At 69.9% G+C, this 57,671-nt stretch carries 40 protein-coding genes (2 of these 40 cut by a window edge); 26 read left to right on the forward strand and 14 right to left on the reverse strand.

The genetic code is table 11. The annotated features are described in order from the left end of the window. Positions 1–323: the 5' end (the start) of an ABC transporter substrate-binding protein gene (locus tag VPH43_RS07470; protein WP_328577387.1), read on the reverse strand. The gene continues 955 nt to the left of window position 1, outside the view; the window shows 323 of its 1,278 coding nt (coding positions 1–323); its start codon is at positions 321–323; its stop codon lies beyond the left edge, outside the window. Between the two features lie 370 nt (positions 324–693). On the opposite strand from VPH43_RS07470, the gene VPH43_RS07475 reads away from it, so the two are divergent. Together VPH43_RS07475 and dhaK are read left to right on the forward strand one after the other, a co-directional pair. Next, positions 694–1,728, forward strand: coding sequence for a LacI family DNA-binding transcriptional regulator (locus tag VPH43_RS07475; protein WP_328577051.1), 1,035 nt, complete (start codon positions 694–696; stop codon positions 1,726–1,728). A gap of 48 nt (positions 1,729–1,776) precedes the next feature. Further along, positions 1,777–2,760, forward strand: coding sequence for a dihydroxyacetone kinase subunit DhaK (gene dhaK, locus VPH43_RS07480; protein WP_328577052.1), 984 nt, complete (start codon positions 1,777–1,779; stop codon positions 2,758–2,760). On the opposite strand, the gene VPH43_RS07485 is transcribed toward dhaK, so the two are convergent. Continuing rightward, the gene (locus VPH43_RS07485) at positions 2,746–4,740 is read right to left on the reverse strand and encodes a methyl-accepting chemotaxis protein (RefSeq protein ID WP_328577053.1); all 1,995 of its coding nucleotides are present in this window, start codon (positions 4,738–4,740) and stop codon (positions 2,746–2,748) included. The two genes, dhaK and VPH43_RS07485, sit on opposite strands and share 15 nt — an antisense overlap. A gap of 181 nt (positions 4,741–4,921) precedes the next feature. Between VPH43_RS07485 and VPH43_RS07490 the strand changes: the two genes are divergently transcribed. From VPH43_RS07490 to VPH43_RS07510, 5 genes are all read left to right on the forward strand, one after another. Then, the gene (locus VPH43_RS07490; RefSeq protein ID WP_328577054.1) at positions 4,922–5,899 is read left to right on the forward strand and encodes a porin; all 978 of its coding nucleotides are present in this window, start codon (positions 4,922–4,924) and stop codon (positions 5,897–5,899) included. A gap of 239 nt (positions 5,900–6,138) precedes the next feature. Continuing rightward, positions 6,139–7,320: a hypothetical protein gene (locus VPH43_RS07495; RefSeq protein ID WP_328577055.1), complete on the forward strand. Its 1,182-nt coding sequence runs from the start codon at positions 6,139–6,141 to the stop codon at positions 7,318–7,320. After that, on the forward strand, positions 7,283–8,974 hold the full coding sequence (locus tag VPH43_RS07500) for an IPT/TIG domain-containing protein (protein ID WP_328577056.1): 1,692 nt from the start codon (positions 7,283–7,285) through the stop codon (positions 8,972–8,974). Before VPH43_RS07495 ends, VPH43_RS07500 begins: the two co-directional genes overlap by 38 nt. Before the next feature lie 7 nt (positions 8,975–8,981). Further along, a complete protein-coding gene (locus VPH43_RS07505; protein WP_328577057.1) occupies positions 8,982–10,199 on the forward strand; it encodes a hypothetical protein in 1,218 nt (405 codons plus the stop codon). A gap of 93 nt (positions 10,200–10,292) precedes the next feature. Then, on the forward strand, positions 10,293–11,063 hold the full coding sequence (locus VPH43_RS07510; RefSeq protein WP_328577058.1) for a fumarylacetoacetate hydrolase family protein: 771 nt from the start codon (positions 10,293–10,295) through the stop codon (positions 11,061–11,063). Between the two features lie 36 nt (positions 11,064–11,099). On the opposite strand, the gene VPH43_RS07515 is transcribed toward VPH43_RS07510, so the two are convergent. Further along, entirely contained in the window at positions 11,100–12,353 is a 1,254-nt protein-coding gene (locus VPH43_RS07515; protein ID WP_328577059.1) for a cation:proton antiporter, read from the reverse strand. 122 nt (positions 12,354–12,475) lie between these two features. On the opposite strand from VPH43_RS07515, the gene VPH43_RS07520 reads away from it, so the two are divergent. Both VPH43_RS07520 and VPH43_RS07525 read left to right on the forward strand, forming a co-directional pair. Further along, positions 12,476–13,354, forward strand: a complete 879-nt coding sequence (locus VPH43_RS07520; protein WP_328577060.1) for a YihY/virulence factor BrkB family protein — start codon at positions 12,476–12,478, stop codon at positions 13,352–13,354. A 99-nt stretch (positions 13,355–13,453) separates the two neighbouring features. Further along, a complete protein-coding gene (locus VPH43_RS07525) occupies positions 13,454–14,290 on the forward strand; it encodes a dienelactone hydrolase family protein (protein WP_328577061.1) in 837 nt (278 codons plus the stop codon). A gap of 65 nt (positions 14,291–14,355) precedes the next feature. Here VPH43_RS07525 and VPH43_RS07530 read toward each other — a convergent pair whose 3' ends face one another. The 11 genes from VPH43_RS07530 to VPH43_RS07580 form a co-directional block, all read right to left on the reverse strand. Continuing rightward, positions 14,356–14,997: a DUF2894 domain-containing protein gene (locus VPH43_RS07530; protein ID WP_328577062.1), complete on the reverse strand. Its 642-nt coding sequence runs from the start codon at positions 14,995–14,997 to the stop codon at positions 14,356–14,358. Then, positions 14,994–15,641: an OmpA family protein gene (locus VPH43_RS07535; RefSeq protein WP_328577063.1), complete on the reverse strand. Its 648-nt coding sequence runs from the start codon at positions 15,639–15,641 to the stop codon at positions 14,994–14,996. The genes VPH43_RS07530 and VPH43_RS07535 overlap by 4 nt, the downstream gene beginning before the upstream one ends. A 10-nt stretch (positions 15,642–15,651) precedes the next feature. Then, a complete protein-coding gene (locus VPH43_RS07540; RefSeq protein ID WP_328577064.1) occupies positions 15,652–17,457 on the reverse strand; it encodes a DUF802 domain-containing protein in 1,806 nt (601 codons plus the stop codon). Continuing rightward, a complete protein-coding gene (locus tag VPH43_RS07545; protein WP_328577065.1) occupies positions 17,450–18,226 on the reverse strand; it encodes a DUF3348 domain-containing protein in 777 nt (258 codons plus the stop codon). The genes VPH43_RS07540 and VPH43_RS07545 overlap by 8 nt, the downstream gene beginning before the upstream one ends. 181 nt (positions 18,227–18,407) lie before the next feature. After that, positions 18,408–19,688, reverse strand: coding sequence for an MFS transporter (locus VPH43_RS07550; protein WP_328577066.1), 1,281 nt, complete (start codon positions 19,686–19,688; stop codon positions 18,408–18,410). 59 nt (positions 19,689–19,747) lie between these two features. Beyond that, positions 19,748–21,478 carry a glycoside hydrolase family 9 protein gene (locus VPH43_RS07555; protein ID WP_328577067.1) on the reverse strand — a complete coding sequence of 577 codons (1,731 nt, stop codon included), beginning with the start codon at positions 21,476–21,478 and terminating at the stop codon, positions 19,748–19,750. Next, positions 21,475–23,517, reverse strand: coding sequence for a glycoside hydrolase family 2 protein (locus tag VPH43_RS07560; RefSeq protein WP_328577068.1), 2,043 nt, complete (start codon positions 23,515–23,517; stop codon positions 21,475–21,477). Before VPH43_RS07560 ends, VPH43_RS07555 begins: the two co-directional genes overlap by 4 nt. Beyond that, positions 23,514–26,345, reverse strand: a complete 2,832-nt coding sequence (gene galA, locus VPH43_RS07565) for a beta-galactosidase GalA (protein WP_328577069.1) — start codon at positions 26,343–26,345, stop codon at positions 23,514–23,516. The genes VPH43_RS07560 and galA overlap by 4 nt, the downstream gene beginning before the upstream one ends. Next, entirely contained in the window at positions 26,342–28,621 is a 2,280-nt protein-coding gene (gene yicI / locus VPH43_RS07570) for an alpha-xylosidase (RefSeq protein WP_328577070.1), read from the reverse strand. The genes galA and yicI overlap by 4 nt, the downstream gene beginning before the upstream one ends. A gap of 31 nt (positions 28,622–28,652) precedes the next feature. Continuing rightward, a complete protein-coding gene (locus VPH43_RS07575) occupies positions 28,653–30,224 on the reverse strand; it encodes a GH39 family glycosyl hydrolase (protein ID WP_328577071.1) in 1,572 nt (523 codons plus the stop codon). A 10-nt stretch (positions 30,225–30,234) separates the two neighbouring features. Continuing rightward, positions 30,235–31,746 carry a tryptophan halogenase family protein gene (locus VPH43_RS07580; RefSeq protein WP_328577072.1) on the reverse strand — a complete coding sequence of 504 codons (1,512 nt, stop codon included), beginning with the start codon at positions 31,744–31,746 and terminating at the stop codon, positions 30,235–30,237. A gap of 133 nt (positions 31,747–31,879) precedes the next feature. Between VPH43_RS07580 and VPH43_RS07585 the strand changes: the two genes are divergently transcribed. The 17 genes from VPH43_RS07585 to VPH43_RS07665 form a co-directional block, all read left to right on the forward strand. Further along, positions 31,880–33,100, forward strand: a complete 1,221-nt coding sequence (locus tag VPH43_RS07585) for an ROK family transcriptional regulator (protein WP_328577073.1) — start codon at positions 31,880–31,882, stop codon at positions 33,098–33,100. Next, positions 33,100–34,572, forward strand: a complete 1,473-nt coding sequence (xylB, locus tag VPH43_RS07590) for a xylulokinase (RefSeq protein ID WP_328577074.1) — start codon at positions 33,100–33,102, stop codon at positions 34,570–34,572. The genes VPH43_RS07585 and xylB overlap by 1 nt, the downstream gene beginning before the upstream one ends. A 37-nt stretch (positions 34,573–34,609) precedes the next feature. Continuing rightward, positions 34,610–35,923 carry a xylose isomerase gene (gene xylA / locus VPH43_RS07595; protein WP_328577075.1) on the forward strand — a complete coding sequence of 438 codons (1,314 nt, stop codon included), beginning with the start codon at positions 34,610–34,612 and terminating at the stop codon, positions 35,921–35,923. 140 nt (positions 35,924–36,063) lie between these two features. Next, positions 36,064–39,111 (forward strand): TonB-dependent receptor, encoded by a 3,048-nt coding sequence (locus VPH43_RS07600; protein ID WP_328577076.1) that lies wholly within the window; start codon positions 36,064–36,066, stop codon positions 39,109–39,111. Then, positions 39,111–40,775 (forward strand): GH35 family beta-galactosidase, encoded by a 1,665-nt coding sequence (locus tag VPH43_RS07605; RefSeq protein ID WP_328577077.1) that lies wholly within the window; start codon positions 39,111–39,113, stop codon positions 40,773–40,775. Before VPH43_RS07600 ends, VPH43_RS07605 begins: the two co-directional genes overlap by 1 nt. Positions 40,776–40,858: 83 nt before the next feature. Then, positions 40,859–43,072 (forward strand): hypothetical protein, encoded by a 2,214-nt coding sequence (locus VPH43_RS07610; protein ID WP_328577078.1) that lies wholly within the window; start codon positions 40,859–40,861, stop codon positions 43,070–43,072. Then, positions 43,069–45,474, forward strand: coding sequence for a glycoside hydrolase family 95 protein (locus VPH43_RS07615; RefSeq protein ID WP_328577079.1), 2,406 nt, complete (start codon positions 43,069–43,071; stop codon positions 45,472–45,474). Before VPH43_RS07610 ends, VPH43_RS07615 begins: the two co-directional genes overlap by 4 nt. Continuing rightward, positions 45,471–46,817, forward strand: coding sequence for a GDSL-type esterase/lipase family protein (locus VPH43_RS07620; protein ID WP_328577080.1), 1,347 nt, complete (start codon positions 45,471–45,473; stop codon positions 46,815–46,817). Before VPH43_RS07615 ends, VPH43_RS07620 begins: the two co-directional genes overlap by 4 nt. Beyond that, a complete protein-coding gene (locus VPH43_RS07625) occupies positions 46,814–48,172 on the forward strand; it encodes a GH1 family beta-glucosidase (protein ID WP_328577081.1) in 1,359 nt (452 codons plus the stop codon). The genes VPH43_RS07620 and VPH43_RS07625 overlap by 4 nt, the downstream gene beginning before the upstream one ends. Positions 48,173–48,192: 20 nt before the next feature. Further along, positions 48,193–49,629, forward strand: coding sequence for an MFS transporter (locus VPH43_RS07630; protein ID WP_328577082.1), 1,437 nt, complete (start codon positions 48,193–48,195; stop codon positions 49,627–49,629). Positions 49,630–49,743: 114 nt separating this feature from the next. Continuing rightward, on the forward strand, positions 49,744–50,517 hold the full coding sequence (locus VPH43_RS07635; RefSeq protein WP_328577083.1) for a PEP-CTERM sorting domain-containing protein: 774 nt from the start codon (positions 49,744–49,746) through the stop codon (positions 50,515–50,517). 140 nt (positions 50,518–50,657) lie between these two features. Continuing rightward, positions 50,658–52,070 (forward strand): glycoside hydrolase family 5 protein, encoded by a 1,413-nt coding sequence (locus tag VPH43_RS07640; protein ID WP_328577084.1) that lies wholly within the window; start codon positions 50,658–50,660, stop codon positions 52,068–52,070. 58 nt (positions 52,071–52,128) lie between these two features. After that, positions 52,129–53,688 carry a family 43 glycosylhydrolase gene (locus tag VPH43_RS07645; protein ID WP_328577085.1) on the forward strand — a complete coding sequence of 520 codons (1,560 nt, stop codon included), beginning with the start codon at positions 52,129–52,131 and terminating at the stop codon, positions 53,686–53,688. 31 nt (positions 53,689–53,719) lie between these two features. Further along, positions 53,720–54,694 (forward strand): AraC family transcriptional regulator, encoded by a 975-nt coding sequence (locus VPH43_RS07650; protein WP_328577086.1) that lies wholly within the window; start codon positions 53,720–53,722, stop codon positions 54,692–54,694. A gap of 190 nt (positions 54,695–54,884) precedes the next feature. After that, positions 54,885–55,511 (forward strand): (2Fe-2S)-binding protein, encoded by a 627-nt coding sequence (locus VPH43_RS07655; RefSeq protein ID WP_442909234.1) that lies wholly within the window; start codon positions 54,885–54,887, stop codon positions 55,509–55,511. Between the two features lie 4 nt (positions 55,512–55,515). Next, positions 55,516–56,517: an FAD binding domain-containing protein gene (locus VPH43_RS07660; protein WP_328577088.1), complete on the forward strand. Its 1,002-nt coding sequence runs from the start codon at positions 55,516–55,518 to the stop codon at positions 56,515–56,517. After that, positions 56,514–57,671, forward strand: partial view of a xanthine dehydrogenase family protein molybdopterin-binding subunit gene (locus tag VPH43_RS07665; protein WP_328577089.1) — the 5' portion only. It continues 981 nt past the right edge of the window; 1,158 of the gene's 2,139 nt are visible here — the first part of the coding sequence; the start codon lies at positions 56,514–56,516; the stop codon falls past the right edge of the window. The genes VPH43_RS07660 and VPH43_RS07665 overlap by 4 nt, the downstream gene beginning before the upstream one ends.

Consider the following 57,671-nt stretch of genomic DNA (forward strand, 5'->3'; position numbering starts at 1 on the left):
CCCTCGACCGTGGCCGGCGCGAAGTCGGACATCTTGATGCCGCTCTTGTCGAAGAACTCGTTGAGCTTGACGTAGTGGCCCTCGGTGGCGGCCGAACCGACCCACTGGCTGTCGCCGATGAGCAGGTCGCACAGCTTGCCCTTGGAGTTCAGCTCATTGAGCATGCGCTGCGCAAAGTTCGGCCAGGGCACGAACTCGTACTTCATCGCGATGCCGGTCTTGGCGGTGAAGTCCTTCGACAGCTCCACGAGCGCGTTGGCGGGATCCCAGGCGGCCCAGCACAGGGTCAACTGCTTTTGTTGCGCCTGCGCTGCGCCGCTCATCAGTGCAGCCGTCGCGAACGCGCTCGCGGCAACGGCCAGCCTGGTCTTGTTGAAGCTCATCCTTTGGTCTCCGGTTCGGTATGGGTCGCGGCCGCTCGCCGCTGCCGTGGTGTTGTGGCCGGCCCTGTGGCGGCCAGCCTCCTGGGGACCCTGCCCGACAGCGACGAGCAGCGACCTTGGGATGAAGTCTAGGTCCATCATTTAATAAATCACTCAATACAAACCCTAAAGACATCGAGAACCCCCGTTCAGCGTGACGTTGTGACGAAACGAACGGCCTCGGAGCCTCCGCAGGGGCACTCTTGGCCCCAGCAGCGGATTCGGCGACACTGCGATGGATTTAATTCCTGGCATCTTTGTCTGCAGTCTCATGACGAGCCCCGTCACCATCACCAAGATCGCGGAAACCGCCGGTGTCAGCACCGCCACCGTGGATCGGGTGCTGAACAACCGGCCCGGGGTGAACCCCGCCACCGTGCGCAAGGTGCGCGAGGCCATGGCTGCGCTCGGCGGCGGCGCGCCCATCCGCGGCCGGCCGCGTTCCACCTCGAACTACCGCTTCGCCTTCGTGCTGCCGGCGGCCCGCCTGGGCTTTTTCGACCTCGTCGACCGCGTGGTGGCCCAGGCGGCGGGCGAGTTCCGGCACCAGCACATCACCGAGGTGACCCATCGCCTGCCGGCCAACGACCCCGCCGAGTTCGCCGCGGAGCTGGCCAAGCTGTCCGACCTGGACGGCATCGCCTTGCTGGGCCCTGACGTGCCCGTGGTGAAGCTGGCGGTCAATGAGCTGGTGCGGGCCGGGGTGCATGTGGTCACGCTGTTCTCCGACGTGCCGGGTTCGCTGCGCGAGACCGCGATCGGGGCCGACAACCGTGCCGCCGGCCGCACTGCCGGCCTGCTGGTGGGCCGCTCGCTGCCGCGCGACACCCCCGCGCTGTGTGCCCTGCTCTCCCCTGCCACGCGCTACGCGGCGGAGATCGACCGTCGCATCGGTTTCCAGCAGGTGATGGAGGAGCGCTTCCCGCAGGCCAAGGTGCTGCGCCTGTTCGAACTGCCCGAATCCGAGGAGCAGGCCTGCGACTACGCCCGCGCGGCGCTCAAGCCGGAGGCCATCGGCGGGCGCCTGGACGCGCTGTACAACGTGGGCCCCTGCAGCTTCGGCGTGGCACGCGCCCTGGCAGAACACGGCCACGGCCACGAACTGATGTTCGTGGCGCACGACCTGCTGGAGGTGCACCGCACCATGCTGCTGTCAGGTTCGCTCAGCTACCTGCTGCACCAGGACGTGCAGTACGCCGTCATCGCGGCCAGCCGGGTGCTGCGCGCCCTGTGCGACGGCGTGCGCGGGGCGCTGGCCATCAACAACCCGCGCATCGAAATCCTCACCGCGGAAAATCTCGCGTGACAAGGCGCGTTGCGCCGCTTCACAATCGACCGGCAAGCCGCTTGCGCCATGAAGAAATTCATCAACGCTCCCGATGACTTCGTGCGAGACAGCGTGGCCGGGCTGGTCATGGCGCATGAGGGTCTGCTGGCCTTGAACGAGGCGCCCCTCTTCGTGTACCGACGCACGCCCAAGCAAGGGCGTGTCGCCCTGGTGTCCGGCGGTGGATCCGGCCACGAGCCGCTGCACAGCGGGTACGTGGGTGCCGGCATGCTGGATGCGGCCTGCCCCGGCGAGGTGTTCACCGCCCCCACCCCCGACCAGATCGTGGCCGCGGCACAGCGCGTCGAGGCCGGCCAGGGCGTGCTGCTCATCGTGAAGAACTATGCCGGCGACGGCGCCAGCTTCCAGATGGCCAGCGACATGCTGGAGGTGGAGTGCGCCACGGTGCTGGTCAACGACGACGTGGCCGTGGAGCACTCGCTGCACACCACCGGCCGCCGCGGGGTGGCCGGCACGCTGATCGTCGAGAAGATGACCGGGGCCGCGGCGGAGGCGGGTGCCGACCTGTACGAGTGCAAGACGCTGGGCGCCCGGGTGAATGCGCAGACCGCCTCGATGGGCGTGGCGCTCACCAGCTGCACCGTGCCCGAAGCCCAGGCGCCCACCTTTGACATCGGCGGCACGGAGATGGAGGTCGGCGTGGGCATCCACGGCGAGCCCGGCCGCTATCGCAGGCCGCTGATGCCGGCGGACGACATCGTGGCCCTGCTGCTGGAGCCGGTGCTGCAGGACCTGGCGCTCAAGCCGGGCAGCACGGTGCTGCTGCACGTCAACGGCTTCGGTGGCACGCCGCTGATGGAACTGCACCTGGTGAGCGGCATCGCGACGCGGCAGCTTCGCAGCGCGGGCATCCAGGTGACCCGCTGGCTGGTGGGCAACCACACGACGTCGCTGGAAATGGCCGGCATGTCGATCACGCTGACGAAGCTGGACGATGAACTCACGCGGCTCTGGGACGCCAGCGTCACCACACCCTCATTGCGCTGGTAGGCCGGCAGGCTCCGGCGCCTGCGCCTGTGGCGCCTCTTCCAGGCGGAACAGCGAAATCGCCTCCACCAGCGCGACCGCCTGGCCCTTGAGCGATTCGGCCGCCGCGGCCGACTGCTCCACCAGCGCGGCGTTCTGCTGTGTCATGCGGTCCAGCGTGGCCACCGATTCGTTGATGTGCCCGATGCCGCCGGACTGCTCCCGCGTGCTCGCGGAGATGGTGCCCAGCGTGGCGTTGACGCTGCGCACGCCGGCCACGATGTCCTGCACGCGCGCGCTGGCGGCGTCCGCGAGCGCGGAGCCGCACTGCACCTCCTCCACGCTGTGCGCGATCAGGCCCTTGATCTCCTTGGCTGCCGCGCCCGAGCGCTGGGCCAGCGCCCTCACCTCCGCCGCCACCACCGCAAACCCACGGCCCGCGTCGCCGGCGCGCGCGGCCTCCACCGCGGCATTGAGGGCCAGGATGTTGGTCTGGAAGGCGATGGCGTCGATCGCCCCGGTGATCTCCGCGATGCGCCGGCTGCTGTCGCAGATGCTCCCCATCTTCTGCACCACGTCGCGCATCGCCGCGCCGCCGCGTTCAGCCGCCTCGCAGGCGCGGCTGGCCAAAGCGTCGGCCGTGCGCGTGGCATCGGCCGTCTGGCACACGTTGCCATGGACCTGTTCCATCGCCGAGGTGGTCTGCTGCAGGCGCGCGGCCGCCTCCTCGGTGCGCCGGCTCAGGTCCTGGTTGCCGCAGGCGATCTCGGCGGAAGCGAGCGAGATCGCATCGGCGCTGGACCGGACCGCACCCAGCATCTGCACGAAGCGCTGGCGCATGCGCTCCACTCCGTTCATCAGTGCGCCGATGTCGTCCCGGCGTCGGCTGTGCACCGGCTCGGACAGGTCGCCCGAGGCCACCCGGTCCAGCGAGCGCGTGAGCTCCATCAAGGGCTGGCCCACCCAGCGCCGCATCAGCAGGAACTGGCCGGCACACAGCCCCAGCGCCGCGGCACCGAACAGCGCCAGGAATGGCGTCAGCGTGCGCCACTGCGTCTGCAGGGCCTCGCCGCGCGAGATCTCCCCCACCACCAGCCAGCCGGTGCCGGCGACGGGGCGCCACACCGCCAGCCGGTCGGTGGCCGAGGCACGCAACACCGGCGGCACACCGTCGACCTCGGTGCCCGGCGCGGCACGCCGCAAGGCCGCCAGCAGGCGAGCGGCCCCGTCCGCGCCGGCCACCTCCGCCAACGGCCGGCCCCGCAATGCCGCGGGCAGCATCAGCACCGCCCTTGCGGCATCGCCGTCGCGCGGGTCCAGCAGGTAGATGCCGCCGGTGTCGAAGAAGCGGGCCTCGGCCACCAGCCGCTCCAACGACCGGTCGAACTCGGAGAGGTCGAAGGCGACGAACAAGGCGCCGACCACCTCCTGCTGCAGGTCACGCACCGGCTGCAAGCGCGTGATGTAGGGCCGGCCATACAGGGTGGCGCGCCCGAGGTAGGCCTGGCCACGCAGCAGCGTGGCATGGCCGGGGTGCGCTGCATCGACCTGCATGCCGATCGCACGCTCGCCCTTGTCGTTCTTCAGCGAGGTGCTCACCGCCACGAAGGCGGTGCCGCGCTTCATCAGCACGGCGGCCGCGCCGCCGGTGAACTCGCTGAACTTGTCGCAGGGGTTGTGATAGTCGTTGAGCGCAATGCCGAGCTGCAGGATGCGGCCGTTGGGCTCGTCGAGCGCAAAGTTCTTGCCGAACTGGTCGCCGAAGACCTTGAAGAAGCGCTCCACCAGCAGCTTGGCGGTCTGATCGTGCGCGTCCACCGCCTGCGCCACCGCCTCCACTTTCGCGTCCACCCACGACACGGTGCGTTCCTGCGCCCGCCTGCCCAGCATCGCCGTCATCAGGGCGCAGATGGCTGAAAGCACCACCAGCAGCGCTGCACCACCGAGCAGGCTGATGCGGCGGGCGACGCTCCCGCGCCGGTCTGAAGTCGCAAGGTTCTGCATGGTCTCTCCAAGGGTTGCGGCGGCCGTGATGCCAGCTTATCGGCCTGATGTGAATTTTCCTTAGTTGATTTATTTAGATTGATTTATATTTATGTGTCGGCGCGATCAGCAGGCGTGACAACGGCTTGTTGGCGCCCCCGACTGGATGGACGTGAGCTAATCAAATCAACTGGAGACCTTTGTGAAAAAGACGCAATGGATGGTGGGAGCGGTGGGCATGGCTGCCCTGCTGGCGGGGCCGGCCAGCGCCTGGGCGCAGTCGTCGGTGACCGTGTTCGGCTTCATCGAAGCGCAGGCGGGGCGGCAGACGCAGACCGCGCCGGGCCTGAAGCTGTTCGACATGGGCGGCAGCCGCCTGGGCTTCAAGGGCGACGAAGACCTGGGCGACGGGATGAAGGCATCGTTCTATCTCGAGCACCGGTTCAATCCGGACGACGGCACGTTGAGCGCGCCGGACACCTTCTGGAAGGGCGGCTCGTGGGTGGGACTGAGCAGCGACAGCCTGGGTTCGGTGAAGCTGGGACGCTGGTGGTCACAGGCCTTCCTGAAGTCGCAGTTCGCCTCCGACCCCTTCGGCATGGGCACGCTCGGGGAGGGCACCTACGGCACCGTCGGTTGCGGCCCGGCTTTTTCAGGCGGCTGCCTGGGCGCCTTCTGGGTCAACAACTCGGTGAGCTACGAACACTCGATCGGCGGCTTCAGCTTCGGCGTGCAGTACTCGGCCGAGGCCGTGGGCCCCGGCGGCAAGCACCCGGCGAATGTGGGCGTGAGCTATGGCGACGGGCCGCTCTACCTGGGCGCCGGGCATGAGGTGTCCAACGACGGCAGCAGCGCCGAGCGCTGGAGCACGCTGGCGGCCACCTACGACTTCGGCGCCGTGAAGCTCTACGGCGGCTACGGGTTCGGCCAGGACGCTGCCGAGGTGAAGCGCAAGAACGCCATCGTGGGTTTCAGTGCGCCCATCGGCTCGGGCGCGCTGATCGGCTCCTACGACGTGCAGGACCAGGGCGGCGTGCGCGTGGAGCAGTTGCTGTCCCTGGGCTACAAGTACTTCCTGTCCAAGCGCACCAATGTGTTCGCGGTGGTGGCCAACGACAGCAAGGCGCCGGCGGGTACCAACAAGTCGGGCTACGCATTGGGCGTGTTCCACAGCTTCTGATCGGGAGCGTGGCGCCCGCGGAAAGGGAACGCGAGGCGCCACCCAACACCGGCTGCCAGGGCCGTTGTGTTGGTTCGGTGCCGCCAGGCTGTCCAGGCGGCACCTTTTTCCTCGCACCACCGCACGCCCCTACCCTTGGGGAGGGCGCCCTTGCGTGCACACGACTAAGCTGGCCCGGTAGTTCTCGTGCCGGCGCCTGCAAGGGCCGGAAGCGCCAAGCAAGCCGGGCGAGGGACACCATGCCGGGACGGTCGGACATCGAGTGGGCCTGCCTGCCGCTTGAGCAACTGCTCGTGGCGCCCGGGGAACCCGAACGCGCGCACCGCCGCGCTGCCGACTTCGATGCCGTCTTCTTCGACGCCGACGCCACCGAGCTGCAAGTGCAGCGCCGCATCGGCCCGCGGCCCTTTCCAACCATCGACCTGATCCGCCTGCCGCCCACGCTGCTGCAGGACCCCGCCGCCGTCGCTCGCATGGGCTTGATCGCCCACCGCGTGGTGATGGCCGGTGCACTCTGCCCTGGCTCGGCAGCCGATGTGCTGCAGCGCGGGGTGCTGGCGCAGTGGCAGCAGCCGGGGCCGCGGGGCGCACGCGTGGCCGGCTTTCTGGAGATGGTGCGGCTCACCGTGCGCGAAGTCGGTGCCGCGGCGGACTGCCCGCCGCTGGCCCGCTTCTTCCTTCACATGGCGCATGCGGCGCTGATGGCCGCGGCACTCGATGCGGCCGCGCAGACCTGCCCCAACGTGTTCACCCGCGCGCCGCTGTATGCGCAGGCGGCTGGCGAGCGGCTGGGTGTGCCGCTGCAACACACACTGCCCGCCGCGCTCGGGCTGCTCGGGTCACCGGCTGCGATGGAAGCGCCCTTGCTGCAACTGCAGCGCCTGGCACGCCGGCGTTGCCCGCCGCCGGCCTGGCCCGCCGCCATGCGCGACGGCACCCGCAGCGAATTCGCCTACTGGCGCGCGCCGGCGGAGATCACCAGCCGCATCGCGGCGGCCCGCGTGATGGCCGCTGAAGGGGACGCTCCGGCGGCGGTGTTCTACCTGCGTTATGCCGCCTGGTCGCTGGTGCGGCTGGCGATGGTGCACCGGCGCGCGGTGGAAGGCCACGCGCACCACGTGTCCTTCATCCGCCCCGAGTGCGCGGTGCTGCCCGACCTGCTGGCCCACCACGCGCCGCTGGTCGAGCCCTGGCTCGCGGTGTTCGACGGCGACAACGACTGTGATGCCGCGGCCACAGAAGCCGCGCTCTCGCACCTGCTCGCGCTGCGCGAGCCGATGGCAGTGCACCTTGCACGCTGTGGCCTCGCGATCGAGCTGCCCGAGTGGCGGCCCTGGCGCCCCGAGCGAATTTCACCGATCACAACTCCTGAGGAGGAGACCCATGGCGACCGTGCAAGACCTGTTGAACCAGCTGTGTGAGACATGCCGTGTCGACTACGACCCGGCCTTCATCGCCAACCCCCGCCTGTCGGAGGTGATTGCCGGCGACCTGCATTGGCCCCACTGCTGCTTCGTGCGCGACGAGATCCAGTTCCTCAACGGCGGACGGCTGATCTTCGACCCGCTGTCCGGCGACGGCCGACAGAAGAACTGGTGTCCCGCCTACTTCGTGATCTGCCGCAAGCTGGTGATCGCCGGCGGCAAGCCGCCCGGTTCGCATGACCCCTGCGGCTCCGACGACCCCGGGCAGGAGTACGCGGGCAACAACGTCATCACCTGGGCCGACCGCCTCAAGGCCGCGCCGGCAGGGCCGGCGCACAACCCGGCCGGGGCTGCCATGGGCACGTCCTTCGACATCAACGTCTGGTCCGGCTCGGGCAACCCCAACGGCAACAACGGCGCGGATGCGGGCGCCGGCGTGCGCGGTGCCGATGGCAACCCCGGCGGTGGCGGTGCGTCGGCGCCGGGCAGCGACATGAGGGACATGGGTGGCCTCACGATCGTCGCACTGGAGATCGAATTCACCGGCCCCGGCGCGCACCTCACCATCGACTGGGACGGGCAGACCGGCGGCGATGGCGGCATCGGCCAGGACGGCGGTGACGGCGGCAACGGCATGGGCGGGCGCGATGGCGAAAGCGACACCAGCTGGCCCGGCGAAGGCTGCGACCGTGCGCCCGGCGGCGGCGGCCGGGGCGGCAATGGCGGGGACGGCGGCACCGGCGGCAAGGGGGGCCGCGGCGGCAACGCCGGCAACATCTTCGTCATCTCGCCCCACGGCAACATCAGCAGTGGCGGTGGTTTTGTCGGTGGCCAGATCACCTTCGTGAACGATGGCGGGAGCGGCGGCGCCGGGGGCAAGAGCGGCCGCGGCGGGCGTGCTGGCCACGGCGGCAAGCCGGGCAACAAGACCAGCCTGTGCGACCCGGCCAACAGCGGCCCGGACGGCGCCGACGGCTTCCCCCCGATCACGCTCACCGGCAGCGCCAACATCGGCAGCTCCGGCGACCATGGCGACGCCAAGGGCGTGAAGTTCCTCGACATCGTGGACCATCCCTGCACGCGCGACATCCCGTTGCCGGTGGTGGTGAGCACCATCGCGCCGGACCATGTATGCCGCGGTTTTGCCTCGGCCGCCAGCACCGACATCACCGTCACCGGACAACACCTGCTCCAGGTGAGCGCCGTGCAGCCCACGCTGGCCGGCGCCACCGCCACCATCAAGCCGACCAGCACCGACACGCAGCTCAACCTCAAGCTCGACGTGACCGGCGGCTCCGCCCTGGGCGCCAGCGACCTGGTGTTCAAGCGGGCCTTCGGCGCCGACTTCGTGAAGGCCGCCGCGCTCACCGTCGGCCGCTTCGCGGTGGCGTCGGTGGCGCCGGCCACCGGGGCGCGCAACAGCAACGTCGCCGTCACCATCACCGGCACCTGCTTCGACAACAGCGCCGCGGTGCAGAAGGTGGACGTGAGCGGCAGCGGCGTCAGCGTGATGAACGTGATCGTCGTCAACGAGACCACCATCACCTGTGTGATCGAGATCGCCAACCTCGCGGCCACCGGCGCCCGCAACCTGACGGTCACCACCGGCAGCCTCAACCACACGCTGCTCAATGCATTCACCATCACTTGAGGCCCCGGTGCGACCGCGGCATGACGCACCCCGGCCCGCCGACGCGGCGCGGGCGGGCGTGCGCTGGCTGCTGGCGCAGGCGGCGCTGGGCTTTCCGGACGCGGTGCATGTGATGCGCTTCCCGCGCGCGGGCGGCCTGTTGCCCGGCACGGTGGAGCATCGTGGCGCGTCGTTCGCGCAGGCGGTGCTGGGCGCACTGCTGCTGGACGTGGCCGATGCGCTGCCCTCGTCGGACGCCGCCTCCGCCGCGGGCCTGCGCGCCGCGGCCGCGCGGCTGGCCGACGCGGTGGCGCAGGCGCGCCTGCCGGCGCTGGCGGGCGGCTGGCGCTACTTCCCCGGCCTGGCCGCGCTGCCGCCCGACCTGGACAGCCTGGCCGTGGCGCTCTCGCTGTTTGCCCGCGTGGCCCCGGAGCACCTGACGGCGTGCGAGCCGGCGCTGGCCCTGGCGCTCGCGCAGCAGCAGCCCGAAGGCCCGGTGCCCACCTGGCTGATCGGCGCCCAGGATCCTTTGCTGCAGCGCTGGTGGATGCGGCTGGGCGTGCGCCATGGCTGGGGCGACACCATCGACGTCGATGTGTGCGCCCGGTTCGCCAGCGCGCTCGACCTGCTGCACACGCCGCAGGCTTCAGAGGCTGCGGCGCGCCTGGCCGCCTGGGTGGCGCAGCAGCAGCGGCCCGACGGCCGCTGGCCGGCCAGCTGGTATGCCGGTGATGCCGTGGCCGCCGGCCTGGCCCTGGCGGCAGTGGCCGCGGTGGACCATGACGGCGAGCGGCGTGCACGCACGGCCGCGCACCTGCTGGGCACGCAACGGATGGACGGCGGCTGGGGCCCCTTCGACGACAGCGCGCCGCTGGACACCGCAGTGGCGGTGGCGCTGCTGCGGCACGCGCCGCAGGCCGATACCGCGCGGGCCCGGGGCCTGGCCTACCTGTGCGACCGACAGACCCTGGCCGGCGGCTGGAAGGCCACGCCCTGGATCCGCATGGACATCGGCCGTGCGCAGGGCCGCGTGGCCCGCATCGCCACCTGGGGCTGCGCGGCCATCAGCACCGCCGCCTGCGTGCGCACCCTGCTGCAGGTGTCGGCGGCCGACGCGGCGCAAGCCAGCGAGGTGACCTGGATGACACCGCCGCCCGTGGGCAAGCCGCCCTGCGGCTGCGCGGGCCGGCGCCATGCCGGCCGCGGCTGCAAAGGCTGCCGCGGCTGCAAGGAAGCGGCCGCCTGAAGGCTGCGGCGTCGGGCGGGCATGGCGGCCCCGCGGTAGGCTGCGATGGTTGCGCATTCCGCGCGCCGCAACCCACACCGTTCTATCCCGCCCATGACCTCTACCGCCGAACTCGCACAGGCTTTGGCCGCATGCCGCACCACCGGTCAGGTATTGCCGGCCGCCCCGTGGGCCCAGGCGGTGCTCGACGAAGCGCAGGCCTATGCCGTGCAGGACGGTGTGGCCGCGCTGCTCGGCTGGGCGCCGGCCGGCGCGCCGGTGCGGCACTGGAAGTCCGGCGGCGCGTCGCGCTCCGGGCCCTTCAGCCATTCACCACTCGATCCGGCAGGCATCGGCCGCGTGCGCACGACCTGGCCGCTGCTGGGCATCGAGGCGGAGATCGCGCTGCGCCTGGGCCGCGATGTGACACCCGATGCGGCGCGCGACATGCAGCCCGGACAGGCCGACGAATGGCTGGACGCGATGGCCCTCTCAGTGGAACTGGTCGCCTCGCGCTGGCAGGAAGGCCTGGCCGCGCCCGCGCTGCTGCGCATGGCGGACCACCAATCGCATGGCGCGCTGCTGCTCGGCCCCTGGCAGCCCTACCGGCGCCTGGACTGGGCCTACCTCAACTGGCGGCTGTCCCAACAGGACGGGCCGACGGTGGAGCGGCGTGGCGGGCATTCACTGGATGACCCGGCCTGGCTGCTGCCCGCCTGGCTGCAGCACCTGTGCCGCGATGGGCTCACGGTGCCGGCCGGCACCGTGGTGACCACCGGCGCCTGGGGCGGCATGCAGGCCCTGGCAGCCGGCCACGGGGACCGCATTCGTGTCGAGCTCAGCTTCGACACCCTGGGCACCTGCAGCTTCGAGTGGGCCGGCTGAGCACTGACCCCGCGTTCGGTCGCCGGCGCAGCCACCTCAGGCGGCGGCCAGCGCTTCACGCGCCGCCTCCCGCCGCATGATCCAGTTGAACAGCGGCGTGGCCATCAAGGTGCTGGTCACGGCCATCAGCACCATGATGGAGAACAGCCCGGGCAGGATGACACCCGCGGCCAACCCGATGTTGATGATGATGAGCTCCATCAGGCCGCGGGCGTTCATCAGCGCGCCGATGGCCATGGCGTCGCGCTGCGGTTCCCCGTTCAGGCGTGCGGCGCCCCAGCAGGCGATGCCCTTGCCGCCGAAGGATGCGGCGAGGATGACCACGGCCGCCGCCAGGATCGCCGGGTCCAGCAGCATGCCCAGCCGCGTGTTCAGGCCCGAGTAGGTGAAGAACATCGGCAGCAGGAACACCACCACGAAGGGCTGCAGCATCGCCTTCAGCTTCTCGGTGAGCGGGCCGCGCGGCAGCGCACAGCCCAGCAGGAAGCCCCCGAACACCGCGTGGATGCCGATCGCGTCCATGGCAAAGGCGCTCAGCGAGAAAAGCACCAGCACGGCCGCCAGCACGCTGGAAGGCAGCGGCGCATCCGGCCGCAGCCCGTGGGCCAGCCGGCGCAGCAGCTTCTGGCCTACGGTGGTCATGAAGACGGCAAACGCGGCGCCACCGCCGATGGCGGCATAGGCGCCCATCCAGGAGCCGCCGAAGCTGGCCAGCACGATGGCCAGGATGCACCAGGCGGCCGCGTCGTCGGCCGCACCGGCCGTGAGCGCCAGCGTGCCCAGCGAGCTGCCGGCCAGGCCACGCTCATGGATGATGCGCGCCAGCATCGGGAAGGCGGTAATGGCAATGGCCGCGCCGAGGAACAGCGACGCCTCGAACAGCTTCGTCTTCTCTGCGAACAGGCCGGGCACGGTGTGCAGCCAGGGCGCCAACGCAAAGGCCAGCGCGAACGGCACCAGGATGCCCGCCAGCGACACGCTCATCGCGCTGCGGGCGCGCGCCTTGAAATGGTCGGCGCGGAATTCCGTGCCCACCAGGAACATGTACAGCCCCACGCCGAGCTGCGCCGCGACGTAGAGCATGCCCATCGTCGCCTTGGGAAACAGCGCCTGCTGCAGCTGCGGCAGCAGCAGCCCGAACAGCGACGGGCCGAGCATGACGCCGGCGATCATCTCGCCCACCACCTGGGGCTGGCCCAGCCTGCGCGCCAGCCGGCCCACCAGCTGGCACGCGAGCACGATGACCGCGGCCTGCGCGAAGAAGTAGACGGAGAGCTGGGAAGTGGGCATGCCGGATCGTGCAGAAAAGCGCGTGCAAAAAGCCGGCGATTATCCCGATGCCCATTGCCGCGGCAAGCCTGCTTCGTGGTGTGGCGCGGCGCTTGCCTGTGCGGCAGGGAGACCGCGCCACCATGCCCTTGCACAACCTCCTCGAACGCATCAGCCAGGCGCCGTGGATCGGCGTGTGGGTGCAGGCGATCCGCCACTACATCGAGCACCAGAGCGGCAGCCAGGCCGGGAGCATCGCCTTTTCCACGGTGCTGGCGATGTTCCCGCTGCTGATCCTGGTGTCGGCCACCGCCGCCTTCATCGGCCAGCCGGGCACCGCCGCCGACATGGTCATGCGCGTGCTCGAGTACGCACCGCCGCTGGTGCAGCAGTCCGTGCATCCGGTGATCGGCGAGGTGCTGGGCCACCGCAGCCAGGCGCTGCTGGCCATCGGCGTGTTCGGCACGCTGTGGGCGGCCTCCTCCGGCATGCAGGCGGTGCGCACCGGGGTGAACAAGGCCTATGGCGTGAGCCGCGGCCTGTCGTTCTGGAAGGCGCGCATCAAGGTCACGCTGTTCACCGTGGTGGTGGGGCTGGGCACGCTGGCGGCCTTCAGCTCGGTGGTGGTGATGCCGTATGTGGCCCAGCTGATCGCCGCCACCGCGGACACACCGGCCGAAGCCGTGTGGCTGAGCGGCGGGGTGCGCTACAGCTCCGCGTTCGTGGTGCTGGCGATCCTGTACGCCCTGGTGTACGCCTGGCTGCCCGACCTGCCGCAGCGCCTGGGCACGGTGCTGCCGGGTGCGATTGCGGGGCCGCTGCTGTGGCTGGGGGCGGCGCAGTTGCTCTCCCACGTGCTGCGCGCGGCCGGCAAGCTGATGCTGGTGTACGGCGGTTTCACGGGCGTGGTGGCGTTGCTGGTGTTCCTGTACGCCAGCGCCGTCACCCTGCTCTTCGGCGCGGAGCTCAACGGCGTGCTGCACCGGCGCGCCCAGGCGCGTGACAGCGGCACCGGCGGGTAAGACGCTGGCCGAAAACGCCTGGAAGATGTCCGGCCTGGCGCCTGCGCACGCGGCGGCGGCCCAGTCCAATGGGGCGGTGTTTTTTGCCACCCCGACCGCATGACCGCACCGCCTTCCTACAGCCCCGACGCCTTGCTCGACTTCGAGCGCCGAACGATCAAGCTCGATGAGCGCAGCAAGGTGGTCTACGTTGCCGGCACCGGCCCCGCGGTGATCGTGATGACCGAGATGCCGGGCATCAGCCCGCAGGTGGCGCGCTTCAGCCGCTGGGTGCGCGACGCCGGCTTCACGGTCTTCATGCCCTCGCTGTTTGGCCAGGACGGCGCCGTGCCCTCGGCCGAAGAAGGCGTGGCGGTGTTCAAGCGCGCCTGCGTGAGCGCCGAGTTCCGCGCGCTGGAAGCCGGCTCTGCCAGCCCGGCGATCGCCTGGTTGCGCCAGCTGGCGCGCCTGGCGCACCAGGAATGCGGCGGCCCGGGCGTGGGCGCGATCGGCATGTGCTTCACCGGCAACTTCGCGCTCAGCCTGATGCTGGAGCCAGCAACCCTGGCGCCGGTGGTGTGCCAGCCCACGCTGCCGCTGGACGCACCCGGCGCGGTGGGCCTGCCGGACACCGAGCTGGCCGCCATCCGGCATCGCCTGGAGGCCGAGGACCTCACCGTCATGGGCTACCGGTTCGAAGGTGACAAGTGGTGCACCGCCCAGCGCTTCCAGGCCTATGCGCAGGCGCTCGGCCCCCGCTTCGTGGCCCGCGTGCTGCCCGACAGCGCGGCCCATCCCGAGCCGCCACCCTTCTTCAAGCAGGTGGTGGCCAGCCCGCACAGCGTGGTGACCGCGCACCTGATCGATGAGGCCGGCCAACCAACGCTGGACGCGCGCGACGAGATCCTGCGCTTCTTTTCGCAGCGGCTGCAGTGGGGTGGTTTCCCGGCTGCGTGATGACGGGCTCCCGCCGCCGCGCTTCAGGCGACACGCGCAAGCCGCGCCCCGAGAGCGCTGCCCGTTCAGCCCCGGCCGCGCTGCGGCTTGCGACCGCCCGATGCACGGGCGGGTGTGTCATGGGCCCTGGCCGGCGCGGGCAAGGTGGCCTGCTCCAGCCAGAGCAACGCGTCCGCATGCGCCATGAAGACATGCAGGTACTCCGGCGACAGCGCCTTCATCAGCGTGAGCGACCGGTGCACCAGGTGGTGCGAGTTCAGCGGGCCCGCATTGGCCGGCACCTTGGCCAGCGACTGCGTCAGCCGCTGCTCGGCCTTCAGCCGGGCCCAGGTGCCGCGGAACTGCTTCATCGCCTGCAGCTCTGGCGCGGCGCCCGCCGGTGCCGGGCGCGCAAGGCGGTCCACCAGCTGCCTCAGCGCACTGCGATCACCACCCGGCGCCGGCCCGGGCGCCTGATCGGCTGCGACGTTCGCCTGGCAGAGGTCCTGCACATACGCCGCAAGCAACTGCATCGCCTTGCGATGCACGATGCGGCGAGCGGCGCCATCGCGCCCGGCCGCCCGCCGGGCCATGGCCTCGATCACACGAAAGCGCACCGGGTCGAACGTGTGGTCACCACGCTCGCGCGCCTGCGCCAGCGAGGCCTCGAGGCCGTGCTCGGCGTCACCGGCGCTGGCATCGGCGCCTTGCGCAGCGGCGGCCGTCATGGTGCCTTGGCGCTGGTGCGGGTGGCACCGGCACGCGGGGCCGGCGCCATCTCCACCCGGCGGTTGCGCGCACGCCCTTCGGCATCGGCGTTGGAAGCCACCGGCTGCTCCGCGCCGAAGGCCGCGGCAAACACCGACGAGGCCGGGATGCCCTCCTCGATCATCGCCCGCGTGACCGTGAGCGCACGCTGGGCCGACAGCTCCCAGTTGTCGGCAAAACGCCCGTTGCCGCCGCGCACCTGGCGGTCATCGGTGAAGCCGCTGACCATCAGCACCTCGTCGCGCGCCTGCAGGTAGGCCGCCAGCGGCGCGGCCAGGCTCTTGAGCAGCTGGCGGCCTTCAGGCTGCAGCTCGGCGGAATTGAAGGCGAACAGCACGCTGCCGCTGATGCCGATGCGGCCGTTGTGCAAGGTGACGCGGCCGGCCGCCAGCGGGCCGGCCAGGGCGCGCTCCAGGGCCTCGCGGCGCTGCGCTTCGGCCTGGCGCTGCTTCACCTCGGTTTCGAGCTTGCTGGCCAGGTCGAGCTGCATGCCCAGCGCACACACCAGGATCAGCACGAAGGCGCCCAGCAGCCCGGCCATCAGATCGCCGAAGACCGCCCACACGGGCGCGTTGCCCTCGATGCCACCGTCGAGTTCGTCCATGTCAGTGCATTCAGGCTTCGCCCAGCGCGGCGGCCTGGCGGCTCGACAGCTGCCGCAACTCGTCCACGATCTGCTTCTGCGACATCAGGCTCAGGTCGATGATCTCGCGCGCCTGGGCCACGTAGTAGGCCAGCTGCTCGTCGCTGCGGGCGATGGACTGGGTGAGCGTGCCTTCGATGCGCTGCAGCTGGGCCATCAGCTTGTCGTTGGACTGGCTGAACAGCTGCACCGCCAGGCCAAAGGCCTCGCCCAGGCTGGCCACCTCGACCGCGCTGCCGGTGAGCTGCGCCGCCACATCGTCGAGCCGGCCGCTGTGGGCCTGCACCTGCTCGGCCAGGCGCGCGCCGGCGCCTTCCAGCAGCTGCGTGGACGACGCCACCAGCGTGTCGATCGCATCGCGCTGTTCGGTGGAGGCATGGTTCAGCGTGTCGAGCAGGCCGGAGAGCGTCTGCAGGATGCGAGCCCGTTCGTCGAGCATCGCGTTGTCGCGCACCAGGCTGTCGGACAGGCTCTGGCGCAGCTGCGCGATCACCTCGGCGGCCGCCTTGGGTGCCTCGGCCGCGGTGTTCACCAGCCGGGTGATCTGGTCGATGGTGCTGCCGGCCTGCGCCTGCAGCGCCTCGGTCCAGGCGGCCAGCCGCTGCGTGTCGCCCGACACCAGGGCCGCATGCTCGTCGGCCTGCGCGCGGCCGACGGCTGCCACCAGCGCGGCGGAACGCTGCTCGAAGGTCTGCGCAAACTGCGCCAGCGTGGCCTGCAGCGCCTGCAGCTGGCCCTCGCCGGCGCGCTGGTGCTGGCCAAGCGCCGCCTCCCAGGTGTGGGCCACGCGGCTGGTGGCCGCATCGAAGCGCGCCGACAGGCCGTCCAGCTGCTGCTGCACCGTCTGGGCGACAGCGGTATGCAGCGCCGTCGTCTCGCGCGCGATGCCGGCCATGGTGGCCTCGGCCGCCGGCTGCAAGCTGGCGGCGGCCACGCGGGCGCTTTCGGTGAGGCTGGCCTTCAAGGAGCGGTCGACCGACTCGGCCAGGCCGGTGTACGCCGCCTGCGCCTGGCTGTGGAAGCGCTCCTGCTCGGCCGCCAGGCGGGCGCCCAGCGCCTCGCTCTGGCGCTCCATCGTGGCCATCAGCGCCTGCAGCTGGCTCGCCAGCGCGGGCAGGGACTCGGCTTGCAGCTGTTGCAGCCGCAACGATTGTTCGCGCTGGTGCACCAGGGAAAACGGCCGCAGCGTGGTGGCGATGGCGGCATCGAGCGCCTGTGCGGCCAGCTGCCGGTCGCGCCGGCACAGGGCGGACATCAGGCCCAGCATCGCCGAGGCTGCCACGCCGGCCACCGAGGTGCCGAAGGCGAGGCCCAGGCCCTTGACCGGCGCGGCCAGCGAGGCGCGGATGGCCTGCAGGTCGTTCGAACTCTCCAGCGCCATGCTGGTGCCCTGGAGCGTGAGCACCATGCCGAGAAAGGTGCCCAGCATGCCCAGCAGCACGAGCAAGCCGGCGAGATACGGCGTCATGGCCGGGCCGGGCAGGCCGACACGGTCACCCTCGATGCGCAGGCGCACCGGGTTGCGCAAGCTGGTGTGCAGCCGCTCCAGCCAGGCCGCCAGCGCTGGTGGCGGCTCGTTCAGCCCCGCCACGGCCTGCGCCAGGCTCGCCGTGGCAGCACGGAAGCGCTGCAGTTCGAGCACACCCCAGGCATAGACGCCGGCGATCAGCGCGGTCATGGCCAGCGCCAGCGGATGGCTGCCCCCGTAACCGGCGGCGATCCAGCACAGCGCCGCAGCGCCTGCGGCCCCGGTGGCGTAGTAGAGAGGTTTATTCATGGTGAGCGGGTTGCCGCGAACGAAGCGCGTCCAGCAGGCCTTCGGCCGGCTGAAGCCGCAGCTCCAGCTCGGCGAGCAGCACCTGGTGCAGATCCTTGTGAAACACGTCCAGCCAGGCTGGGGCGGTGGGTTGCGCGGGCGCCGGCAGCGCATCGGACACGCCTGGCGCGGCCAATGCGCCGGCCGCGCGGCGCAGCCGCTCGAAGTGCCTTTCCAGCAACGAAGGCAGCTTGGACAGCAGATGCTGCTCCCGCGCACCGACCACCTGCTCCAGCACGGCGTCCACCGCGGCGAGCTTTCGCAGCGGCGGCGCGCCGCCGGCCAAGGCGCCGCGCAGTTGGCCGCGCAGGCGGGCGATGCCCGCTTCTATCGCTTTCTGCCGCGCGAGGTGGCGCTGGCGGTACGGCGCGTAGTCAGTGCCTGGCCGGGTGGTCGTGTCGATGGCCGGCGCGGGCGCGCTGCCCCGCTGCGGCCGCGCCAGGGCGGGCAGGAAGTCGGCGTCGATCGCCTCGGCCAGCGTGGTGCGCACGCGCGCGAACTCGCGCTCCGCGCCGGCCAAGCTGAAGGAGCACGTGGCGGCCGGCGTGGGGGCGGGCGCACCGCCGTCCAGCGCGGCCGACAAGGCAATTGCGTCCGTCCACGCCAGCCACTGGCTCAAGCCGTCGGCCAGCCCCTGGGTCGATTCAGGCGCATCGACGAGGCCGAACTGGGTGAGCAGGCGAATGAGCGCCGGACCGGTGAAACGTGTGCGGGGTGGCTCTCGCAGCATGTGGCGAGCGAAGGAACGAAAAACCCGGTGGAGCGTTGAGGCAACGGCTCACCGGGTCCGGTGTTGGCTTTGGGTGCCGAGCAGGCAGCCCATGCCGCCCCTCGAATCGACCGCAATTCTACCAAGCCCGTCTATCGCGCCTGCCCGGCCCGCTGCGGCATCCCCAGCGCAGTGGCGCAGCTCACGCCCGGTGGCCAGGCGCCTCGTCGTCGCGCTGGGGAAACGGCGCCAGCCAGGCCAGCACGATGGGGGGCACCGAGAACAGCAGCACCAGGCCGAAGAAGGTGGTGTAGTTGTGCCCCACCAGGCCCCAGACCCAGCCACTCACCGTGCCGGTGGACCACTTGGTGAGCGCCATCACGCCGGTGGCCATGGCGTAGTGCGTCATCTTGAACGGCCCCGGGGCCACCTGCTGCATCATGTAGAGCATGTGGCCCACCGAGCCCATGCCGAAGCCGAACTTCTCCAGCGCCACGATGAAGCCGATCCACAGCGTGTTGTCGGGCAACGCCTGGCTCAGGTAGAAGAAGGTGAGGTGCGGCACGTTGAGCACCAGCGCCAGCACGAAGAAGGACCGCGGCAAGGTGCGCCGCGCCACCAGGAAGCCGCCGAGGAAGGCGCCGGCGATGAAGGCGATCGTGCCCACCGTGCCGTTGATGTGGCCCAGCGACTCGTTGTTCAGCCCCAGTCCGCCGGCGCTGCGCGGGTCCAGCAGGAACAGCGGGCCGAACTTCTCGATGAAGCCCTCGCCGAAGCGGTAGAAGAAGATCACCGCCAGCATCATCCAGATCTGCGGCTTCTGGAAGAACGACACCCACGAGGCCCGCAGCGCGGTGAAGGCCACGCCCACGCTCTGCCCCTGAATGGCCGAAGGCGCGCCCGGCGGCAGCACGCGCAGGTGCCACAGGCCAAAAGCGCCCATCGCCAGCGCCGCACCCGACACCACGATCATCCAGCACTGCACCCAGTCCAGCCCCATGTGGCCGTGCAGCCAGCCGGTCAGCGACACCAGCAGGCCCGAAGCGATCACCGCACCCAGGTTCCAGCACATGCCCTGCAGGCCCGCATAACGCGCCTGGTCCTTCAGCGGCATGGTGGTCATGAACACGCCGTCGGCCACCGTGTCCTGCGTGGCAGAGGCAAAACCGGTGATCCAGAAAAAGGCGAGCGAGAGTTTGAAGAACCCGTCCAGCGGCAGGCAGAAGGCCACGAGGCCCAGCGAAGCCATCATCGCGAACTGCATGCTGATGACCCACCAGCGCTTGGTGCGGTAAGGCTCCAGCAGCGGCGCCCAGAGCGGCTTCAACACCCAGGGCAGGTACATCTGCGAGGTGTAGAGCGCGATGTCCTCGTTGGACACGCCCAGGTTCTTGTAGAGGATGGCCGCGACCACGCCCACCATCACGTTGGGCAGGCCCATCGCGAGGTAGAGGCTGGGCACCCAGGCGAGCGGGTGGCGCATGCGCGGGGCGCCCGGGGTCGCGAGGGGGACGGGCAAGGTGGAGTCGGTCATGGTGTTCATCAGTGCGGATCGGTCAGCACCTGCAGCGCAGCGGACACATACACCAGCGGCGCGTTCCAGTTGATCGCCACTTCGTTGCTCGCGTAGCTGCAGTCATGGTCGATGTAGGACAAGGCGGGCGCCTTGGAGGCATACGGCACGGGGCAGTCCTTGGCGTCGTGCTGGCCTGCATGGGGCCCACCGACGATGAAACCGGGCACCGGCGCCGCCACGCCATCGGCCATGGAAGGCCGGTGGTGCGGGTGCATCGGCGAGTGTTCGCCGATGCCGGTGACCATGGACAGGCCCAGCGGGTTGCGGCCCAGCACGTAGTCCAGCGCCGCCTGCGCGGCATCCAGCATGCGCCGTTCGCGCGTGAGGCGGTAGCCCTGCACCAGCACCAGCGCCTGGTTCAACGCCACGGCGTTGCTGCCCCAGACAAAGTCGCCGGTCTGCATGGCGACCCGGTAGGGCGAGGCCTGCCAGGCGTCGGCGAGTTGCCGGGCCTGGCCGGTGATGCGGCGCTCGACCAGCGCACGGTCGGCGGCCGGCGTGAGGCGCTCCCGGTGGTGGGCCAGCGAGATCCAGGCCAGCGCCCCCACGTCCGACCAACCCGGCACGCCCATCGTCGCCTCGGCCGGTTTCATCGCCGCCAGATAGGCATCGTCGCGGGTGCTCAGGTAGAGCTCGGCCGCCGCCCAGGCGAACTCGTCGGCGAGGTGGCTGTCGTCATAACCGCCGGTGTGGATGTCGGGCGGCTGGCGGTACACCACCGCCGGATGCTCCTGCGCCCAGCGCCAGGCCTGCCGGGCGGCCGCCAGCATGCGCGCAGAAAGCCCCGGCCGCTGCGCCTCGAAGGCGGCAAACACGCGGCTGGCCTGCGCCATCACGGCCGCGAAGTCCAGCGTGGCCGCGGTGCTCTTCATCACGACGTAGCGCTGGCCACCGGTCTGGTGCGGCATCACCGCGCCGTCGAAGCCCTTGTCGGTGAGCTTGTGGTACACGCCGCCGTCCGCCGGATCCTGCATGGTGAGCATCCAGTCCAGGTTCCACAGCGCCTCGTCCAGCAGGCCGGGCAGGCCGTTGCCGCTTTCCGGAATGTTCAGCGCCTGCGCGCGGAAGAACTGCGGAAAGTGCTCGTAGGCGGCCAGCAGCGTGTAGACGGTGATGCCGGAATTGACGATGTACTTGTTGTAGTCGCCGGCGTCGTACCAGCCCTTGGGCGAGGAAATCACGGTGCCTTCCGGCCGGCCCGGTCCCGCGGCCGATGCATGCACGAGCACGTGGGTGTCGGGGTGGCCTGCAGGCCGTGCCCAGGGGCCGGCATGGCGCGGCTCCAGGGCGATGCCGGCGCGGTTGTAGTAGTAGGCCTTGAGCGCCGCCGCGTTCAAGGCGGCATACGCATCCGGCGCGATCGTGAAACGCGGCGAGTCGGCCAGCCCGTCCACTTGCAGGCGGTACTCGCCCGGCGTGGTGAGTGGGGAGAAGTCAGCCATGCGCACCGCCTGCTGCGCCGGCGCCCAGGTGGCCGGCGCAGCGAGCACGCCGCGGTAGGCCTCGCGGCCGGTGCGCACGTCGACCACCGAGAAGGCGGCGCCACCGGCCGGGGGCACGGCGGCCCACTTGGCCGCGCCGGGCACGAAACCCGCCTGGTTGACCTGGATCGCCCCCGCCGCCGGGGGCACGGGCGGCGTGCTGCAGGCCGACATGCCCACGGCCAGCAGCAGCGCGGCAATGCGCAAGTGCGTCATGGTGTGCCCACCCACACCACCGAGTCGGTGGCTCCGGCGTCGGTGCGCACACCGAGCAGGTTGCGGCCCGGCGACAACGGCACATCGCGCCACACGGCGATGCCGTCCGCGGCATGGGCGGTGCCCACCGGCCGGCCGTTGAGCGCCAGCGTCACACGCTCGGCGTTGGTGTAGACCTTCAATGTCGCCGGCCCGGCGGGCCGCGGCGTGAACCGCCGGCTGGCGATGTGGACCATGGGCGTGCGGCTCCAGTGCGCACGATAGAAGTGGTAGGCGTCCTTGCGCATCTGGCGGTCGTAGCTGATGAGGCCCTTGTCGTTGATGCCGGGCCGGTCGCCCTCGTTGCGGCCGGCCGAAGCGAGGTCGAAACCCACCCAGACGAAGCTGCCCCACAACCAGGGGCGCGCTTGGATCTGCGGCCAGTAGGCTTCGTGGAACAGTGCCTGGTATTGCTCGGGATGCCAGCGGCTGGCGGGCTGGGGCCGCTGCGGCGGATCCTGCTGGTGCAACGCGCTGGCGCCGGCGCCGTATTCGCTGATGCCGATGGCCCGCGTGGGCAGGCGCGTGTGCAGCGCATCGGCCCACGGGCCGATGTCGGAGAGCTGGCCGTCGTACCAGCCGTAGTAGCGGTTGTAGCCGGTGAGGTCGGCCTGCAGGGCCATCGGGTGGTCATCGGCGGCGCAGCAGTGCGCATAGGCGGTGAGGCGCTGCGGGTCCTCCTGCTTCAGCTGCGTGTGCAGCTCGGCCAGCAGCGCGCGCACGGTCTCGTCCGAGCGGTAGACCTCGTTGCCCACGCCCCACACGGCCACCGCAGCGTGGTGGCGGTTCTGCCGCACCAGCTCGCGCAGCTGCTGAGCGAGGTTGCTGCGGAAGGCGTCGCTGTCGTGCAGGGCGCTGTTGAGCGGGATCTCGGTCCACAGCACGAAGCCCAGTTCGTCGGCGCGTTCGTACACCCGCTGCGGATGCTGGAAGTGCACCAGCCGCAGGCCGGTGACCCCCAGCTCCTGCAGGATCCGCAGGTCCTCGTCGATCTCTGCATCCACCACGGCCAGGCCCTTGCCCGGCCGCCCGGGGTGGAAGTAGTTGACGCCGTGCAGCGGATACGGCTTTCCGTTGAGCAAGAAGCCGCGCTGCGGATCGACCGCCATCGTGCGGATGCCCACCGGCTGGGCGAGCTGGTCGACCACCTTCTCGCCCTGCAGCACCTCGGCCGTCAGCCGATAGAGGTAGGCATCGTGCACCCCCTGCCACAAGCGCGGCTTGCTCACCTGCAGCGCCAGCGTGGCGGTTTCGGTGGTCGCCACGGGCACCCGCCACGCCTGGTCCGCCTGCGCCACCACCTGCCCCGCCGCATCCCGCAGCGCCACCCGCAGCACCAGGCTCTGCGTGGCGGACGTGTCGTTGCGCAGGCGCGCCTTCACCTGCAGGTTCGCACCCGCGGGCGCGATGCCGGTGGTGGCCACCTCCAGGCCCGGACTGCCATGGTCCAGCAGGTCGAAGTGTGCGGCGGCAGTCTCCACCAGGCGCACCCGGCGATACAACCCGCCGAACACCGTGAAGTCGCCGCCCAAAGGCGCCACCGTGGGCAGCGTGCCGTTGTCCACCCGCACCGCGACCACGTTGCGGCCGGCCTGCAGCCACCCGGTGACATCGAAGCGAAAGCGTGCGTAGCCGCCGTCATGGCGCCCGGCATGGCGGCCGTTGACCCACACGTCGGCGGCCAGCGCCGCGCCGTCGAACTCGAGGAAGCTGCGCCGGTCGCCCGCCGCCGCCGGGCGCACGAGCGCCAGGCGATACCACCCCGGCCCGCGGTAGTACGCACCGCCAGCCTCGCCATCCACCGCGTTCCAGGTGTGCGGCAGCGTCACCTGCGGCCAGGCGCTGTCGTCCAGGCCCGGCGCCTGCGCGCCGGCCACGTCGGCACGCTGGAAGCGCCACGGGCCGTCGAGCGGGGTCTCCACGCGTGCGGTGGCCTGCGCCATCGCGCACAGCGCCAACAGCACAACCGCCACGCAGCGGTGCCAGGCTGCCGGTCTCACGGGCCGGCCTCCACGATCACCCGGCCCACGATGCCCGAAGGCTGGCCCGGCTGCGACTGCAGCAGCACCGTGATCTCACGGCGCAGGGGCCCGGCAGCCAGCGGTACCGACAAGGGCCCGGGCGAGGCGCTGGTCTTTTCCGCCACGCGCACGCCGTCGACCCATATCTCGGCCCGGCCCGCGATCTCGAGGAAGCTCAGGCGTGCGTGGCCGTCGTTGCGGTCGGCGCGCAGGCGCAGCTCGGCGCGGTAGGTGCGCCAGGGCAGCGCCTGCGGCTGCTGCTTCATCGGGGGCGCACCCCATCCCCACGTGTTCATGTCGCTGTCGGCCAGCACCTGGTGAGGATCGGGCCGCTCGGCCTGCGGCGGCGAGATGCGCCAGTACGGCGGCGTGGTGGTGGGCTGGGCACCGGGCACCGCCGGCAGCGCAGGCGCCGCCCGCAGCTCGAGCAGGGCCTGCGCGTCCTGCAGGCCCGGCGACACGGCACGCAGCTTGAGAGCGCCGCCGCCGCCGCGGCGGCTCTGCACGATCACCTGCGCCAACCCGTTGTAGAGGCTGCGTTCGCCGGCCTTGTCGGCCTCGTGCGAATTGGGGTCGCCGTTGCCCACGCCGATGATCGCGCCCTCGCCTTCCAGCTCGAAGCGCACATGCAGGTTGGCCGTGGGCACCGGCCGGCCTTGCGCATCGACGGCGCTCACGGTCACCGGCACGGCGTCCAGCCCGTCACCGGCCAGCGCGGTGCGCTCGGGTTCCAGCACCAGTCGCGCGGGCGCGCCGCTGGTCTCGACCCGGTCGCGCGCCAGTTCGGCGTTGCCGCGCAGCGCCACCGCTTCCAGCCACCCCGGCGCATAGGGCACCTGGAAGGTCGCCATCTCGAAGCGGTCGACATCCTGCTCACCGACCACGGCGCCGTTGAGCAGCAGCCGCACGCGCGGCGCGTTGGTGGCCACCATCACCTTGATGGGCTGACCCTCCCGGCCCGCCCAGTTCCAGTGCGGCACAAGCTTGACCACCGGGCGGTCGTGCACCCACTGCGCCTGGTGGAGGTAGAACGCCGTCTTGGCGAAGCCGCACAGGTCCATCGCGCCGAAGAACGAACCGGCGCTGGGCCACTCGAAGGGCGAGGGTTCGCCGCGGTAGTCGAAGCCCGACCACACGAACCCGCCGGCGATGAAGGGCCGTTCGGCGATGGCGCGCCAGGCGTCGCGGTGGGTGGCGCCCCAGTCGGCCGGCTGGTCGTCGTAGCTGTCGAGCACGTGAGCCGCGCGGTCGGTCGCGAACTCGCCGCGCGACATGTAGGCCGAGGTGTCTTCGGAGCTGGTGATCGGCAGCGTGGGGTGCGCCTTGTGGAAGCGGTCGTAGGCGCCGGCCTGGTAGTTGAAGCCCACCACGTCCACGGCCTGGGCCACGTTGATGTCGGAAAACAGCCCGTCGTTCATGGCCGCGGTGACCGGGCGGGTGGTGTCCAGCGCCTTCACCGCCGCCACCATGCGCCGCACCATCTCGTAGCCGATCTCGCTGCCCTGCATCGGCTCCTCGTTGAACACCGACCAGAGGATCACGCTCGGGTGGTTGCGGTCGCGCCGCACCATCCACGTGAGCTGGCTCAGGTACTCGGGCGAGGGATTGAAGTTGCGGTTCTCGTCCATCACGAGAAAGCCCATGCGGTCGGCCATGTCCAGCACCTCGGCCGCCGGCGCGTTGTGGGCGAAGCGGATCGCGTTGACGCCCATGTCCTTCAGGCGGCGCAGCCGGTAGGCCCAGATCGCCTCGGGCACGGCCACGCCCACGCCGGCGTGGTCCTGGTGGATGCACACCCCCTGCAGCTTGACCGGCTCGCCGTTGAGGAAGAAGCCGCGCTCGGCGTCGAAACGCAGCGTGCGGAAGCCGGTCTGCACCTCGGCGCGATCGATCTCGGTGCCGCCCTCGCGCAGCAGCGCGCGCACGCGGTACACCTGCGGATCGCGCACCGACCACCATCGGGGGTCGCGCGGCGCCAGCTTCACGCGCGCGGTGGCGCTCTTCAGCGCGCCCACCCGCGCACGCACGCTGCCCTTGGCCACTTCGGTGCCGGCGGGGTCGATCAGGCTCACCTCCACCACCGCATCCCGGGGCGCCCTGGCGCTGCTTTCCAACGTCACCTCCACCGGCAGCGACCAGCCGCGGCCGGTCTTCACCGGGTTGGCGTGCACGCCGTCGGTGGCGATGTGCAGGGCATCGCGCTTGACCAACCAGGTGTGGCGGTAGATGCCCGCGCCTTCATACCACCAGCCTTCCATGGCGTCGGCATCCACCCGCACCGCGATGGTGTTCACCTCGTTGCCGTAGCGCAGGTAGGGCGTGATGTCGATGTTGCGGCCGTTGTAGCCCGACCAGTTGCGGTTGACGACGATGCCGTTGATCCACACCGTGCTGTGTGTGGCGATCGCATCGAACTGCAGCTCGAGGTGCCTGCCGCGGTCGGATTCGGGCAGCTGCAGGTAGCGCCGGTACCAGCCGATACCGCGCGCGCGGTAGCCCTGCGACGCGTTTTCGTTCGGGTCGAAGGGGCCTTCCACCGCCCAGTCGTGCGGCAGGTCCAGGCGCCGCCAGGCCGAGTCGTCGAAGTCGGGCGCCGCGGCGCCCGGCGCGTTGCCGGCCTTGGCATTGCCGTAGCTGGCACCGTGGCCCCGTATCGGCGGCACCGCCACGTCGCCGCGGTGGAACAGCCAGCCCGGGTCCAGCGACAACCGTTCGCGGCTGGCCGCGCCGGCAGCGGTGGTGCCGACGCAGCTCCATGCCAGGAGCACCGCGCACGCCCAGCGTGCCAGGGGTCCCAGGGTCGTCACACCGGCACTGCCCAGGCGCAGCTGCTCCCGGCCTCCTGCACCGGGCTTTGCCGGCCACCGACTTCCAGGCACCACTGCTGCAGCGCGCCCTCGGTGACCGTGGCGGTGTAGTGCGAGCCCTCTCGGCGCACCGTGCCGCGCGCGGCGATGCGGCCATCGGGCGCCGCCACCGTGAATGCAGCGCTGGCACCGTCGGCCAGCTCGAACACACGCAGCACCACACCCTTGGCGTAGTCGTAGTCCGGCCGTTCGGTCTCGCTGCCCCAGGGCAGCACCGTGTTGGGTGCCACATACAGCGGCAGGCTTCGGAAGTCGTGCGTTTCGCGGTACCAGCGGCCGCCTTCGCGCACCTGGCCGTTGAGCAGGTGGGTCCACCGGCCGGTGCCGGGCAGGTAGACATCGGCCTCGCCGCTGTCGGTGAACACCGGTGCCACCAGCAGCGCTTCGCCGAGCTGGTACTGCCGGTCCAGGGTGGCACAGGCCGGATCGCCGGGATGCTCCAGCACCATGGAGCGCATCATCGGCACGCCCGTCTCGCTGGCCTCAATCGCCTTGGCGTACAGGTAGGGCATCAGCCGGTGCTTCAGCCGGGTGAAGGCCTGCAGCACGTCGCAGCTTTCTTCGTCGACCAGCCAGGGCACGCGGTAGAAGCTGCTGCCATGCAGCCGGCTGTGCGAGGACAGCAGGCCGAACTGGATCCAGCGCTTGTACACGGCCGGCGGCGGGTTGCCTTCGAAGCCGCCGATGTCGTGGCTCCAGTACGCAAAGCCGCAGCTGGTGAGCGACAGGCCACCGCGCAGGCTCTCGGCCATGGACTCGAAGTTGCTCCAGCAGTCGCCGCCCCAGTGCACCGGGAAACGCTGCCCGGAGGCATAGCTGGAGCGGGCGAACACGATCGCCTCCTCGCCCTTCACTTCCTGCAGCACCTCGAACACCGCCTGGTTGTAGTGCAGCGGGTAGAGGTTGTGCATCTCCACCGGGTCGCTGCCATCGTGGTAAGTCACGCCATCGCTGGGGATGCGCTCGCCGAAGTCGGTCTTGAAGCAGTCCACCCCCATCGCCAGCAGGCGGCGCAGGTGGCCCTGGTACCAGGCCTTGGCGCCTGGGTTGGTGAAATCGACGATCGCCATGCCGGGCTGCCACAGGTCGGTCTGCCACACATGGCCGTTGGGCCGCTTGAGGAAGTAGCCCTTCTCGGCGCCCACTTTGAACAGCGGCGACTTCTGCGCGATGTAGGGGTTGATCCAGAGGCTGATCTTCAGGCCCTTGGCATGCAGGCGCGCGAGCATGCCCTCGGGGTCGGGGAAGCCGCGTGCGTCCCACTCGAAGTCGCACCACTGGAATTCGCGCATCCAGAAGCAATCGAAGTGGAACACCGCCAGCGGCAGCTCGCGCCGCTGCATCTCGTCGATGAAGTGGGTGGCGGTGGCCTCGTCGTACTGGGTGGTGAACGAGGTGGTCATCCACAGGCCGAAGCTCCAGGCCGGCGGTAGCGGCGCGCGGCCGGTGAGCGCAGTGAGGCGCTGCACCACCGCCTTGGGTGTGGGGCCGGCGATCACGCAGTAGTCCAGGCTCTCGCCTTCGCGGCTGAACTGCACCCGCGCCGTCTTCTCCGAGGCCACCTCGAAGGACACCGGCCCCGCTTCGTTCACCAGCACGCCGTAGCCGCGGCTGCTCAGGTAGAACGGCACGGCCTTGTAGGCCTGCTCGCAGGCGGTGCCGCCGTCCTTGTTGGTGTTCTCCACCACCTGGCCGTTCTTCACGAAGGGGGTGAAGCGCTCGCCCAGGCCGTAGATGTTTTCGCCCACGGCCAGCGCGAGCTGCTCGTGCACGAAGCTGCCCTTGTCCATCCACTGCACGTAGCCCAGAGAGCGCCAGCCGCTGTGCGTGAGCACCTTGTCGCCTTCTCGGAACACCAGGTCCCAGCCTTCACCCTTTTTCAGCTCCACCGTGAGCTGGCCGGTGGTGAGCGTGGCATGGGTGTCGGTTTCGGTGGTGCGCACGGCCGGCTTGCCGGCGCCGGGCATCGGCACATGCAGCCGCGGCGGCTGCGAGGCGGCGTAGTGCTCCACGCTCACGCGCACCACGCCTTCGATCGGTGAGCTGAGCGTGAGGGTGAGCGTGGGGCCGGCGAGCGTGTCGCCGCGGTGCTTGATCGGCCGTGTGGTGGCAAGCACCACCAGCCGGTCGTCGTGGACTTCCACGGCATAGGCTTCGCTGGCGTAGTGGGCCGAGACGCCAGGCTGCAGCAGCCACTGTCCGTCGGTGAACTTCATTGCGATACAGGTTGGTTGGTGAAAGAAAGAACTAGTTCGCCGCGGGTTCCAGCGTGACCAGCACGATGTCGTTGCTGCGCATCGGCAGGCTCCATTGCAGCCGGCCGTTGGCACCCACACGCACCGTGCGGTCGACTTCGGGCTGGTCGGAGGAGCTTTGCTGCAGCGTGGCCAACTGCTGGGCCGTCAGCTCCTTGGGCGCCCCCATCTCGAGGTAGGCGGTGTGCGCGTCGTTGGCCTTGTAGCCGGTGCGCCGCACCTGCACGCGGTAGCGGCCCGGCGTGAGGTGCTGCAACTCCAGCTGCACCGCGCGCGCCGGGTTCGCGGGCAGCGGCTTGCCGAAGAACACGCTGTTGCTGGTGGGCTGCTCGCGGTGCTGCCAGTCCCAGGCGAGCACCGCGGTCTTGCGGCCGTCGGTGGCCGCCAGCACCGCGTCGTCGGGGCTGGGCACTTCCTTGCCGCGCAGCGCGTTGAGGTACTTGTAGGCAAACCACGCAGGCTTGCGCACACCCTCGCGCGTCATCAGGCCGAAGCCGCCGTGGAACGGTCGGTCCGGCGGGCCCGGCTCCTCGAACAGGTCGCTGTAGGTCCAGTAGCTCATGGCCTGCGCCTGGCCGCGCGTGGCGCGCAGCTTGAACAGGATCCACGAGGCGCTGATGTAGCTGTCGTGCACCTTGTCGCGCGGGTTGTAGCTGGTGCTCCACTCGGTCACGTAGTGCGGCAGGCCCGGGAAGGCGGAGCTGTCGATCTCGCGGCGCACGCGCTTGACGTCGCTGACGATGGAATCGGGATTGGGTGAGAGCTTGCGGTCGGACTGGCCGAACTCATCAAGGAAGCCTTCTTCCACGCCGTAGGTGTGGGTGGTGACGAAGTCCACCGGCACGTCGTGCGCCTTGGCATAGGCCAGAAACTCGGGCACCCAGGCCGCGCCGGCGGTGGAGGGGCCGCCGACCTGGAGGGCAGGGTCGATGCGCTTGAGTACGCGCGCGGTGGCAGCGTAGAGCTCGAAATAAGCCTGCTGGTCGGCGCGCTCCCAGAAGTCGCCGAGGTTGGGCTCGTTCCACACCTCGAAAGGCCAGCTTCGCACCTCCTGTGCGCCGTAGCGCTGGATGAGGTGGCGCACGAAGGCATCGACCAGCGCTGCCCAGGGCTCGGGCTTCGGGTGCGAGGTGTTGCCCTTCCAGTAGAAGATGGTCTGCGGCGAGCTGGCCATGGCCTCCGGCGTGAAGCCCAGCTCCACCAAGGGCTTGATGCCGCGCGCGAGCAGCGCGTCGTAGAGCCGGTCGATGCCGCTGAAGTCGTGGGAGATGCGGTCACCGTCCTTCTTCACCGTGCCCAGCGCGTCGTGAAAGATCGCGTGGAAGCGCACGTTGCGGAAACCGAGTTCGTCCACCGCGGTCTTGAGCTGCGCGAGGTTGGCGTCGCGGCCGGTGGTGCCCGGATAGTCGGCGCCGACGGAGAAGTCGAAGAAGCGGTCCACCGGCGCGGTGGCACGCGCGAGGTCCAGCGGCACGCGGCGCGTCGCCGGCGCGCCGGCTTCGGCCGCCACGGCCCAACTGAGGCCCAGCGCCAAGCCCATGGTCACCCATCCTTTGTGTCGCATGCTCACCGCCCTATGCCTTTGCGTGTCGCGCGATGTAGTCGCCATGCAAAGGCATGTCGGCCGCCGTGCGCGAGATGGCCTGGTGCAGGCGGGTGAAATGGCTGCGCAGCGCCTGCTCATCGACCTGGTCCACCGCCGGGTCGTAGGACTCGGGCATCAGCCCGTTGCCCATGAGGATGGACACCCAGGACGGCTCGGCGAAACCGTCGCGGTCATAGATGGTCACCCGGGCCGACGAGCGAAACAGCTCGATCTGGTGCGCCAGCGAGTCGGACACCGGCATCGCGGCGCAGTAACGCCAGAACTCGGAGTCGGTGCGCCGCGTGAGCTTGTAGTGCAGGACGATGAAGTCGCGGATCGACTCGAACTGGGAGGCCATGCGTCGGTTGTATTCGGCCGCCAGCGCGGGCTGGAAGTCGCGGTCGGGGAACAGCTCGATCAGCCGGCCCACGCCGTCCATGATGAGCTGGATGCTGGTGGACTCCAGCGGCTCGACGAAACCGGCCGCCAGCCCCATGGCCACCACGTTCTTCACCCAGGTGCGCCGGCGCCGGCCGGTGGTGAAGCGAAGCTGGCGCGGCGTGTCGAGCGCGGCGCCGTCCAGGCCCTCGAGCAGCACGCGCGCGGCGTCGTCGTCGTTGATGAACTGGTTGCAGTAGACGTGTCCGTTGCCGGTGCGGTGCTGCAGCGGGATGCGCCAGGCCCAGCCCGCCGAGCGCGCGGTGGACGTGGTGTAGGGCGTGAGCGGCTCCACGCGCTCGCAGGGCACGGCCAGCGCGCTGTTGCAGGGCAGCATTGCGCTCCAGTCCTCGTAGCCGGCCTTCATCGCGCCTTCGATCAGCAGGCCGCGAAAGCCCGAGCAGTCGATGAAGAGATCGCCTTCGACGCGGCGCCCGTCGCGCAGCTTCACCGCGCTGACGAAGCCGTCATTGGTGCGCACATCGACGGCGACGATGGTGCCCTCGATGCGCTCGGCGCCGCGCTGCACGGCATAGTCGCGCAAGTAGGCCGCGTACAGGCCCGCGTCGAAGTGAAAGGCGAAGGAAAACGCATTGGCCGCCGCGGGCCGGTCGCCCACCGGCGGCGTGAAGCGGTTGCTGCGCGCCATCACCGTGGCGGTGGACCATTCCTCGTACGACGGCATGCCGCCTGCGCGGTGCAGACGCAGCCAGTGCTGGAAGGGCGAGCGGTTCTCGATGGCCGGCCCGAAATCGCCGAAGCCATGGAAGAAGCGGTGGCCGAGTTCGCCCCAGTCCTTGAACTCGATGCCCAGCTTGAAGGTGGCCTGCGTCTTCTTGACGAAATCCACCCCGTCCAGCCCCAGCGTCGCGTTGTAGAAGCGGATCGGCGGCAAGGTGGCCTCGCCGACACCGATGGTGCCGATCTCGGGCGATTCGATCACCACGATCTCGCACGGCGCCTGGCCCTCGCGCCGCAACATCTTTGCAAGGGGCGCGGCCGCCATCCAGCCGGCGGTGCCGCCGCCCACGATGACGATCTTGCGGATGGACTTCTCGTTCATAAGTGGCGAAAGTCTCGTGCCAGGCTGCACGGATGTGTTTAGGTGTTTCTACCGCTTTATTTAGTTTGTCGCCCAAACTAATATCGCCTCCAACACAGGGGCAACAGCCCTTCCAACGATCCGGGAGACATCCGTGCCAGTTGAGGCCGCAGGCAATCAGCAACTGCTCAAGCACATCAACCGCATGGCGCTGGTGCGCCAGCTGTGTGCCAACCCCGGCCTGTCGCGCGCCGACCTGGCCACGGCCGTGGGGCTGACCAAATCCACCGTGAGCCTGCTGGTGCGCGAGCTGCTGGCCGAGGGCTGGCTGGTCGAGCGTGAAGTGGTTGCCACCGGCGACCTGGGCCGCCGCCCCACCCCGCTGTTCATCGACCCGCGCCGCCTGCTGCTGCTGGGCGCCGAGGTGGGCATCGAATCCGTGCGTGTGGTGGCCACCTCGCTCACCGGCGACGTGCTCGCGCGCACGGTCGTGAACTTTGGCACAAGCAAGAGCGCCAAGGCCTGCATCGGCTCGCTGGCCACCGCGCTGCTCAAGGTGCGCCGCCAACTGAATGAGACGGAGCACCGCATCATCGGCCTGGGCGTCGGCCTGCCCGGCGGCGTGGACGAGGCGCGCGGCTTCCTCCACTTTGCACCCAATCTCGGCTGGCGCGACGTGCCGGTGGGCGAGTTGCTCGGCGAAAAGCTCGCCGGCACCGCGCTCGCCGGGACCCCGCTGTTCGTTCAGAACGAAGCCGACGTGGCGGCCCTGGGCGAGATGGAATTCAACCCCGCGCAGGCCCAGGACCCGCTGCTGTACCTCAGCATCAACCAGGGTGTGGGTGCCGGCGTGATCGTGGGCGACCGGCTGCTCACCGGCAACCGGGGTTTTGCCGGCGAAGTGGGCCACATGGTGCTGCAGCTCAACGGGCCGCTGTGCTCCTGCGGGCGGCGCGGCTGCGCCGAAGCGCTGATCGGCCCGCGCGCCATGCTGCGCCCGGAGGACGACACCGCCCATCCGCTGGCGGAGATCCAGCGCCGCCTGGCCGCGCAGGACGCAGAGACTTCGCGCGCGGTCAAGAAGGCCGGCAGCTACCTGGGCGTGCTGCTGCAGAACCTGGCTTCGGCCTACGACCCCAGCTGCATCGTGCTGGGCGGCGCGGTGGTGGACCTGGGTGACGTGTTCCTGCAACCGGCCCTGCGCACGCTGAACGAATACACCGCCGCGGCCAACCTGGCCCCGCCCACGGTGCAGACCTCGCGCTTCGGCGCCGATGCGGTGGCGGTGGGCGCGGCCGCGCTGGCGCGCTACCGCCTCACCCGGCCCTTGATCGCCAATGCGTCCAGCGCCGTCGCCGTCGAGGAGGCCGCCTGATGTACCTCGGCATCGATCTCGGCACCTCCGAGGTGAAGCTGCTGCTGATCGACGGCAGCGGCCAGGTCGTGGGCCAGGCCGGCGTGCCGCTGCAGCTGCAGCGGCCGCAGCCGCTGTGGTCGGAGCAGTCGCCGGACGACTGGTGGCTGGCCACCGAAGCCGGCGTGGCGCGCCTGCGCGCGGCGCACCCCAAAGCTTGGGGCCAGGTGCGCGCCATCGGCCTGTCAGGGCAGATGCACGGCGCGGTGTTGCTGGGTGAGCACGACCAGGTGCTGCGCCCGGCCATCCTGTGGAACGACGGCCGCAGCCATGCGGAATGCGACACGCTGCTGCAGCGCGCGCCGCGGCTGCACCAGATCAGCGGCAACCTGGCGATGCCGGGCTTCACCGCACCCAAGCTGCTGTGGGTGCAGGCGCATGAACCCGAGGTGTTCGCCCAGGTGCGCAGCGTGCTGCTGCCCAAGGACCACCTGCGCCTGCTGCTCAGCGGCGAGAAGGTGTCCGACCCCTCCGATGCGGCGGGCACCTTGTGGCTGGACGTGGCGGCGCGCGACTGGTCCGACGAGCTGCTGGCCGCCTGCAACCTGAGCCGCGCGCACATGCCGCGCCTGGTGGAAAGCAACCAGCCCTGCGCCACCCTCAGGCCGCAGCTGGCCCAGGCCTGGGGCCTGCGGCCCGAGGTGCTGATCGCCGCGGGCGCGGGTGACAACGCTGCCAGCGCCATCGGCATCGGCGCGGTGCGGCCGGGCGAGGGCTTCCTGTCGCTGGGCACCTCGGGCGTGCTGTTCGTGGTGAACGACCGCTTCCGCCCCAACCCGGCATCCGCGGTGCATGCCTTCTGCCATGCGTTGCCGCAGCGCTGGCACCAGATGAGCGTGATGCTGTCGGCGGCCAGCTGCCTGAAGTGGTTCGTGCAGATGAGCGGCGCGGCCGACGAGGCCGCGCTGCTGGCCGACATCGCCCTGCTGCCGCCGGACACGCTGCGCGATGCGCCGCTGTTCCTGCCCTACCTGGCCGGCGAGCGCACCCCCCACAACGACGCTTTTGCGCAAGGCATGTTCTTCGGCCTCGGCCACGGGAGCACGCGCGCGGCCTGCGGCTACGCGGTGCTCGAGGGCGTGGCCTTCGGGCTGGCGGACGGGCTGGCCGCGCTGCAGGCCGCCGGCACCGAGGTGCGCCCGCTCTCGCTCGTGGGCGGCGGCGCACGCAGCGGCCTGTGGGCCCAGCTCATCGCCGACGCGCTCGGCGTGGAGCTGGTGGTGCACACCGGCGCCGAGGCCGGCGGCGCCCTGGGCGCGGCGCGGCTGGGCTGGATGGCCGCCGGCGGCACCGAGGCCCAGGCCTGCACCCGCCCCGAGATCACCGCGCGGTACCGGCCTGACGCCGAGCGCCGCGCACGCCTGCAACCCCGGCTGGAGCGCTTCCGCGAGATCTACCAGCGGCTGAAGCCCCTGTGGGCCCACCGCGCCTAAGCCAGCCGCCCCACCGAGATCACACCCTCCCGACGTCATGACCAACTACTTCCACCACATTCCGCCCATCGAATACCAGGGTCCGGCCAGCGACAGCACACTGGCCTTCCGCCACTACGACAAGAACCGCATCGTGCTGGGCAAGCGCATGGAAGACCACCTGCGCTTTGCCGTGTGCTACTGGCACAGCTTCTGCTGGACCGGGCTGGACCCGTTTGGCGGCGGCACCTTCCTGCGCCCCTGGTTCGAAGGCGGCTCGCCGATGGAGCTGGCCAAGGCCAAGGCCGACGCGGCCTTCGAGTTCTTTGCCAAGCTGGGCGCGCCCTACTACACCTTCCACGACCGCGATGTGGCCCCCGAAGGCGCCACCCCGCGTGAAAGCCACGAGAACTTCCTGCGCATGGTGGACGTGCTGGGCGAGCACCAGCAGCGCACCGGCATGAAGCTGCTGTGGGGCACCGCCAACCTGTTCAGCCACCGCCGCTTCATGGGCGGCGCGGCCAGCAACCCGGACCCCGCCATCTTCGCCATGGCCGCGCTGCAGGTGCGCGATGCGATGAACGCCACCCTGAAGCTCGGCGGCGAGAACTACGTGCTGTGGGGCGGGCGCGAAGGCTACGAGACCCTGCTCAACACCAGGGTGGGCCAGGAGCTGGACCAGCTGGGCCGCTTCCTCAACCTGGTGGTGGAGCACAAACACAAGATCGGCTTCAAGGGCACCCTGCTCATCGAGCCCAAGCCGCGCGAGCCCTCCAAGCACCAGTACGACTTCGACGTGGGCACGGTCTACGGCTTCCTGGTGCGCTACGGCCTGGAAAAAGAGGTGAAGGTCAACATCGAGGCCAACCACGCCACCTTGTCGGGCCACAGCTTCGAGCATGAGATCGCGCTGGCGGCCGCACTCGGCATCCTGGGCAGCATCGACATGAACCGCGGTGATCCGCAGCTGGGCTGGGACACCGACCAGTTCCCCAACAACGTGCCCGAAACCGCGATGGCGCTGTACCACATCCTGCAGGCCGGCGGGCTGGGCAGCGGGGGCCTGAACTTCGACGCCAAGATGCGGCGCCAGTCGCTGGACGCGGAGGACCTGTTCCACGGCCACATCGGCGGCATGGACGTGTGCGCCCGCGCGCTGCTGATCGCCGAACAGATGATCCTGGACGGCCGCCTGGAGAAGGCACTGAACGAACGCTACGCCGGCTGGGCCACCCCCGCCGGGCAGGACGTCCTGGCGGGCCGCGTCGCACTCGACGCGCTGGCCGACCGGGTGCTGAACACGAACACCGATGCCTTGCCGGTGTCGGGCCGACAGGAATACCTGGAGAACCTCGTCAACAGATTCTGCTGAACCGGCCAAGCAAGGCAATGACCTTGCGCCGCATGCCCAACAACAGGGAGTTTTCGCTGATCGCGGCTTCGTCGGGCCGCCCTACGACACCGTCCCCCACCGGGACGAGCCCCTGAACCACTTTAGAAAAGGTGCACGAGATGAGGAGACATTTCAAAAAGACAACGTTGTCGGTGGCAGCGGCCCAGGTGGCCCTGATGGCCACCGGCATCGCGATGGCGCAGGGTACGACGGCACCCGCCGCGCCGGCCGCTGCAGCGTCGGCCGCTGCCGGCAGCGACAGCGAGCCCGGCGGCAAGGCGCAGACCGTGGTCGTGACCGGCCAGCGCGCCGCGCTGCAATCGGCGCAGAAGATCAAGCGCGAGTCCGACGAGATCGTGGACTCCATCGTGGCCGACGACATCGGCAAGCTGCCCGACCGCTCGGTCACCGAGGTGCTGCAACGCGTGGTGGGTGTCACGATCGACCGCACCATGGCCAAGGGCGACCCCGAGCACTTCTCGGTGGAAGGCTCCGGCGTGGCCATCCGCGGCTTGAACTGGGTGCGCTCCGAGCTGAACGGGCGTGATTCGTTCTCCGCCAACGGCGGGCGCTCGCTCAACTTCGAGGACGTGCCACCCGAGCTGATGGCCGGCGTGGACGTCTACAAGAACCCGTCGGCCGAGCAGATCGAAGGCGCTGTCGGCGGCCTGGTGAACCTGCGCACCGCCATGCCGTTCGACTTTCCCGGGCTCAAGGCATCGCTGTCGGGCTCCACGACCTACTCCACGCTGAACAAGAAGAGCGCACCGTCTTTCTCGGCCCTGTTCAGCAACCGCTGGGAAACCGACGCAGGCCACTTCGGCGTGCTGCTGGACCTGGCAAGTTCCGAAAGCAAGACGCGCTCCGACTTCTTCCAGGTGGAGCCGTACTACCCGCGCAACGACCTCGTCGAAGGCCAGGATCCGAACACCACGCTGTGGGTGCCCAAGGGCGCGCAATGGCGTTCACTGGAGTTCCAGCGCAAGCGCGAAGGCCTGTACGGCGCGCTGCAGTGGAAGAAGAACGAGTGGGACTCCTCGCTCACCTACTTCCAGTCCAAGTACCGCATGCAATGGGACGAGCAGGCGATCTTCGCCCAATCGGACCCGTACCGCCTGCGTGTGACCAACGGCCAGTTCGACAGCCAGGGCGGCTTGCAGTCCGGCACCCTGACCAACAGCGACGGCTCGCTGATCAATTTCAACGACGACACCCGTACCGCCTGGCGCAAGTCCAAGACGGAAGACCTGTCGTGGCACCTGGGCTGGAAGGCGAGCGACCGTTGGAGCTTCAGCACCGACGTGCAGTACATCCGGGCCACCACCTCCAGCCTGGACTCCACCGTGGCCACCGGCACCGGCATGCCCAAGCAGACGCTGGACCTGACCGGCTCCGTCCCTACGCTGTTCTTTGACGACGCCGACCGCGCCCGGCTCTCCGACCCGGCGAACTACTACTGGGCGTTCACCATGGAACACATGGACCGCAGCAAGGCCACCGAAAAGGCCTGGCGCACGGACGCGAAGTTCAACTTCGACCATCCGGTGCTGCAGGACCTGCGCTTCGGTGTGCGCCTGACGGATCGCGACGCCATCACCGCCCGCAATCCGAGCGACTACCACTGGCAGGCCATCACGCAGCCGTGGACGGCCGGCGGACCCGCGTTCCTGAGCGACTACCCCGGCGGCACGCATGTCAACACGTTCAACAACTTCTTCAACGGCAAGGTCCCGACACCCCCTGCGGTCGTGTTCCCGGACGTTTCGCTGGCCACCGGCTTCCCGGGCAGCTACGCCCAGCTTCATGAGTACGGCCGCGACCACTGCCTGAAGTCCGGCCAGAGCGAGGCCACCTGCAACAGCTGGCCGTTCACGTTCACGCCGGAGACCATCAGCGACGATCCCAACAGCCGCGGCACCAACCGCCAGGCCGAGCGCACGCAGGCGGCCTATGCGCAGCTGCGCTTCGGGTTCGACGACTGGGCCATGCCGGTGGATGGCAACGTGGGCGTGCGCGTGGTGCGCACGCAGTCCAATGCGCAGGGCTACATCAGCTTTGGTGGCTCGAACATCACCCCGGGCCTGACCGGCGTGCCGATTCCGAACATTCCGGCCTACAACAAGGTCCAGAATTTCGAGAACACCTACACCAACGTGCTGCCCAGCCTGAACCTGCGCATGAAGGCCCGCAGCGACCTGCAGTTCCGTTTCGCGGCCGCCAAGGGCATCTCGCGGCCGGACTTCACCGACCTGCAGGCCTACACCTCGCTCACGCAGGACAAGACCACGGTGGGCAACGAAGTGATCAGCGTGTCGCAGACCGGCGAGGCGCTGGGCAACCCGATGCTGCGGCCGGTGCGCTCCACGCAGGTGGACGCCACTGCCGAGTGGTACTTCAGCCGCACTGGCTCATTGACGTTCGCGCTCTTCAACAAGAACCTGAAGGACGTGGTCATCAAGCAGACGACGGGCTTCCAGGTGCAGGACGTGGACGGCAACCCGCAAACCTTTGCCGTCACCAGCCCGGTCAACGGTGCCAAGGGCTATGCCCGCGGCTTCGAGCTGGCGTTCCAGACGTACTTCGACAGTCTGCCCGGCTGGCTGTCGGGCTTGGGCGTGCAGACGAACTACACCTTCGTCGACAGCAAGACCAAGCTGTACAACCCGGTCAACCCGGTGTATTGCTCGGGCTCCAGCGGCAATGCCGACAACCTGCCTCTGAACCTGAACGGCTGCGACACCGACGGCCGGGCCTTCAGCAACCTGCCGCTGGCCAACCTGTCGCGCAACGCCTTCACCCTGGCGCTGATGTACGACCAGGGCCCGGTGTCTGCCCGCGTGGCCTACACCTGGCGCTCGAAGTACCTGCAAGGCATCAACGTCAACGGCACCAAAGGCACCGACGGCACCGACACCAACCCGGACAGCGCCAACCAGGGCGCGCACAACATCGCCTGGGGCCTGCCTACCTGGGCTGATGCCTACGGCCAGGTCGACGCCGGCGTTTACTACAAGCTGCTGGAGGACAAGCTGACGCTGGGCCTGGAAGCGCAGAACCTCAACGACGCGCGCCAGCGCCAGTTGATGCAGCAGCACATCGGCGACAAGACCCGCGGCCTGTTCTACACCGGTCCGCGCTACACGTTCACCGCACGCTACACGTTCTGATGAGCATGGCACGACGCACGCTCGCGCGTGCCGTCGGCTTGCTGGCCCTGGGCGCTGCCAGCGCCCTGGCCGGCACGCCGGCGGCCGCGCCGCCGCACCTGGTACAACGCGACGGCCGCCACGCCCTCATGGTCGACGGCGCGCCCTACCTCATCCTCGGCGCGCAGGTCCACAACTCCAGCAACTCCCCCGAGGCGCTGAAGAAGGTGTGGCCGGCGGTGCAGGACATGCACGCCAACACGGTGGAAGTGCCGATCGCCTGGGAGCAGATCGAGCCGCAGGAAGGCCGCTTCGACTTCAGCTTCGTGGACACCCTGCTGGCCCAGGCGCGGCAGAACAAGGTGCGCCTGGTGCTGCTGTGGTTCGGCACCTGGAAGAACACCAGCCCGCAATACACACCCGCCTGGGTGAAGCTCAACAACCAGCGCTTCCCGCGCATGGTGGACAAGGACGGCAAGCCCAGCTATTGCCTCTCGCCCTTCGGCGAAGAGACGCTTGCGGCCGACCGCAAGGCCTTCGTCGCGCTGATGGGCCACCTGAAGAAGGTGGACGCGCAGCAGCGCACCGTGATCATGGTGCAGGTGGAAAACGAGGTCGGCACTTACGGCCTGGTGCGCGACTTCGGCGCCAGGGCACAGGCCGCCTTCGAGCAGCCGGTGCCGCCGGCCGTGCTGGCGCGCAAGAAGGCGCTGGTGCCAGGCGCCGCCAGCGGCCCCTGGCGCGCGGTGTACGGCGACTATGCCGACGAGTACTTCCACGCCTGGGCGGTGGCCCGCTACATCGAGGAGATCGCCAAGGCGGGGCGCGCGGTGTACGACCTGCCGATGTACGTGAACAACGCCTTGCGCGACCCGCTGGAGCAGCCGCCCAAGCCCTGGAAGAACAACTTCGCCAGTGGCGGGCCCACGCACGACGTGATCGACATCTACAAGGCCACGGCGCCGCACATCGACATCGTGGGCCCGGACCTCTACAGCCCGGAATCGGCGCAGGTCAACGGCTCGATCGGCCTGTTCCAGCGGCCGGACAACCCGCTCTGGGTGCCCGAGATGAGCAACGCGGCGGTGTACGCCCGCTACGTGTACCCCATCCTCGGCCGCGGCGCGCTCGGCGTGGCGCCCTTCGGCATCGACTACTTCGACTACAGCAACTTCCCGCTCGGTTCCAGGTTCACCGACAAGCGCATGGTGGAGCCCTTTGCCGGCATCTATGCCGCCTTCGGCACCATGCAGCGCCAGTGGGCGCAATGGGCCTTCGAGGGCCGCACCTTCGGTGTGGCCGAGGGCGACGACCATGCCGACCAGGTGATCACGATGAAGGGCTGGAACGCCAAGGTCTCCTTTGGCCAGTGGCAGTTCGGCGAGAAGGAATGGCCTGGCAACGCCAAGGAGGCGCCCGCGCATGCCGACAAGCTGGTGGGTGGCGTGGCGATCGCGCAGGTGGGCGACGACGAGTTCGTGATCGTCGGACAGCGCGCCCGCGTGCGCATCGAGCCCGCCACGCCGCAAGGCCTGGGCGCGATGCTGGTGCGTACCGAACAGGGCCGCTACGACAGCAGCGGCCGCTGGGTGATGGAGCGCAACTGGAATGGCGACCAGGTGGATTGGGGCCTGAACCTGGGCGCCCAGCCGGTGGTGCTGAAGGTGCGCATGGGGCGGTATTGAGATGTTGACGCCCCCACGCTCACTTCGTTCGCTGCCCCCCAAGGGGGCGCGTCAGCGCCTTCGGGCGGCCGGGCGGCGCTGACATGCACCGCCGCCGCCTCCTACAAGCAGCAAGCCTGGGCAGCCTGCTCGGTGCACCGTTGCCCGCGGCCTGGAGCGCCGCACCCGCGGGCGCCGCCCCGTATGCCTGGCGCAGCGTGCCCTTTGGTGCCGGCGGCTTCGTCGACGGTTTCCTGTTCCACCCCACCGAGCCGGGGCTGCTGTACGCACGCACCGACATCGGCGGCGCCTACCGCTTCGACACCGCGGCCAACGCCTGGGTGCCGCTGCTGGACCACCTTTCGCATGCAGAGGCCGACCTGATGGGCGTGCTCAGCTTGGCGGTGGACCCGGCCGACCCCGACCGGCTGTACGCGGCCTGCGGCCTCTATCTGGACCAGCGCTCGCGCCCAGGCGCCCTGCTGGCCTCCACCGACCGCGGGGCGACGTGGCAGGTGCACGAACTGGGCCTGCACATCGGCGGCAACTCGCCCGGCCGCGGCTCGGGCGAGCGGCTGCAGGTGGACCCCCATGAGGGCCAAGTGCTGTGGCTGGGCAGCTCGCAGGACGGGCTGCTGCGCAGCACCGACCGGGGCCGCAGCTTCAGCCGCATCGAAGGCTTCACCGCGCGCCATGTCTCGCTGGTGCTCATCGATCCGGCCAGCGGCACGGCGGGCGGCGCATCGCGCACCGTCTACGCCGGCAGCCATGACGAGCCGGGGCTGTACGTGTCGCATGACGGCGGCCAGCGCTTCAGCCGCGAGGCGGGCACGCCGCGCCAGGTGCCCCAGCATGCCGCCATCGGGCCTGACGGCAGCCTGTACGTCAGCTTTGCGCTCGGCACGGCGGCCGTGGCCTGCAACCCCAGCTACGCCAAGACCGGCAGCGTGTGGAAGCGCGACGCCGAAGGCCGCTGGACCGACATCACGCCCGAGCCGCCCGGCGAGGGCCGGCGCGCCTTTGGTTATTCGGGGCTGGACGTGGACCGTCGCCAGCCGGGCCGCCTGGTGGTGTCCACCATCGAACGCTGGGCCGAAGGCGACGAGATCTTCGTGTCGGAGGACGGTGGCACGCACTGGACGGCGCTGGGCGCGCTGTCGCAGCACGAGGCCGGCGCCTACCCTTGGCTGGTGGACTACATGCGCACCGAGCGCAACTTCGGCCACTGGACGTCCGACGTGAAGCTCGATCCCTTCAACGGCGACCGCGCGCTCTATGGCACCGGCTACGGCGTGTGGGTGACACGCAACCTGGGCGCCGCGCGCAACCGCGGCCAGGTGCAGTGGGTGTTCACCGTGGCCAACTTCGAGGAGACCGCCACGCTGGTGATCCGCAGCCCCGCCACCGGCCCGCGCCTGCTGGCCGCGATGGGCGACGTGGCCGGCGGCGCGTGGGACGACCCCAGCCGTGCGCTGGGCCGGCGCTACTTCACGCCACCCAAGGAAACCAACCGCTCCGTGGATTTCGCCGAGCTGGCGCAGCACATCGTCGCGCGCACCGGGGACGGGCCGTCCAGCGGCTACTGGTCCGACGATGGCGGCCTGCAGTGGCAGCCGTTCGAAACCTCGCCGCGCACGGGCCGCGTGCAGTCGGGCAGCATCGCGGTGTCGGCGCGCGGCGGGGCCTTCGTGTATGCGCCGCAGAAGGGCAGCGCGCTCTGGTCACACGACCGCGGCCGCCGCTGGGCACCCTGCCTGGGCTGGCCGGCGTCCGGCACCACGCCGCTGCGCGCGGTGGCGGACCGCGCGGCGGAGGGCGTGTTCTACGTGCTGGACAGCCAGCGTGGCCAGCTGCTCGCCAGCCGGGACGGTGGCCGGCGCTTCAAGCCGCTGCTCACCGGGCTGCCCCAGCCGGCCCCCGGGCAACCCACGCAGCTGGTGAGCGCGCCCGGCACCGAAGGCGACCTGTGGCTGGCCCTGGGCGACCGGCTGCTGCATGTGCCGGCTCGCGGCCGCGAGCCGAAGGCGCTGCCGGCAGTGGCCGAGGCGTGGATGCTGGCGCTCGGCAAGGGCGTACCCGGCGCGGCCTATCACAGCCTCTACCTCTGGGGCCGCGTGCGGGTGACCGGCAGCACCCTGCCGGAGGAAGGCCTGTTTCGCTCCGATGACGCCGGCGCCAGCTTCACCCGCATCAACGATGACCAGCACCGCTACGGCCGGCTGCTGTCCATGGCGGCCGACGCGCGTGAACATGGCGTGCTCTACCTGGCGCCGCACGGCCGCGGCGTGGTGGTCGGCCGCCCGAGGGCCGGTACGTGAAGCGCCTGCTGCGTTGCCTGTTGCTCCTGGCCTGCGCGCTGGCCGCGATGGCCGCCTGCGCTTCGCCGGAGCTGGCGCTGCGCTACCTGAAGCCCGCAGCCGACACCGCCCAGGGCTGGGAGCGCGAGGCGCTGCCCATCGGCAACGGCCGCATCGGCGCCATGCTCTTCGGCCAGCCGGCGCGCGAGCATGTGCAGTTCAACGACATCACGCTGTGGACCGGCGACAGCAAGACGCTGGGCGCCTACCAGCCCTTTGGCGATGTGTTCGTCGAGCTGGCGGGCCACGACGCCCCTGTGAGCGGCTACCGGCGCGAGCTGCGCCTGGACGACGGCCTGCAGCGCGTGCAGTACACGCTGGGCGGCGCCACCTTCACGCGCGAAGCCTTCGCCAGCCACCCGGCGCAGGTGATCGTGCTGCGCTTGAGCGCCGACCGCAAAGGCCAGTACACCGGCAGCCTGCGCCTGGCCGACATGCACGGCGCGCATTTCGCCGCCGCCGGCAACCGCCTCTATGCCACCGGCTCGCTCGCCGGCTGGGTGCTGCCCCAGCCCGATGGCGCGGCCTCCGGCCAGCCGCCCACCACCAACCGCATGGCCTATGCCAGCCAGCTGCAGCTGCTGCACGAGGGCGGCTCGGTGCAGCTGCAGGGCCAGGCGCTGGAGTTCAAGGACTGCGATGCGCTGACGCTGGTGCTGGGCGCCGGCACCAGCTACGTGGCCGACGCCGCGCGCGGCTTCCAGGGCGAGCATCCCCTGGCACGTGTGACGGCCCAGGTGTCCGCCGCTGCCGCGCGGCCCTACGCGGCACTGCTGGCCGAGCACCAGCAGGACTACCGCGCCCTCTTCGGCCGGGTGCAGCTGGATCTCGGCGCCACCGCAGCCGCACGCCGTGCGCTGCCCACCGACGAACGCCTGGCCGCCTACACCGCGCAAGGCGCCGACCCCGGACTCGAAGCCCTGTATTTCCAGTTCGGCCGCTACCTGCTGATCTCCAGCTCGCGCGGCGCCCTGCCGGCCAACCTGCAGGGGCTGTGGAACAACAGCCTCACGCCGCCGTGGAATGCCGACTACCACACCAACATCAACATCCAGATGAACTACTGGCCGGCGGAGCCGGCCAACCTGCCCGAGCTGGCGCAGCCGCTGTTCGACTTCGTGCGCAGCCAGGCGCCGGTGTACCGCAAGCTCGTGGCGGACACCGCGGCGCGCGTGCTCAAGGATCCGAACGACCTGCCGCCCGGCATCGTCACCTGGGACGGCTTCGGCCCGATGCCGGAAGAAACCTTCCTCACCGCGGCGCGCAAGCCGGTGCGGGGCTGGACGGTGCGCACCGCCACCAACCCCTTCGGCGCGATGGACTACCTGTGGAACAAGACCGGCAACGCCTGGTACGCGCTGCACTTCTGGGAGCACTACGCCTTCACCCAGGACCGGGCGTTCCTGCGCACGGTGGCCTATCCGCTGATGAAGGAGGTGAGCCAGTTCTGGGAGGACCATCTCCAGCCCCTGCCGGACGGGCCGATGAAGGGCCGCCTGGTCGCGCCGCGCGGCTGGTCGCCCGAGCACGGGCCGGTGGAAGACGGCGTCAGCTACGACCAGCAGATCGTGTGGGACCTGTTCAACAACACGGTGGAGGCGGCCGATGCGCTGGGCATCGACCGGGCCTATCGCCAGCACCTCGCCGCGCTGCGCGACCGCCTGGCCGGGCCGCGCGTGGGCCGCTGGGGCCAGCTGCTCGAATGGCTGGACGAAAAGAACGATCCGGTGCTGGACACGCCGCAGGACACCCATCGCCATGTGTCCCACCTGTTCGCGCTGTTCCCCGGCCGTCAGATCTCGCCGCTGCGCACGCCGGCCTTGGCCGCCGCGGCGCGCAAGACGCTGGAGGCCCGCGGCGACGTGAGCACCGGCTGGTCCATGGCCTGGAAGATGGCCTTCTGGGCGCGCCTGCTCGATGGCGACCGCGCGCACCACCAGCTGCGCGGCCTGCTCGCCACGCCGGGCGCACGCGTGGCCGAGCGCAAGGGCCCGGGCAGCGAGCTCAATGCGGGCGGCACCAACCCCAACCTGCTGGACACCCACCCGCCGTTCCAGATCGACGGCAACTTCGGCGCCACCGCGGCCATCTGCGAGATGCTGCTGCAGTCCCACAACGGCGAGCTGCACCTGCTGCCGGCCCTGCCCGCGGCGTGGCGCGATGGCGCGGTGAACGGCCTGCGCGCCCGCGGCGGGTTCGAGGTGGACATCGCCTGGGCCGGCGGCCGCCTCACCCGGGCCACCGTGCGCTCGGTGGCGGGCGCCGGCGGCGGCCGGGTGCGCTACGGCGATCGCCTGGTCGATCTTCATCTCAAGCCCGGTGAGCACCGCGAGCTCAACCACCACCTGCAAGCGTCCCGATGACACCCACCCTGCCCCTTGTGCGCGGCGGCGCGCTCGCGGCCGCCTTCGCCGCCGTGCTCGCCGCACTGTCGGCCTGCGGTTCGCTGCGCACCCCCGGCACACCCGATGAACTGGCGCTCCATGTGGGCCGGCTGCACGCGGACCTGCGGCTGCAGGTGGCCGATTTCGAGGGCCAGCATGATTTCACCGGCAGCACCCTCGCATTGCCGAAGCCGGCCCAACCCAAGGTGCCCGACAGCCAGGTCAGCGCCCGCATCTCCAGCAAGGACGCCACCGGCGACGCGCTCACCCTGAAGTGGAGCAACGCCTGGTTCGCCAGCCTGCGTTTCGTCGCCGACAAGCCGATGGACCTTCGCCCCTGGCTGCCCGATGGCACCCTGGAGTTCGACGTGGAAGCGCTGGACATGGCCAAGGCGGGCCTCACCTTCGTGATGGGCTGCGGCGCCGACTGTGGCCGCAAGCTGCCCTGGCAGGTGCCCTCTCGCGCGCTGCAAGGCCTGGGCTGGCAGCACCTGTCGTTCTCGCTGCAGTGCTTTGCACGCGATGGCAACGACTTCAGCGCCGTGACCCAGCCCTTCGTGGTGGACACCAGCGGCACCGGCGAGGTGTCGGTGGCCAACGTGAGGATCGTGAAGAACGGCAAGCCCAATGCGAGCTGCCCCGACCACCGCACCGAATCGGTGACCCCCGCGCCGCTGACGCAGGTGTGGTCGCTGGAGTGGTGGATCCCGCGCCACGAGAAGAAGCTGGACGAGATTCGCCAGCTGCGTGCCCAGGGCCTGCAGCCCGAGGTGATTTTCATCGGCGACTCCATCACGCAGGGCTGGGAAGACGCCGGCAAGGCCGTGTGGGAGCGCCACTACAAGCGCTACAACGCGCTGGACCTGGGCTTCGGCGGCGACCACACCGAGAACGTGTTGTGGCGCCTGCAGCACGGCGAGGTGCACGGCATCCGCCCGAAGGTGGCGGTGCTGATGATCGGCACCAACAACACCGGTGACCGGCAGGAGGACCCGGCCACCACCGCCGCGGGCGTCAAGCGCATCGTGGAGGAGCTGCGCCAGCGCCTGCCTGATACCAAGATCCTGCTGCTGGCGGTGTTCCCGCGCGACGAGTTGCCCACGGGCCGGATGCGCCGCCTCAACGACCGCGTGAACGCGCAGATCGCCGGCCTGCATGACGGCCAGCACGTGCACTTTCTCAACCTCAACGCCGCCCTGATGAACCCGGACGGCACCTTGTCCAAGGACATCCTGCCCGACTTGCTGCACCTGAGCGAGAAGGGTTATGTCCTGTGGGCGCAAAGCATGGAACCTACCCTTCGGAAGTTGTTGTCGGAATGAACACGTTCACCTATTCCAGCCCGTTCCCGCCGTCGTTCGTCTTCGGCGTGGCGGCGGCCGCCGCCCAGATCGAGGGCGCTGCCTTTGCCGATGGCAAGGGCGAGTCCATCTGGGACCGCTTCTGCCGCGTCCCCGGCAAGGTGTCCCATGGCGACACGCTGGACACCGCCTGCGACCACTACCACCGCTTCGACGAGGACTTCGCGCTCATGGCCTCGCTGGGGGTGAAGCACTACCGCCTGTCGATTGCCTGGCCGCGCATCTACCCGCACGGCGACGGCCCGCTCAACCAGGCGGGCCTGGACTTCTATCACCGCCTGCTGGCCAGCATGGCGCGGCATGGCATCACGCCGTGGGTGACGCTGTTCCACTGGGACCTGCCGCAGGCGCTGGAGGAGCGTGGCGGCTGGACCTCGCGCGTCACGGTGGAGGCCTTTGCGCGCTATGCCGACACGGTGGTCAAGGCCTTCGGCAGCACGGTCAAGAACTGGATCACGCTCAACGAGATCCGCTGTTTCACCTGGCTGGCCTATGGCGTGGGCAGCAAGGCGCCGGGCCGAAAGGAGAGCGAGCAGGTGGTGAACCAGACCTACCACCACGCCCTGCTCTGCCACGGCCACGCGGTGCGTGCGGTGCGCGAGTTCGGCGGCGCAGGCGCGCGCGTGGGCCTCACCGACAACTGCGACGTGGCGGTGCCGGTCACCGAAACACCGGAGGACATCGCCGCCGCCACGGCCTGGTTCCTGGACAAGAACGCGCATGTGCTGGGCGCCATCCACGGCAAGGGCTACTCCCGCGCCTACCTGGACCGTGTGGGCGCGGATGCGCCGCGCGTGCAGCCGGGCGACTTCGACCTGATCAGCCTGCCCACCGACTTCCTGGGGCTGAACATCTACACCGCCACGTACGTGCGCGCCGGCCGCAACGGCGCCGCCTACGAAGCACTCACGCTGCCGGCCAACTACCCGCGCGCCGACAGCCCCTGGCTCAACCTGGTGCCGCAGGCCATCTACTGGGCCTCGCGCATGTGCCATGAGCTCTACGACTACCCGGCGATCTACATCACCGAGAACGGCTGCGGCTACAACGACGAGCGCGTGGTCAATGGCGAGGTGATCGACCTGCACCGGCGCGACTACCTGCGCAACCACCTGCGCGAGGTGCACCGCGCCATCGCCGACGGCGTGCCGATCGACGGCTACTTCCTGTGGTCGTTCATCGACAACTACGAGTGGGAAGACGGCTACCAGCGCCGCTTCGGCATCGTGCACTGCGACTACCAGACGCTCAAGCGCACGCCCAAGCTGTCGGCTCACTACTATGCCGACGTGATGCGCACGCGCACCGTCCTATGACCACCACCGGAGCCGCTGCCATGCGAGGCGTTCCCTCCTCCACCCCGGCCGCGGTGCCGGTGACCGACCGCGTGCCGCTGCCCCAGAAACTCGGCTGGGGCCTGGGCAGCTTCCTCGACATGTGGGGCCACTGGCTCTACCCGACGCTGGCCTTCCAGGTCTTCAACATCTTCCTGCACGTCTCGCCGGGGCTGATCTCCACCGTGCAGGCGGTGAAGGTGGGCGTCGACGCCGCCTCGGATGCGATCTTCGGCTGGGCCTCCGACAACACCCGCACCCGCTTCGGCCGGCGGCGCCCGTTCATCCTGGTGGGCGGGGTGCTGGCGGGCATCGGGCTGCCGCTGCTGTTTGCGGTGGGCCAGGGCTGGAGCGACCGCGAGTACTTCCTGTTCATGCTCGTCTCCACCCTGCTGTACGTGCCGGTGATGAGCTGCTTCAACATGCCCTGGGTGAGCCTCGGCTCGGAGATGACGCCCGACTATCACGAGCGCACCAACGTGATGTCGATCCGCAACCTGATCCAGAAGCTGCCGGAGCTGGGCCTGTTCTTCGCCGCGCAGTTCACCACGCTGGCGGTCTTCAACGGCGCCGACGGCAAGCCCGACATCCTGCGCGGTGCGCAGGTGTACTGCACCATCCTGGGCACCATCATGGTGGTGGCCTCGATCGGGATCTTCCTGCTGGTGCGCGAGCGCTACTACGACCACCTCGTCAGCAAGACGCAGCAGAAGGTCAAGTTCTCCGACACCCTGTGGCGCACGCTGCGCAACCGGCCCTACCGCCGCGTGGTGACCATGAACCTGGCCTATGGCCTGGGCACCGCGATGGTGTCTGCGCTGGGCTACTACGCCACGGTGTACTACGTGTGCAAGGGCGACGTGGCCCTGGCGGCGAAGTGGAACACCGCGATGGGCGCCGCCGGCATGGGCTTCGGCCTGCTCGGCATACCGTTCTTCAACCGCCTGGCGCGGCGCTTCGGCAAGCGCGCCGCGATGGTGACCGTGCTCTCGCTGGCGATCTGCGCCTTCATCGGCGACTGGTGGCTCTACGACCCCGAGCACCCCTGGCTGCAGCTGCTGGCCTGCGGCTTCGTGGCGTTCACCGGCGCCGGCTTCTGGACGCTCTACGGCTCGGTGCTGGCCGACGTGATCGACGACGACGAACTGCAGACCGGGCAGCGCCGCGAGGGCTCGTTCTCCGCCTGCCAGTCGTGGATCTCCAAGGTGGGCATCGCGCTCGGCGTGGGCGCCTCGGGCTGGATCCTGCAGTTCACCGGCTTCGACTCCAAGCTGCCGGTGCAGACCGACCACGCGATCTTCATGATCCGCATCCTGCTGTCCAGCATTCCGGTGGTGGGGCTGGTGGTGGCGCTGATCGCGATCCTGCGCTACCCGCTGACGGAGGCCCGCATGAGCGAGATCCGCACGGCGCTCGAAGCGCGCCGTGGCAAGGTCTGACATCCCACCTGCCGTGACAGCCACCGTGATCGCGTCTGCCAGGCGATTTGAAAGCTAATTTGTTCGTGCAATGCCCAAACTGATATTCAACGAGAGCGACCCGGAGGTGGAGACATGACGATGAGAAACAAGGCGGCCGGCGTTCTGGCCTCCACATTGGCAATGCTGGCGCCGCAAGCCTGGGCGGACACGGCCTCGGTGGCCGTCTCCAACGTGAAGGTGCAGGTGATGGACACGGTGCCCGGCGACGACATCTGGCCGTGGGCCGTGTTCTTCACCGGCGACCCCAGCTGGCTGTCGTACACCACCCTCGCAGGCGCCCACGTCGAGGCCCCCGTGGCGGACCAGGCCAGCCAGGGCTGGCTGGGCACGGTGCAATCGGCCACGGCCAGCAGCGGCGGCTCGATGGCCCAGGCGGGAACGACGGCCGGTGATCTCTACGGCAGCAGCGGCCCCGGCGGCTGGGCCTCGGTGAGCGCGGTGGACGGCCAGCAAGGCTGGGCCTACGCAACCGTGTTCAACGGCTTGTTCCTCGCCGGCGCTCAGACCCGGTTCGTGGTTACCGCCTCCGTGGACGGCCTGACCGCCGCCGGCGCGAGCGCCCAGGCCAACACGAGCATCGAGATCTGCGACAACGATGGCAGCTGCAGCCCGCTGGGGTACAGCGAGGCCCTCACCTTCGGCGGCTTCGGCTTCCCGGTACCGACCTCCCTGCGCGCGGAGTGGACCAACCCCACCAGCGACGCTGCCTGGGGCACGCTCAACGTGAGCATGGCCGCAGCGGCCCAGTCCACCCTGCTGCCGGTGCCCGAGCCCGCCACCGGCTTGCTGTTCCTGGCGGGTGTGGCCGCCCTGTGCGCGGCGGGCACTCGCCGCCCCCAGCGCTGAAGGACATCCATGAAGCGGGGCTACACCTGCGCAGGCAGTGGGCGCTGCCGCCCTGCATGGAACAACCAGCTTGACGATTCCACAACCGCTCGCGCCCGGAGGAGACGCCGTGCCGAGCACCTACGACGAAAGGTCAGAAGATGAAGTCGTTGATATCGATGGTTCTCTTCCTGCTCGGGCTGTGCATCGCACCGTTCGCGCAGGCCCAAAGCTGCGGCAGCGGCGGCGGCGCCACCGTGTGCCTCACGGCCACCGGCAGCGCCAGCAACATCCAGCTCAGCTGGACGGTGAGCGGCAGCAACGTCAGCAACGTGCAGGTGTACCGCGACACCGACAGCAACCCCAGCGGCCGCAGCCGCCTGGCCTCGGTGAGCAGCAGCAGCCGCAGCTACACCGACAGCACCGCCGCCACCGGCACCACCTACTGGTACTGGATCAAGTTCAGCGTCGGCAGCGCGAGCTACAACTCCAACGCCGCGTCGGCCGCACGCACCGGCAGCACCTCGGGCATGCGCAACCTCACCAGCCTGCAGCTGGCGGCACTGATGTCGCCGGGCTGGAACGTGGGCAACTCGCTGGAGGCCATCGGCGGTGAAACCAACTGGGGCAACCCGGCGGTGAACCAGGCGCTGATGAACGGGGTGAAGGCCGCCGGCTTCAAGACGGTGCGCATCCCGGTGTCGTGGAAGCAATACGCCGATGCCAACGACAACATCAGCGCGAGCTGGATGGCGCGGGTGACCGAGGTGGTGAACTACGCACGCAACGCGGGCCTGTACGCCATCATCAACATCCACTGGGACGGCGGCTGGATGAACCAGCCCACCTACGCCAACCAGTCGGCGATCAATGCGCGCATCACCAAGTTCTGGACCCAGATCGCCAACAACTTCAAGACCTACGACGACTATCTGCTGTTCGCCGGCACCAACGAGGTGATGAAGGACGGCGACTACGGCACGCCCACGGTGGAGTACTACACCGTGCAGAACAGCTTCAACCAGACCTTTGTGAACGCAGTGCGCGCCACCGGCGGCAACAACGCCGTGCGCCACCTGATCGTGCAGGGTTTCAACACCAACATCGACCACACCTACAACTTCTTCACCGTGCCCACCGACAGCGCGAGCAACCGCCTGATGGTCGAGGTGCACTACTACGACCCCTACAACTTCACCCTGAACACCGACAACGACAACATCTGGCAATGGGGCAGCATCGCGACCAGCGCGGCCAACACCGAGACCTGGGCCAATGAGTCGTATGTGGACGCCCAGATGCAGAAGATGAAGTCCCGCTTCGTCGACGGGCTGGGCATGCCGGTGCTGATGGGCGAATATTCGGCGGTGGCCCGCTTGAACGTGGACAGCGCACAGAAGTACCGCACCTACTGGGACCAAACCATCACCAAGGCCGCGTTCTCGCGCGGCATCGTGCCGGTGTACTGGGATGCGGGTGCCACCGGCAACCACACCTCGGGCCTGTTCAACCGCTCCACCGGTGCGCAGGTGTACCCCAGCCTGGTCAGCACCATCGTCAACGCGGCGAAGTAAGCCGCCCTGCCCCCGCAAGGACCGATCTGACATGCGCGTGTCCCGACGTACCGCTTTGATGACCGCCCTTGCGGGCGCCGCCGCTGCACAGCTGCCCGCGGCGGCCGCCGTGCAGCGGCCCCGTTTTGGCGCCGGCCTTGAAGGCCAGCGCAAGGCCGACCTCGGCGACGGCACCTACCGCAACCCGATCGTGCCGGGCGACCACCCCGACCCCACCATCCTGAAGGACGGGGCCGACTACTACATGACGTTCTCGTCCTTCCAGTCCTATCCCGGTGCAGTGATCTGGCACTCGACGGACCTGGTCAACTGGGCGCCCATCGGCCCCGCGCTGCACAAACCCATCGGCACCGTGTGGGCCATGGACCTGGTGAAGCACCAGGGCCGCTTCTACCTCTACATCCCCACGCTGCAAGACGACGGCAGCGGCATCCACGTGACCTGGGCCGACAACATCCGCGGCCCCTGGAGCGACCCCGTCGACCTGAAGCTGCCGGGCTGCATCGACCCCGGCCACGCGGTGGGCGAGGACGGCAAGCGCTATCTCTTCGTCAACGGCATCCGCCGCGTGCAGCTGGCCGACGACGGCCTGTCCACCGTGGGCGAGCTGCAGCCGGCGTACACGCCCTGGCGCTACCCAGACGACTGGGTGGTGGAGATGTTCGCGCCCGAAGGGCCCAAGCTGTTCCGCCGCGGCGCCTGGTTCTACCTCGTATCCGCCGTGGGTGGCACTTCCGGCCCGGCCACCAGCCACATGGTGACGGTGGCCCGCGCCAAGTCCATCCACGGTCCCTGGGAGCATTGCCCGCACAACCCGGTGGTGCGCACACAAAGTGCCGACGAACCGTGGTGGTCGCGCGGCCATGCCACGGTGGTGGAAGGCCCGGCGGGCGACTGGTGGATGGTCTATCACGGATATGAAAAGGGCTTCCGTACCCTGGGCCGCCAGACGCTGCTGGAGCCGATCGAATGGACACGCGACGGCTGGTTCCGCGCCAAGGGCGGCACCTTGTCCGCGGCGCTGCCCAAGCCGAAAGGCGGCGTGGCCGGCCCGGCCGGGCAGCCGCTGTCCGACAGCTTCACCGGCCGGCAACTGGGCCCGCAGTGGAGCTTCTTCAACCCGGGCGCCAACGAGATGCAGCGCGTGCGCCTGGACAGCCAGGGCCTGCTGCTGCAGGCCAAGGGCAGCACGCTGGCCGACTGCTCGCCGCTCACCTGCCTGGTGGGCGACCGCAGCTACGAAGCCTCGGTGGAGCTGCAGATCGAAGGCGACGCACAAGGCGGCATGAGCCTCTACTACGACCCGCGCGGCTTCGTGGGCGTGGGCTTCACCGCCATGCAGATGCTCACCTACCAGTACAGCCAGGAGCAGCAGTGGATGCGCACGCCCATCACGGCGAAGACGGTGCACCTGAAGCTCGTCAACCGGGAGAACGTGGTCACCTTCCATCACTCGGCCGATGGCCGGCAGTGGACGCAGCACCCCTGGCAGATGGAGGTGTCCGGCTTCCACCACAACGTGTTCGGCGGCTTCCTCAGCCTGAAGATCGGCCTGTTCGCCGCCGGCCGCGGCCAGGTGCGGCTGCGCAACTTCCGCTATCGCGGCCTGCTGGGATAGGCTCGGCCATCGACATCCGATGGACGGCGACATGGGACGACACCCCACGGAAGAACTAGACGCGCTGCAGCAGAGCCTGGCACGCACGATCGGGGCCCACACCCAGGGCAACGAGGACCGGGCCATGCCGATCCCGAATGTCATGTTCTTCCGGCGTGAAGCCCCCACGGAGCCCTCGCTGTGCCAGATCGAGCCCAGCATCGTGCTCGTGGCGCAGGGTGCCAAGCGCATGCTCCTGGGCAGCGAGGCGTACGCCTACGATACCGAGCGCTTCCTGATCACGTCCCTGGACGTGCCGGCCAATTCGCAAGCCGTGGTCGCCTCCAAGGAGAAACCCTGCCTCGGCCTGTGCCTGAAGCTGGACCTTCAGGTGATGGCCGACTTGATCGCGCACGCCGGCCTGCCCGTGCCCACCGAGCGGCCGGGTGACAGGAGCGTGGGCATTGGCCATGTCACGCCCAGGCTGCTCGGGTCCATCCAGCGGCTGCTGGACCTGCTGGACGAGCCGGCATCGATACCGGTGCTGGCCCCGCTGATCCAGCGCGAGATCCACTATCGCCTGCTGGCCGGCGAACAAGCCGCGCATCTGTGGCAGATCGCCTCGGTGGGCAGCCAGGGCCATCGGATCTCCCGCGCCATCGACTGGCTGAAGCTCAACTTCGCCTTGCCGCTGCGGGTGGACGAACTGGCAGCGCGCGTGCAGATGAGCACGTCCACCTTGAACCTCCACTTCCGCCAGCTCACCACGATGAGCCCCTTGCAGTACCAGAAGTGGCTGCGCCTGAATGAAGCGCGGCGCCTGATGCTCAACGAAGGGCTGGACGCCGCGACCGCAGCCTTCGACGTCGGCTACGAAAGCCCGTCGCAGTTCAGCCGCGAGTACAGCCGGCTGTTTGGCATGCCGCCCAAGCGCGACATCGTGAGCTTGCGCCGCAAGGCCGCGCTGGGTGCGCAGCCAGGGCACGCCAGTGGTGCCCCGCCGGAGCACCGCGCCGACGGCGGCTGACGCGCGCCCGGGCCTGCATCGGATCAGGCAAGAAAACGGGCCGATCGCGCTATCGGGCGGCGGGAGCGGCTTACCACAATGCCCAGGCGGTGGCTGCCACCGCATCACGTCACGCCGTACCCCGGCGCACCGATCGCTGCTCGGCCTCGTCGCCCGCGGCGACGCGCGCCAAGCCTGGGAGAGAAAGCCGATGCCCGTTGAAAGAGATCCCCACCTGCCGCGCGACGCGGGGCGACGCGATGTCCTGAAAGCCTCAGTCACCGCCGGGGGCGCAGCGGCAGTGGCCCCGCTGCTGTCACCCACTGCAGCCGGCGCCAAGCCCGACCGTGCCGCGGCCCCCAACGCGGTGGCGGTGACGCTGCGCGTGAACGGCGAGGACCGGCGCCTCACGCTGGACCCACGCACCACCTTGCTGGATGCGCTGCGCGAGCACCTGCAGCTCACGGGCTCCAAGAAGGGCTGCGGCCTCGGCCAGTGCGGCGCCTGCACCGTGCTCCTGGACGGCAAGCGGGTGAAGGCCTGCCTGTGGCTGGCGGCACTGGCAGAGGGCCGTGAGATCACCACCATCGAAGGCCTGGGTCGTGGCGACCAGCTGCACCCGCTGCAGGCCGCCTTCATCGAGCGCGATGCCTTCCAGTGCGGCTACTGCACCTCCGGCCAGATCATGGCCGGCGTCGCCTGCATCGCCGAAGGGCATGCCGGCTCGGCGCAGGAGATCCGCGAATGGATGAGCGGCAACATCTGCCGCTGCGGCGCCTACGACCACATCGTGGCCGCCATCCACGACACGGCCCGCAAGGCACCGCAGGGGGGCTGAAGCCATGCATCCCTTCGCACTCGAACGGCCGCGCGACCTGCGCTCCGCGCTTGCACTGCGCGCACAGGCCGGTCGCAACGACATTGCCACCGAGTACCTTGGCGGCGGCACCGACATGGTCCAGCTGCTGCAGGAGAACGTGCGCTCGCCCGAGCGCCTGGTGAGCTTGGGCAGCGTGCTGGACAAGCGCATCGAGGCCTCGCCGCAGGGCCTGCGCATCGGCGGCGGTGCGACGATGGCCGAAACGGCCGCGCATCCCGAGGTGGCGACACGTTTCCCGTTGATCGCGCAGGCCCTGCTCGCGTCGGCCAGCCCGCAGGTGCGCAACCAGGCTACGATGGGTGGCAACCTGCTGCAGCGCACGCGCTGCCCCTACTTCCGCGACACCGGCTACAGCGCCTGCAACAAGCGCAAGCCCGGCTCGGGCTGCGCGGCCATCGGCGGCGAGAACCGCTGGCACGCGGTGCTCGGCGGCAGCGAGCACTGCATTGCCGTGCACCCGTCCGACCTGGCGGTGGCGCTGGTGGCATTGGACGCCACGGTGCATGTGCAGGGCCTTTCCGGCGAGCGTGCAGTGGCGCTGGCCGATTTCCACCGCCTGCCAGGCTCCACGCCGCACATCGAGGCCGAGCTGCGGCCCGGCGAAGCGGTGACCGCGATCAGCGTGCCCGAGCACCCGGTGAACCGACGTGCGCACTACCTGAAGGTGCGCGACCGCGCGTCCTTTGAATTCGCCGTGGTATCCGCCGCCGTGGCGCTGGACCTGCAGGACGGTGGCCGCATCCGCGAGGCGCGCGTGGCGCTGGGCGGCGTGGGCACCAAGCCCTGGCGCCTACCCAAGGTGGAAGCCGCGCTCGCGGGCGCCGGCCTGCAGCGCGATGCTCTGCGCCGGGCGGCCGCCTTGGCGGCCCAGGGTGCGCAAGGGCGCGGCCACAACGACTTCAAGATCGAGCTGATGCAGCGCGCCATCGTGCGCGCGGTCGAGGCCGCGGGAGGTGTGGCATGAGCGGTAACGCCTTCGTCGGACAACCGGTGAGCCGCGTTGACGGGCGGCAAAAGGTGACCGGGCGCGCGACCTACGCCGCCGAGTTCCCGCAGGCGAACCTGGCCCATGCCGCGGTGGTGCGCAGCACCATCGCCCACGGCCGCGTCAGCGCCATCGACACCGCCGCCGCGCAGCGCGCCCCGGGCGTGCTGGCCGTCATCACCCATCGCAACGCGCCGCGCCTGCCGTACCAGCCGCACAAGGGCGCAGTGGACCCGGTGGTCGGCGAACGACTGCACCTGCTGCAGGACGACCGGGTGCACAGCCAGGGCCAACCGGTGGCCCTGGTGGTGGCCGAGACGCTGGAGCAGGCGCAGCATGCCGCCACGCTGGTGCGGGTGCGCTATGCGGCCGAAGGCGCCGTCACCGACGTGCGGCAGGCGCAGCCCGTGCTGCCCACGCACGAAAAGAAGGACCAGTCCGACACCACCCCGCCCGAAACCACGCGCGGCGATCCGCACAAAGCCCTCGCCGCGGCGCCCGTGCAAGTGAACCAGCAGTACGTGATCCCGCGCGAGAACCACAACCCGTTGGAGATGCACGCCACCATCGCCGCGTGGGACGGCAACCGGCTCACGCTGTGGGACAAGACGCAATGGGTGGACAACGTGGCCGACGAGATCGCCGCGGTGTTCGGCATCCACGCGCAGGGCGTGCACGTGGTGTCGCCCTTCGTCGGCGGCGCCTTCGGCTCCGCGCTGCGCACCTGGCCGCATGTGACCCTGGCCGCGCTGGGCGCGCGGGTGGCCAGGCGCCCGGTGAAGCTGATGCTGTCGCGGCGCGACATGTACTACGGCACCGGCTACCGCCCGCATACCGTGCAGTGGGTGGCCCTGGGCGCCTCGCGCGAGGGCCGGCTGCAGGCGATCGTGCACGACGCGTGGCAGGAGACCTCCACCTACGAGGAATATTCGGAGTCGCTGCTCAACGCGACACGCTTCCTGCATTCCTGCCCCAACGTCCACACCCGGCACCGCATCGCCCGCCTGAACGTGCACACGCCCACCTACATGCGCGCGCCCGGCGAATCGAGCGGCGTGCATGCGCTGGAATGTGCGATGGACGAGCTGGCGGTGGCGCTGGCGATGGACCCGGTGGAACTGCGCCTGCGCAAC

The sequence above is a fragment of the Ideonella sp. BN130291 genome, from assembly GCF_036231905.1.
In the GTDB taxonomy this organism is placed as follows: Bacteria; Pseudomonadota; Gammaproteobacteria; order Burkholderiales; family Burkholderiaceae_C; genus CAMLIZ01.

Coding starts and splice junctions, on each gene's coding strand:
- VPH43_RS07475 (WP_328577051.1), top strand. CDS start 694: ATGACGAGCCCCGTCACCATCACCAAGATCGCGGAAACCGCCGGTGTC.
- dhaK (WP_328577052.1), top strand. CDS start 1,777: ATGAAGAAATTCATCAACGCTCCCGATGACTTCGTGCGAGACAGCGTG.
- VPH43_RS07485 (WP_328577053.1), bottom strand. CDS start 4,740: ATGCAGAACCTTGCGACTTCAGACCGGCGCGGGAGCGTCGCCCGCCGC.
- VPH43_RS07495 (WP_328577055.1), top strand. CDS start 6,139: ATGCCGGGACGGTCGGACATCGAGTGGGCCTGCCTGCCGCTTGAGCAA.
- VPH43_RS07500 (WP_328577056.1), top strand. CDS start 7,283: ATGGCGACCGTGCAAGACCTGTTGAACCAGCTGTGTGAGACATGCCGT.
- VPH43_RS07510 (WP_328577058.1), top strand. CDS start 10,293: ATGACCTCTACCGCCGAACTCGCACAGGCTTTGGCCGCATGCCGCACC.
- VPH43_RS07515 (WP_328577059.1), bottom strand. CDS start 12,353: ATGCCCACTTCCCAGCTCTCCGTCTACTTCTTCGCGCAGGCCGCGGTC.
- VPH43_RS07520 (WP_328577060.1), top strand. CDS start 12,476: ATGCCCTTGCACAACCTCCTCGAACGCATCAGCCAGGCGCCGTGGATC.
- VPH43_RS07525 (WP_328577061.1), top strand. CDS start 13,454: ATGACCGCACCGCCTTCCTACAGCCCCGACGCCTTGCTCGACTTCGAG.
- VPH43_RS07530 (WP_328577062.1), bottom strand. CDS start 14,997: ATGACGGCCGCCGCTGCGCAAGGCGCCGATGCCAGCGCCGGTGACGCC.
- VPH43_RS07535 (WP_328577063.1), bottom strand. CDS start 15,641: ATGGACGAACTCGACGGTGGCATCGAGGGCAACGCGCCCGTGTGGGCG.
- VPH43_RS07540 (WP_328577064.1), bottom strand. CDS start 17,457: ATGAATAAACCTCTCTACTACGCCACCGGGGCCGCAGGCGCTGCGGCG.
- VPH43_RS07545 (WP_328577065.1), bottom strand. CDS start 18,226: ATGCTGCGAGAGCCACCCCGCACACGTTTCACCGGTCCGGCGCTCATT.
- VPH43_RS07550 (WP_328577066.1), bottom strand. CDS start 19,688: ATGCGCCACCCGCTCGCCTGGGTGCCCAGCCTCTACCTCGCGATGGGC.
- VPH43_RS07555 (WP_328577067.1), bottom strand. CDS start 21,478: ATGACGCACTTGCGCATTGCCGCGCTGCTGCTGGCCGTGGGCATGTCG.
- yicI (WP_328577070.1), bottom strand. CDS start 28,621: ATGAAGTTCACCGACGGACAGTGGCTGCTGCAGCCTGGCGTCTCGGCC.
- VPH43_RS07575 (WP_328577071.1), bottom strand. CDS start 30,224: ATGCGACACAAAGGATGGGTGACCATGGGCTTGGCGCTGGGCCTCAGT.
- VPH43_RS07580 (WP_328577072.1), bottom strand. CDS start 31,746: ATGAACGAGAAGTCCATCCGCAAGATCGTCATCGTGGGCGGCGGCACC.
- xylB (WP_328577074.1), top strand. CDS start 33,100: ATGTACCTCGGCATCGATCTCGGCACCTCCGAGGTGAAGCTGCTGCTG.
- xylA (WP_328577075.1), top strand. CDS start 34,610: ATGACCAACTACTTCCACCACATTCCGCCCATCGAATACCAGGGTCCG.
- VPH43_RS07600 (WP_328577076.1), top strand. CDS start 36,064: ATGAGGAGACATTTCAAAAAGACAACGTTGTCGGTGGCAGCGGCCCAG.
- VPH43_RS07605 (WP_328577077.1), top strand. CDS start 39,111: ATGAGCATGGCACGACGCACGCTCGCGCGTGCCGTCGGCTTGCTGGCC.
- VPH43_RS07610 (WP_328577078.1), top strand. CDS start 40,859: ATGCACCGCCGCCGCCTCCTACAAGCAGCAAGCCTGGGCAGCCTGCTC.
- VPH43_RS07620 (WP_328577080.1), top strand. CDS start 45,471: ATGACACCCACCCTGCCCCTTGTGCGCGGCGGCGCGCTCGCGGCCGCC.
- VPH43_RS07625 (WP_328577081.1), top strand. CDS start 46,814: ATGAACACGTTCACCTATTCCAGCCCGTTCCCGCCGTCGTTCGTCTTC.
- VPH43_RS07630 (WP_328577082.1), top strand. CDS start 48,193: ATGCGAGGCGTTCCCTCCTCCACCCCGGCCGCGGTGCCGGTGACCGAC.
- VPH43_RS07635 (WP_328577083.1), top strand. CDS start 49,744: ATGACGATGAGAAACAAGGCGGCCGGCGTTCTGGCCTCCACATTGGCA.
- VPH43_RS07640 (WP_328577084.1), top strand. CDS start 50,658: ATGAAGTCGTTGATATCGATGGTTCTCTTCCTGCTCGGGCTGTGCATC.
- VPH43_RS07645 (WP_328577085.1), top strand. CDS start 52,129: ATGACCGCCCTTGCGGGCGCCGCCGCTGCACAGCTGCCCGCGGCGGCC.
- VPH43_RS07650 (WP_328577086.1), top strand. CDS start 53,720: ATGGGACGACACCCCACGGAAGAACTAGACGCGCTGCAGCAGAGCCTG.
- VPH43_RS07655 (WP_442909234.1), top strand. CDS start 54,885: ATGCCCGTTGAAAGAGATCCCCACCTGCCGCGCGACGCGGGGCGACGC.
- VPH43_RS07660 (WP_328577088.1), top strand. CDS start 55,516: ATGCATCCCTTCGCACTCGAACGGCCGCGCGACCTGCGCTCCGCGCTT.